The sequence below is a fragment of the Photobacterium angustum genome (genome assembly GCF_003026365.1).
Classification (GTDB): domain Bacteria; phylum Pseudomonadota; class Gammaproteobacteria; order Enterobacterales; family Vibrionaceae; genus Photobacterium; species Photobacterium angustum.
The window spans coordinates 230,687-288,357 of record NZ_PYOM01000003.1; the positions used below are offsets into that span (position 1 = coordinate 230,687).

Annotated in this window: 55 protein-coding genes, 1 pseudogene and 1 riboswitch (1 of these 57 cut by a window edge); of the genes and pseudogenes, 39 read left to right on the top strand and 17 right to left on the bottom strand. The window is 38.3% G+C overall.

What is annotated here, in order from left to right:
• Window positions 1-354: the 3' portion of a hypothetical protein gene (locus CTN01_RS04515; RefSeq protein ID WP_045083439.1), read on the top strand. It extends 213 nt beyond the left edge of the window; 354 of the gene's 567 nt are visible here — the last part of the coding sequence; its start codon lies beyond the left edge, outside the window; its stop codon occupies window positions 352-354.
• 645 nt (window positions 355-999) lie between these two features.
• Here CTN01_RS04515 and CTN01_RS04520 read toward each other — a convergent pair.
• The gene (locus CTN01_RS04520; RefSeq protein ID WP_045150595.1) at window positions 1,000-2,019 is read right to left on the bottom strand and encodes a formylglycine-generating enzyme family protein; all 1,020 of its coding nucleotides are present in this window, start codon (window positions 2,017-2,019) and stop codon (window positions 1,000-1,002) included.
• A 245-nt stretch (window positions 2,020-2,264) separates the two neighbouring features.
• Between CTN01_RS04520 and CTN01_RS22960 the strand changes: the two genes are divergently transcribed.
• The 10 genes from CTN01_RS22960 (at window position 2,265) to CTN01_RS04565 (ending at window position 10,438) form a co-directional block, all read left to right on the top strand.
• The gene (locus CTN01_RS22960; RefSeq protein WP_244156137.1) at window positions 2,265-2,561 is read left to right on the top strand and encodes a hypothetical protein; all 297 of its coding nucleotides are present in this window, start codon (window positions 2,265-2,267) and stop codon (window positions 2,559-2,561) included.
• A gap of 179 nt (window positions 2,562-2,740) precedes the next feature.
• Entirely contained in the window at window positions 2,741-3,220 is a 480-nt protein-coding gene (locus CTN01_RS22965; protein WP_244156138.1) for a hypothetical protein, read from the top strand.
• A 138-nt stretch (window positions 3,221-3,358) separates the two neighbouring features.
• Window positions 3,359-4,318, top strand: a complete 960-nt coding sequence (locus CTN01_RS04530; protein ID WP_107342097.1) for a hypothetical protein — start codon at window positions 3,359-3,361, stop codon at window positions 4,316-4,318.
• Between the two features lie 138 nt (window positions 4,319-4,456).
• Window positions 4,457-5,416 carry a hypothetical protein gene (locus CTN01_RS04535; protein WP_107342098.1) on the top strand — a complete coding sequence of 320 codons (960 nt, stop codon included), beginning with the start codon at window positions 4,457-4,459 and terminating at the stop codon, window positions 5,414-5,416.
• A gap of 138 nt (window positions 5,417-5,554) precedes the next feature.
• Window positions 5,555-5,749: a hypothetical protein gene (locus tag CTN01_RS04540; protein WP_107188606.1), complete on the top strand. Its 195-nt coding sequence runs from the start codon at window positions 5,555-5,557 to the stop codon at window positions 5,747-5,749.
• A complete protein-coding gene (locus CTN01_RS04545) occupies window positions 5,750-6,487 on the top strand; it encodes a DUF2931 family protein (RefSeq protein ID WP_107342099.1) in 738 nt (245 codons plus the stop codon).
• A gap of 81 nt (window positions 6,488-6,568) precedes the next feature.
• A complete protein-coding gene (locus tag CTN01_RS04550; RefSeq protein WP_107342100.1) occupies window positions 6,569-7,306 on the top strand; it encodes a DUF2931 family protein in 738 nt (245 codons plus the stop codon).
• A gap of 81 nt (window positions 7,307-7,387) precedes the next feature.
• Window positions 7,388-8,122 carry a DUF2931 family protein gene (locus CTN01_RS04555; protein ID WP_107342101.1) on the top strand — a complete coding sequence of 245 codons (735 nt, stop codon included), beginning with the start codon at window positions 7,388-7,390 and terminating at the stop codon, window positions 8,120-8,122.
• A gap of 258 nt (window positions 8,123-8,380) precedes the next feature.
• The gene (locus CTN01_RS04560; RefSeq protein ID WP_107342102.1) at window positions 8,381-9,340 is read left to right on the top strand and encodes a hypothetical protein; all 960 of its coding nucleotides are present in this window, start codon (window positions 8,381-8,383) and stop codon (window positions 9,338-9,340) included.
• A 138-nt stretch (window positions 9,341-9,478) separates the two neighbouring features.
• Entirely contained in the window at window positions 9,479-10,438 is a 960-nt protein-coding gene (locus CTN01_RS04565) for a hypothetical protein (RefSeq protein ID WP_107342103.1), read from the top strand.
• Window positions 10,439-10,751: 313 nt separating this feature from the next.
• On the opposite strand, the gene CTN01_RS04570 is transcribed toward CTN01_RS04565, so the two are convergent.
• From CTN01_RS04570 to hutX, 6 genes are all read right to left on the bottom strand, one after another.
• Window positions 10,752-11,216: a GNAT family N-acetyltransferase gene (locus tag CTN01_RS04570; RefSeq protein WP_045150647.1), complete on the bottom strand. Its 465-nt coding sequence runs from the start codon at window positions 11,214-11,216 to the stop codon at window positions 10,752-10,754.
• Between the two features lie 580 nt (window positions 11,217-11,796).
• Window positions 11,797-12,297: a hypothetical protein gene (locus CTN01_RS22970; RefSeq protein WP_244156145.1), complete on the bottom strand. Its 501-nt coding sequence runs from the start codon at window positions 12,295-12,297 to the stop codon at window positions 11,797-11,799.
• Between the two features lie 420 nt (window positions 12,298-12,717).
• A complete protein-coding gene (locus CTN01_RS04585) occupies window positions 12,718-14,511 on the bottom strand; it encodes an SEL1-like repeat protein (RefSeq protein ID WP_107342104.1) in 1,794 nt (597 codons plus the stop codon).
• 631 nt (window positions 14,512-15,142) lie between these two features.
• A complete protein-coding gene (locus CTN01_RS04590; protein ID WP_005368261.1) occupies window positions 15,143-15,550 on the bottom strand; it encodes a hypothetical protein in 408 nt (135 codons plus the stop codon).
• 204 nt (window positions 15,551-15,754) lie between these two features.
• The gene (hutZ, locus tag CTN01_RS04595) at window positions 15,755-16,312 is read right to left on the bottom strand and encodes a heme utilization protein HutZ (protein ID WP_045130810.1); all 558 of its coding nucleotides are present in this window, start codon (window positions 16,310-16,312) and stop codon (window positions 15,755-15,757) included.
• 55 nt (window positions 16,313-16,367) lie between these two features.
• On the bottom strand, window positions 16,368-16,883 hold the full coding sequence (hutX, locus tag CTN01_RS04600; RefSeq protein WP_045148609.1) for a heme utilization cystosolic carrier protein HutX: 516 nt from the start codon (window positions 16,881-16,883) through the stop codon (window positions 16,368-16,370).
• Between the two features lie 375 nt (window positions 16,884-17,258).
• Here hutX and CTN01_RS04605 point away from each other — a divergent pair, with 375 nt between their 5' ends.
• From CTN01_RS04605 to CTN01_RS04655, 11 genes are all read left to right on the top strand, one after another.
• A complete protein-coding gene (locus CTN01_RS04605) occupies window positions 17,259-18,065 on the top strand; it encodes an energy transducer TonB (RefSeq protein WP_045132663.1) in 807 nt (268 codons plus the stop codon).
• Window positions 18,066-18,068: 3 nt separating this feature from the next.
• Window positions 18,069-18,770, top strand: coding sequence for a MotA/TolQ/ExbB proton channel family protein (locus CTN01_RS04610; RefSeq protein ID WP_005368267.1), 702 nt, complete (start codon window positions 18,069-18,071; stop codon window positions 18,768-18,770).
• The gene (locus CTN01_RS04615) at window positions 18,767-19,192 is read left to right on the top strand and encodes an ExbD/TolR family protein (protein WP_045148611.1); all 426 of its coding nucleotides are present in this window, start codon (window positions 18,767-18,769) and stop codon (window positions 19,190-19,192) included. The genes CTN01_RS04610 and CTN01_RS04615 overlap by 4 nt, the downstream gene beginning before the upstream one ends.
• Window positions 19,185-20,054, top strand: coding sequence for a heme/hemin ABC transporter substrate-binding protein (locus CTN01_RS04620; RefSeq protein ID WP_045148612.1), 870 nt, complete (start codon window positions 19,185-19,187; stop codon window positions 20,052-20,054). Before CTN01_RS04615 ends, CTN01_RS04620 begins: the two co-directional genes overlap by 8 nt.
• Window positions 20,055-20,102: 48 nt before the next feature.
• Window positions 20,103-21,140 (top strand): FecCD family ABC transporter permease, encoded by a 1,038-nt coding sequence (locus CTN01_RS04625; protein ID WP_045148613.1) that lies wholly within the window; start codon window positions 20,103-20,105, stop codon window positions 21,138-21,140.
• Entirely contained in the window at window positions 21,137-21,976 is an 840-nt protein-coding gene (locus CTN01_RS04630; RefSeq protein WP_045148614.1) for a heme ABC transporter ATP-binding protein, read from the top strand. Before CTN01_RS04625 ends, CTN01_RS04630 begins: the two co-directional genes overlap by 4 nt.
• Window positions 21,977-22,381: 405 nt before the next feature.
• Entirely contained in the window at window positions 22,382-23,386 is a 1,005-nt protein-coding gene (purR, locus tag CTN01_RS04635) for an HTH-type transcriptional repressor PurR (RefSeq protein ID WP_005368274.1), read from the top strand.
• Window positions 23,387-23,584: 198 nt separating this feature from the next.
• A riboswitch (cyclic di-GMP riboswitch) is annotated at window positions 23,585-23,675 on the top strand.
• Between the two features lie 134 nt (window positions 23,676-23,809).
• Window positions 23,810-24,400, top strand: a complete 591-nt coding sequence (locus CTN01_RS04640; protein ID WP_005368275.1) for a TfoX/Sxy family DNA transformation protein — start codon at window positions 23,810-23,812, stop codon at window positions 24,398-24,400.
• Window positions 24,401-24,859: 459 nt separating this feature from the next.
• Complete coding sequence (locus tag CTN01_RS04645; RefSeq protein ID WP_045083453.1) at window positions 24,860-25,474, top strand: carboxymuconolactone decarboxylase family protein; 615 nt, start codon at window positions 24,860-24,862, stop codon at window positions 25,472-25,474.
• Window positions 25,467-27,614: a dihydrolipoyl dehydrogenase family protein gene (locus CTN01_RS04650; RefSeq protein ID WP_045148615.1), complete on the top strand. Its 2,148-nt coding sequence runs from the start codon at window positions 25,467-25,469 to the stop codon at window positions 27,612-27,614. The genes CTN01_RS04645 and CTN01_RS04650 overlap by 8 nt, the downstream gene beginning before the upstream one ends.
• Before the next feature lie 38 nt (window positions 27,615-27,652).
• Window positions 27,653-28,870: an ABC transporter substrate-binding protein gene (locus tag CTN01_RS04655; RefSeq protein ID WP_045148617.1), complete on the top strand. Its 1,218-nt coding sequence runs from the start codon at window positions 27,653-27,655 to the stop codon at window positions 28,868-28,870.
• A gap of 96 nt (window positions 28,871-28,966) precedes the next feature.
• On the opposite strand, the gene CTN01_RS04660 is transcribed toward CTN01_RS04655, so the two are convergent.
• The 3 genes from CTN01_RS04660 to punR form a co-directional block, all read right to left on the bottom strand.
• On the bottom strand, window positions 28,967-30,067 hold the full coding sequence (locus CTN01_RS04660; RefSeq protein WP_045128251.1) for a YibE/F family protein: 1,101 nt from the start codon (window positions 30,065-30,067) through the stop codon (window positions 28,967-28,969).
• 71 nt (window positions 30,068-30,138) lie between these two features.
• Window positions 30,139-31,560: an alkaline phosphatase gene (locus CTN01_RS04665; RefSeq protein ID WP_107188474.1), complete on the bottom strand. Its 1,422-nt coding sequence runs from the start codon at window positions 31,558-31,560 to the stop codon at window positions 30,139-30,141.
• Between the two features lie 114 nt (window positions 31,561-31,674).
• Window positions 31,675-32,583 carry a DNA-binding transcriptional activator PunR gene (gene punR / locus CTN01_RS04670; protein WP_045148618.1) on the bottom strand — a complete coding sequence of 303 codons (909 nt, stop codon included), beginning with the start codon at window positions 32,581-32,583 and terminating at the stop codon, window positions 31,675-31,677.
• 105 nt (window positions 32,584-32,688) lie between these two features.
• Between punR and punC the strand changes: the two genes are divergently transcribed.
• The 5 genes from punC (at window position 32,689) to CTN01_RS04700 (ending at window position 37,698) form a co-directional block, all read left to right on the top strand.
• On the top strand, window positions 32,689-33,909 hold the full coding sequence (gene punC / locus CTN01_RS04675) for a purine nucleoside transporter PunC (protein ID WP_045148620.1): 1,221 nt from the start codon (window positions 32,689-32,691) through the stop codon (window positions 33,907-33,909).
• A gap of 818 nt (window positions 33,910-34,727) precedes the next feature.
• Window positions 34,728-35,084 (top strand): diacylglycerol kinase, encoded by a 357-nt coding sequence (locus CTN01_RS04685; RefSeq protein WP_045128254.1) that lies wholly within the window; start codon window positions 34,728-34,730, stop codon window positions 35,082-35,084.
• Window positions 35,085-35,105: 21 nt separating this feature from the next.
• Window positions 35,106-36,758, top strand: a complete 1,653-nt coding sequence (locus CTN01_RS04690; protein ID WP_045148624.1) for a phosphoethanolamine transferase — start codon at window positions 35,106-35,108, stop codon at window positions 36,756-36,758.
• Between the two features lie 278 nt (window positions 36,759-37,036).
• Window positions 37,037-37,267, top strand: coding sequence for a hypothetical protein (locus CTN01_RS04695; protein ID WP_045148626.1), 231 nt, complete (start codon window positions 37,037-37,039; stop codon window positions 37,265-37,267).
• A gap of 179 nt (window positions 37,268-37,446) precedes the next feature.
• Window positions 37,447-37,698, top strand: a complete 252-nt coding sequence (locus CTN01_RS04700) for a TIGR03643 family protein (protein WP_045130821.1) — start codon at window positions 37,447-37,449, stop codon at window positions 37,696-37,698.
• A 78-nt stretch (window positions 37,699-37,776) separates the two neighbouring features.
• On the opposite strand, the gene CTN01_RS04705 is transcribed toward CTN01_RS04700, so the two are convergent.
• From CTN01_RS04705 to CTN01_RS04715, 3 genes and pseudogenes are all read right to left on the bottom strand, one after another.
• A complete protein-coding gene (locus tag CTN01_RS04705) occupies window positions 37,777-38,625 on the bottom strand; it encodes a dimethyl sulfoxide reductase anchor subunit family protein (RefSeq protein WP_045148629.1) in 849 nt (282 codons plus the stop codon).
• Entirely contained in the window at window positions 38,625-39,272 is a 648-nt protein-coding gene (locus tag CTN01_RS04710) for a DMSO/selenate family reductase complex B subunit (protein WP_045083461.1), read from the bottom strand. Before CTN01_RS04710 ends, CTN01_RS04705 begins: the two co-directional genes overlap by 1 nt.
• A pseudogene (locus CTN01_RS04715) lies at window positions 39,269-41,724 on the bottom strand (DMSO/selenate family reductase complex A subunit). Before CTN01_RS04715 ends, CTN01_RS04710 begins: the two are co-directional and overlap by 4 nt.
• Before the next feature lie 506 nt (window positions 41,725-42,230).
• Between CTN01_RS04715 and napF the strand changes: the two are divergent.
• From napF to CTN01_RS04750, 7 genes are all read left to right on the top strand, one after another.
• Window positions 42,231-42,752 carry a ferredoxin-type protein NapF gene (gene napF / locus CTN01_RS04720; RefSeq protein ID WP_045148630.1) on the top strand — a complete coding sequence of 174 codons (522 nt, stop codon included), beginning with the start codon at window positions 42,231-42,233 and terminating at the stop codon, window positions 42,750-42,752.
• Window positions 42,753-43,483: 731 nt separating this feature from the next.
• On the top strand, window positions 43,484-44,890 hold the full coding sequence (locus CTN01_RS04725; RefSeq protein WP_107342105.1) for a disulfide bond formation protein B: 1,407 nt from the start codon (window positions 43,484-43,486) through the stop codon (window positions 44,888-44,890).
• A gap of 78 nt (window positions 44,891-44,968) precedes the next feature.
• Complete coding sequence (locus CTN01_RS04730) at window positions 44,969-46,570, top strand: cytochrome ubiquinol oxidase subunit I (protein WP_181318106.1); 1,602 nt, start codon at window positions 44,969-44,971, stop codon at window positions 46,568-46,570.
• Window positions 46,570-47,706, top strand: a complete 1,137-nt coding sequence (gene cydB, locus CTN01_RS04735) for a cytochrome d ubiquinol oxidase subunit II (RefSeq protein ID WP_045148632.1) — start codon at window positions 46,570-46,572, stop codon at window positions 47,704-47,706. The genes CTN01_RS04730 and cydB overlap by 1 nt, the downstream gene beginning before the upstream one ends.
• A gap of 11 nt (window positions 47,707-47,717) precedes the next feature.
• Complete coding sequence (locus CTN01_RS04740; protein WP_080896190.1) at window positions 47,718-47,801, top strand: cytochrome bd oxidase small subunit, CydX/CbdX family; 84 nt, start codon at window positions 47,718-47,720, stop codon at window positions 47,799-47,801.
• 575 nt (window positions 47,802-48,376) lie between these two features.
• The gene (gene feoB, locus CTN01_RS04745; protein ID WP_045148633.1) at window positions 48,377-50,710 is read left to right on the top strand and encodes a Fe(2+) transporter permease subunit FeoB; all 2,334 of its coding nucleotides are present in this window, start codon (window positions 48,377-48,379) and stop codon (window positions 50,708-50,710) included.
• Complete coding sequence (locus CTN01_RS04750) at window positions 50,710-50,967, top strand: FeoC-like transcriptional regulator (protein WP_080896191.1); 258 nt, start codon at window positions 50,710-50,712, stop codon at window positions 50,965-50,967. Before feoB ends, CTN01_RS04750 begins: the two co-directional genes overlap by 1 nt.
• Before the next feature lie 105 nt (window positions 50,968-51,072).
• Here the strand turns inward: CTN01_RS04750 and CTN01_RS04755 are convergent, their stop codons facing one another.
• From CTN01_RS04755 to CTN01_RS04770, 4 genes are read right to left on the bottom strand one after another with little or no spacing between them, the layout of a single operon-like run.
• A complete protein-coding gene (locus CTN01_RS04755; protein WP_045148634.1) occupies window positions 51,073-51,291 on the bottom strand; it encodes a hypothetical protein in 219 nt (72 codons plus the stop codon).
• A 32-nt stretch (window positions 51,292-51,323) separates the two neighbouring features.
• Window positions 51,324-51,758, bottom strand: coding sequence for a TraR/DksA family transcriptional regulator (locus CTN01_RS04760; RefSeq protein WP_045083464.1), 435 nt, complete (start codon window positions 51,756-51,758; stop codon window positions 51,324-51,326).
• On the bottom strand, window positions 51,755-52,792 hold the full coding sequence (locus CTN01_RS04765; protein ID WP_045148636.1) for a CobW family GTP-binding protein: 1,038 nt from the start codon (window positions 52,790-52,792) through the stop codon (window positions 51,755-51,757). The genes CTN01_RS04760 and CTN01_RS04765 overlap by 4 nt, the downstream gene beginning before the upstream one ends.
• The gene (locus tag CTN01_RS04770; protein WP_045148638.1) at window positions 52,782-53,342 is read right to left on the bottom strand and encodes an LbetaH domain-containing protein; all 561 of its coding nucleotides are present in this window, start codon (window positions 53,340-53,342) and stop codon (window positions 52,782-52,784) included. The genes CTN01_RS04765 and CTN01_RS04770 overlap by 11 nt, the downstream gene beginning before the upstream one ends.
• 349 nt (window positions 53,343-53,691) lie before the next feature.
• Here CTN01_RS04770 and CTN01_RS04775 point away from each other — a divergent pair, with 349 nt between their 5' ends.
• The 5 genes from CTN01_RS04775 (at window position 53,692) to artM (ending at window position 57,643) form a co-directional block, all read left to right on the top strand.
• Window positions 53,692-54,243, top strand: a complete 552-nt coding sequence (locus CTN01_RS04775; protein ID WP_005368312.1) for a YagU family protein — start codon at window positions 53,692-53,694, stop codon at window positions 54,241-54,243.
• A 511-nt stretch (window positions 54,244-54,754) separates the two neighbouring features.
• Window positions 54,755-55,483 (top strand): arginine ABC transporter ATP-binding protein ArtP, encoded by a 729-nt coding sequence (gene artP / locus CTN01_RS04780; protein WP_045083559.1) that lies wholly within the window; start codon window positions 54,755-54,757, stop codon window positions 55,481-55,483.
• A gap of 52 nt (window positions 55,484-55,535) precedes the next feature.
• A complete protein-coding gene (locus CTN01_RS04785; RefSeq protein ID WP_045148639.1) occupies window positions 55,536-56,264 on the top strand; it encodes an arginine ABC transporter substrate-binding protein in 729 nt (242 codons plus the stop codon).
• 3 nt (window positions 56,265-56,267) lie between these two features.
• The gene (gene artQ, locus CTN01_RS04790; RefSeq protein WP_045083467.1) at window positions 56,268-56,975 is read left to right on the top strand and encodes an arginine ABC transporter permease ArtQ; all 708 of its coding nucleotides are present in this window, start codon (window positions 56,268-56,270) and stop codon (window positions 56,973-56,975) included.
• On the top strand, window positions 56,972-57,643 hold the full coding sequence (gene artM / locus CTN01_RS04795) for an arginine ABC transporter permease ArtM (protein WP_045148640.1): 672 nt from the start codon (window positions 56,972-56,974) through the stop codon (window positions 57,641-57,643). Before artQ ends, artM begins: the two co-directional genes overlap by 4 nt.
• Window positions 57,644-57,671: the final 28 nt, after the last annotated feature.

Sequence of the window (57,671 nt, forward strand, 5' to 3'; positions counted from 1 at the left end):
CAATCTCACCCTGAATTGGTGAAAGAGCTAAAAGCCTACGAAACAGCTTTTAACAACAAAGTAAAAGAAAAAGGTTACAACCCAGAGAAGCTAATCAAACGCGCTCAAGAAATCCAACTTGAAGCACGTAAAGGCGATTTATCTAATGCGAAGCGTACTGAGCTTATCAAAGAGTTTACTAGCATTCGTACAGAATTAGCGAAACAACAGAAATCTATCCTGTCTGATCCTGCAATTAGCAAGCAAGACAAACAAGTACAAAAAGATGTACTTACAGCGATGAAAAAGCAAGATCCAAAAGCAGAGAAACTGCTTACTGAATTAGATAGCTTAGTAAAACAATTCAAAAGTTAATTATTACTATTAACTAATAAAAAAAGGATAGCCATGGCTATCCTTTTTTTATATTTATTAATTCGCTTATCTATAATTCAATTAAGACAATAACTTTTGATTCATTACTGCTCTCTACCCCACGAGAAAATACGCCTTCTATGACACTTCTTTATTATCTATTATTAACAGAGCAAAGTCGTTTTAGTTACTGCTGTTATCTTTTTACATCGATACCCATACAGTATTAAAGATGGAAACAAGCACACCGCAAGTATGGCAAAAAATAGAGCGACTTGTTGCGGAAGTATCACAATTGAACCTAGTTTGCCTATGTCAGACCACAGTTAACCCAAAGTTAGATCGTTATTCTTTACGGTATTCGTTATTACATTATCTAACTTTCTTATCAGTGAAATTAGATCTTATCTGAATCCGATTTTTTTAGCAGCTGTCAGAGGACAACTAAGATTGATACTTTTTGGGACTTATTTAACTGGCTTCTTTGAGGGGGCTAGCTAACTTTTGGACATAAATGAGTTAGGCGACTTTCTATTTTTTGTTGATAGGTATTAGGAAAAGTTAAGGTAACGCCCATCACTAATGTGCAATTCGCAGCCAAATAACGTAAATACCCAATCAACCGGTACTGAATTAGACTATTGGTTATTTAGTACTGTTTATAGTTGTCTTTTGCTGCACCGCGCAGCGAAAGCCATAATATAAGTGGTATTTTTCTTGAACGATAGCATTACTTGACCTTGATGTTGTTAATCCCACCCCTCTCATGGCTTTTTTAGTCCCTGATGATGGTCCCTGAGGATCGATTTCGGGTGAATGTTGATAATAATCTTCGCTATACCAATCATTCATCCATTCCATTACATTTCCAGACATATCATACAAACCTAATGGATTAGGCGGATAGAGTTTTATTTGATTTAAGTCTGTAGAGCTACCAATATTCCATTCATCTTTTGTGTAATCAACATACCTGCCATCAACCAAATGCTGGTCACCTTTACGCTCAAGGTAGCCGTTATTGGTTGCATAGTATAGATGCTTCCCACGATTTCTTGCCGCATATTCCCATTGTGCTTCTGTGGGTAAGTCAATCGGGTAATCTGTTAACTCACCCAGCCATAAACAATAATCTTTTGCCTCTTGCCAAGTTTTGGTTGGAGTCGTTAAATTCTTAAACTTATCGTCAGAAAGGTCATGTTTTTCTCTCATATCAGCATCAACGACAGGTCTGTGATGTGCCCTTTGAAAGGCATCAAAACCGTGATAAGTCGTTTCATGATTAGCTAATGAATAGTTACTTAAGGTCACTTTATGTATAAAATTAGCGCCAGTTTTAACATTCGTAATATCGGTATTGCACTTAGCATCTGGTGACCAATCCATTCTATCCGTAGAAATGGGACTACACGGTGCTTTAAATGCGCCCATCATGAAGGTTCCACCTTTGATAAACACCATGCTTTCTAGAGATTCAACAGCAACATCGACGATCTTATGTTGAAGTTTGGTATCTGCATCAGGGTAGAGCTTTTTTACTTTCGCTTCTATTTGAGTGATTTTTTCAGCTGGTACCGTTTTACTGGTTACTGAAGCGGTTGTCTCTCCAGTGCATGCTGTTAATACACATGCGCTTATTAATAGGCTCAGGTATTTTCTATACATTGTGCAATCTAACCTCTAAGTGCTTTGTAAGTCATTCATGTCTTTTAGATTTGTGATTTATATTTAGATAAGAAGAAAGACAACCCATGATTATATATCCATATATGAACAGGCAATAATTTGCCCGAAAAAGCAGTATAGAAATATGTCTTTTAGAATTATCTTGAGCCAATTATTGCCCAGCTGGTTATAGGTGTATTCTCACCCTAGGAGTCGTTAACGCCGAAGATAGATTGAAAATAATAATGAAACATACCCCGTACAATTCACAGCACATTCCGCCACAAGCGCCAGCGAATCATAGCGGCTTTTGGGCTAAAATGGCCAGAACAGGCCGGCACTTTCCTTTTACTCGTAATAATCACCATGTGTCACTTAGAAAGCTTGTATCTCGAAAGCCGTCCGCCCTTAAAAAATTAAGTCCGACAGAGGAAAGTTATAACGAACGTCAAATTGATGATATTACCTTTCCTTGGTGGGGGCTGATTTATTATCATTCCGTAACTTGTGCAAAATACACGGTACTTTATGCGGTTCCGTAATCCTTTTGGTTTTCGGTGCCATGAACCTTTCGGATAGCTCAGGTCAGGATGAATACAATCAAATCTACCTCGGTATAACTTGTATTGGGGTCGTTTGTTTTTTACTTTGGCAATCTTACTCTTTTTTTGATGTTAAACTGCCGCGAAAACCGTTATTTAGATTGAGTAGAGAAACGGGGATGGTCACGTTATTTGGTCAGGGCGATAAGGTAAAATTTAGTCATCCTTTTATTGAGTTTGATTGCTACCTATCCACAATGCCAACGGCACAAGGTGCTATTGATTACAAACTGTTACTCATTCATCGTTACAACAACTACAAATTTGGTGTGCCCATTGGTCGTTTTATTCATGGCTCAAGAGACTTCAATGAATACCAACGTTTATGGAACATGATCCAAGCGTATATGGATGTAAGCCAGCCTTTACCCGACATTCCAATGAATGAGCCTTTTCGCCATAAAGACAGTGCAACCGTTGCTTATGACAAGGCACATAATCGAAAGCCTGACTTCTGGTTCAGTATGAATGATGAAGAGTTTATACAAGCGGCATTGAAAATTGAGGAGAAGCAAAATTCAGAGCCACCATTAGGAAAAGTGATACCGATCCCTATTATAAAGCCTAAAGCAACCACACCAAACACGGCTTCTGCCTAACGCATAATAAGCACGCCCATCTCGGCGTGCTTTTTTATGGAGGTCATATCTCATAATCAGGCCAATTATTGCCCAGTCTATTTAGCGTGTATTCTCACTCAGGGAATCTTTAACACCGAAGAAAGATTGAAAATAACCATGAAGCATAATCCTTATAACTCACAGCACATTCCGCCACAAGCACCGGGGAATCAGCAAGGCTTTTGGTCTCAAATGGCCAGAAAAGGTGTGCACTTCCCATTTACTCGTAACAATCATCATGTGCCAGAAAAAGAGCTGCGATCCCGTACCCCCTCTGAACTGAAAAAGCTTAAGACATTTGAGAGTGATATATACAGTGAGCGTGAAATTCACGACATCACTTTCCCATGGTGGGGCTTGGTCTATTTTTATGCCGTGACTTTTGCGAAAGGTACCGCAATATTTATGATGCCGTTAGCATTTGTTCTTCTGGGGATAATATATCTCGTAACCAACATTTCACCGCAATCATCAATCGATATTTTGACTTTTCTTTTATACATATTGATCCCATCCTTACTCATTTGGTGGTCTTTCTCTTTTTTTAATGGAAAATTACCCATTAAAACGTTATTTTCATTAAGCCGAGAAACGGGCATGGTCACACTGTATGGTTTCGGTAATAATGTGCGATTTAGTCACCCTTTTGTTGAGTTTGATTGCTATCTGACAACATCGCCAACCCCACAAGGTTTTATTAATTATCAACTGTTTCTTGTTCATCGTTATAATGGTTACAAACATGGGGTTCCCATTGGCCGTTTTATTAATGGCTCAAGAGATCTTGATGAATACAAGCGCTTATGGAACATGATCCAAGCGTATATGGATGTAAGCCAGCCTTTACCAGACATTCCAATGAATGAGCCTTTTCGCCATAAAGACAGTGCAACCGTTGCTTATGATAAGGCGCATCATCGAAAGCCAGACTTTTGGTTCAGTATGGATGATGATGCGTTTGAACAAGCAGTGACGAAAATTGTTGAGAAGCAAAATTCAGAGCCACCATTGGGTGAAGTTATACAGATCCCTACCACAGATTCTATAGCAACCACACCAAACACGGCTTCTGCCTAACGCATAATAAGCACGCCCATCTCGGCGTGCTTTTTTATGGAGGTAATATCTCATAATCAGGCCAATTATTGCCCAGTCTATTTAGCGTGTATTCTCTCTCTGGGAATCGTTAACGCCGAAGATAGATTGAAAATAATCATGAATCATACCCCGTACAATTCACAGCACATTCCGCCGCAAGCGCCAGCGAATCATAAAGGCTTTTGGTCTCAAATGGCCAGAAAAGGTGTGCACTTCCCATTTACTCGTAACAATCATCACGTGCCAGAAAAAGAGCTGCGATCCCGTACCCCCTCTGAACTGAAAAAGCTTAAGACATTTGAGAGTGATATATACAGTGAGCGTGAAATTCACGACATCACTTTCCCATGGTGGGGCTTGGTCTATTTTTACGCAGTGACTTTTGCGAAAGGTACCGCAATAATTATGATGCCGTTAGCTTTTTTGGTTTTTGGTGGTATGAACCTTTCGAGTAAGGCAATTCAAAGTGACTTTAACCAGATTTATCTTGGGTTAATCTGTATATCAGTGGTGTGTTTACTCATTTGGTGGTCTTTCTCTTTTTTTAATGGAAAATTACCCATTAAAACCTTATTTTCATTAAGCCGAGAAACAGGCATGGTCACACTGTATGGTTTCGGTAATAAGGTGCGATTTAGTCACCCTTTTGTTGAGTTTGATTGCTACCTGACAACATCGCCAACCCCACAAGGTTTTATTAATTATCAACTGTTTCTTGTTCATCGTTATAATGGTTACAAACATGGAGTTCCCATTGGCCGTTTTATTAATGGCTCAAGAGATCTTGATGAATACAAGCGCTTATGGAACATGATCCAAGCCTATATGGATGTGAGTCAGCCTTTGCCCGACATTCCAATGAATGAGCCTTTCCGCCATAAAGACAGTGCAACCGTTGCTTATGATAAGGCGCATCATCGAAAGCCAAATTTTTGGTTCAGTATGGATGATGAAGCGTTTGAACAAGCAGTGACGAAAATTGTTGAGAAGCAAAATTCAGAGCCACCATTGGGTGAAGTTATACAGATCCCTACCACAGATTCTATACCAACCACACCAAACACGGCTTCTGCCTAACGCATAATAAGCACGCCCATCTCGGCGTGCTTTTTTGTGGAGGTCATATCTCATAATCAGGCCAATTATTGCCCAGTCTATTTAGCGTGTATTCTCACTCTGGGAATCGTTAACGCCGAAGAAAGATTGAAAATAACCATGAAAAATACCCCGTACAACTCACAGCACATTCCGCCGCAAGCACCGGGGAATCAGCAAGGCTTTTGGTCTCAAATGGCCAGAACAGGCCGGCACTTTCCTTTTACTCGTAACAATTATCATGTGCCAATTAAAGAGCTGGTATCACGAAAATCCTCTGAGCGTCAAATATTCGAATGTAAACAAGGACAGTAAATGAAAAAGATCATATCAACAGGAGTACTCTGCCTATTACTGGCTGGTTGTAGCATGATAAATAGAGAACGCGTACCTGATGAAGTTCCAAATTGGACTGTGGCTTATGCTATGCCATCATTTTATCCAGTCAGAGTCACTAAAGCATATGGTATTAATACGCAAGAAGATTGGACCTCTATTTTACACACTCATAGTCAATTTATGACGGTTAGTGACTTCAACCGTATTAAGGGCTTTTTACCTGATTATAATGGCTATGGATTACCACTTTACTTTACTACGATGGGCGGGTATAGACAAATTCGACCTACCAATCATTTACCCGACAAAGTCGTGCTTTACTGGACATCCCTTTTTAACGCGAAGTTCTATATTACTGAATTAGATGTCACCCCAAAAATGAAAGCGCTGATGTATAAACAACAAAACCATGTTGAGGCTGATGGAATAAACCGAACCTGCTACCAAACGACATTTGATTTTGGTTTCCTACCAAATGGACAAGTGAAAGTGTGGCTAGAAGGGTGTGGCAAGTATACGTACGTTACTGAGCTATCGCCAACGAGCACACCCGAAACGGACTATAACGGAAGTACTTACTCTGATCACAACCAGACAAGAAACTCTGTACTTAAAAGAGCTAAAAAGGCTAACGCAACCTTAACGCCTATCCCTTGGGACAAGGTAAATAAGGTTTATACATCTAAACATTTTACTGTTGACCAGCTTCATTAATATTGGCCTACCGCCTCACAGGTTTCTGTGAGGCGCTTAATGAAAGAGCTAGATTAAGCGTTCCTTAAACAAGGACAGTAAATGAAAAAGATCATATCAACAGGAGTATTCTGCCTATTACTGGCTGGTTGTAGCATGATAAGTAGAGAACGCGTACCTGATGAAGTTCCAAATTGGACTGTAGCTTATGCTATGCCATCATTTTATCCAGTCAGAGTCACTAAAGCATATGGTATTAACACGCAAGAAGATTGGACCTCTATTTTACACACCCACAGCCAGTTTATGACGGTTAGTGACTTCAACCGTATTAAGGGCTTTTTACCTGATTATAATGGTTATGGCTTACCCCTCGCTACTACTACGATGGGCTGGTATAGACAAATTCAACCTACCAATCATTTACCCGACAAAGTCGTGCTTTACTGGACATCCCTTTTTGATGCGAAGTTCTACATTACTGAATTAGATGTCACCCCAAAAATGAAAGCGCTGATGTATACACAACAAAACCATGTTGAGGCTGATGGAATAAGGCAAACCTGCTACCAATCGATATTTGATTTTGGTTTCCTACCTAATGGTCAAGTGAAAGTGTGGCTTAAGGGTTGTGGTAAGTATACGTACGTTACTGAGCTGTCACCAACGAGCACCCCCGAAACGGACTATAACGGAAGTACTTACTCTGATCATAACCAGACAAGAAACGCTGTACTTAAAAGAGCTAAAAAGGCTAACGCAAGCTTAACGCCTATCCCTTGGAACAAGGTAAATAAGATATATTTATCAAAGAATTATATTGTAGAACAGCTTCATTAATATTGGCCTACCGCCTCACAGACACCTGTGAGGCGCTCAATTAAAGTTCTAGATTCAGCGTTCTTTAAACAAGGACAGTAAATGAAAAAGATCATATCAACAGGAGTATTCTGCCTATTACTGGCTGGTTGTAGCATGATAAGTAGAGAACGCGTACCTGATGAAGTTCCTGATTGGACGGTTGGTTACGCTATGCCATCATTTTACCCTGTCAGAGTCACTAAAGCATATGGTATTAACACGCAAGAAGATTGGACCTCTATTTTACACACTCATAGTCAATTTATGACAATTAGCGATTTAGAACGAATTAAAGAGTCTCAATCGGACTATGATGGATATGGATTATCGTTAACTTTTGGGATCGCTCAATACTCCCAGATAAGATATACAAATCATTTACCCGATAAAGTTGTGCTTTATTGGACGTCCCTTTTTGACGCGAAGTTCTATATTACTGAATTAGATGTCACCCCAAAAATGAAAGCGCTGGCCTATAAAAAGCAAAGTTACATTCGACCAGATGGAATAAAACGAGCTTGCTACCAAACGACATTTGATTTTGGCTTCTTACCAAATGGGCAAGTGAAAGTATGGCTTGAAGGGTGTGGCAAGTATACGTACGTTACTGAGCTGTCACCAACGAGCACACCCGAAACGGACTATAACGGAAGTACTTACTCTGATCATAACCAGACAAGAAACGCTGTACTTAAAAGAGCTAAAAAGGCTAACGCAACCTTAAGACCTATCCCTTGGGACAAGGTAAATAAGGTTTATACATCAAAACATTTTACTGTTGACCAGCTTCATTAATATTGGCCTATCGCCTCACAGAAATCTGTGAGGCGTTTTAGTTTTATATGATTCGTAAACCATTACATTAAAACATAATAAAAACTAATCCAAAATTACGTTAACACGATATGAATGAGTAAAGGATCTAACGCATAATAATCTGCGTGCTTTTTTGTGGAGGTCATATCTCATAATCAGGCCAATTATTGCCCAGTCTATTTAGCGTGTATTCTCACTCTGGGAATCGTTAACGCCGAAGAAAGATTGAAAATAACCATGAAAAATACCCCGTACAACTCACAGCACATTCCGCCACAAGCATCTGGGAATCAGCAAGGCTTTTGGTCTCAAATGGCCAGAAAAGGTGTACACTTCCCATTTACTCGTAACAATCATCATGTGCCAGAAAAAGAGCTGCGATCCCGTACCCCCTCTGAACTGAAAAAGCTTAAGACATTTGAGAGTGATATATACAGTGAGCGTGAAATTCACGACATCACTTTCCCATGGTGGGGCTTGGTCTATTTTTATGCCGTGACTTTTGCGAAAGTTATTGCAATCTATTTTATGCCGTTAGCTTTTTTGGTTTTTGGTGGTATGAACCTTGTGGATAGTTCAGGACAGGATGAATACAATCAAATCTATCTAGGCATGGCATGTATTTTAGTGGTGTGTCTACTCATTTGGTGGTCTTTCTCTTTTTTTAATGGAAAATTACCCATTAAAACCTTATTTTCATTAAGCCGAGAAACGGGCATGGTCACACTGTATGGTTTCGGTAATAAGTTGCGATTTAGTCACCCTTTTGTTGAGTTTGATTGCTACCTGACAACATCGCCAACCCCTCAAGGTTTTATTAATTATCAACTGTTTCTTGTTCATCGTTATAATGGTTATAAACATGGGGTTCCCATTGGCCGTTTTATCAATGGTTCAAGAGATCTTGATGAATACAAACGCTTATGGAACATGATCCAAGCCTATATGGATGTGAGTCAGCCTTTGCCCGACATTCCAATGAATGAGCCTTTCCGCCATAAAGACAGTGCAACCGTTGCTTATGATAAGGCGCATCATCGAAAACCAGATTTTTGGTTCAGTATGGATGATGATGCGTTTGAAAAAGCAGTGACGAAAATTGTTGAGAAGCAAAATTCAGAGCCACCATTGGGTGAAGTTATACCGATCCCTACTACAAACTCTAAAGCAACCACACCAAACACGGCTTCTGCCTAACGCATAATAAGCACGCCCATCTCGGCGTGCTTTTTTATGGAGGTCATATCTCATAATCAGGCCAATTATTGCCCAGTCTATTAAGCGTGTATTCTCACTCTGGAAATCGTTAACGCCGAAGAAAGATTGAAAATAACCATGAAAAATACCCCGTACAACTCACAGCACATTCCGCCGCAAGCGCTGGGGAATCAGCAAGGCTTTTGGTCTCAAATGGCCAGAAAAGGTGTACACTTCCCATTTACTTGCAATAATCATCATGTTCCAGAAAAAGAGCTGCGATCCCGTACCCCCTCTGAGCTGAAAAAGCTTAAGACATTTGAGAGTGATATATACAGTGAGCGTGAAATTCACGACATCACTTTCCCATGGTGGGGCTTGGTCTATTTTTATGCCGTGACATTCGGAAAATTTATTGCTCTCTATATGATGCCGTTAGCTTTTTTGGTTTGTGTTATGGCAAATATTCTAACTGAAGCTCCACAAAGTGACGTTAATACAGCATATCTTGGGTTAATCTGTATAACTCTGGTGTGTCTACTCATTTGGTGGTCTTTCTCTTTTTTTAATGGAAAATTACCCATTAAAACCTTATTTTCATTAAGCCGAGAAACGGGCATGGTCACATTGCATGGTTTCGGTAATAAGGTGCGATTTAGTCACCCTTTTGTTGAGTTTGATTGCTACCTGACAACATCGCCAACCCCACAAGGTTTTATTAATTATCAACTGTTTCTTGTTCATCGTTATAATGGTTATAAACATGGGGTTCCCATTGGCCGTTTTATCAATGGTTCAAGAGATCTTGATGAATACAAACGCTTATGGAACATGATCCAAGCCTATATGGATGTGAGCCAGCCTTTGCCCGACATTCCAATGAATGAGCCTTTCCGCCATAAAGACAGTGCAACCGTTGCTTATGATAAGGCGCATCATCGAAAACCAGACTTTTGGTTCAGTATGGATGATGAAGCGTTTGAACAAGCAGTGACGAAAATTGTTGAGAAGCAAAATTCAGAGCCACCATTGGGTGAAGTTATACCGATCCCTACCACAGACTCTATAGCAACCACACCAAACACGGCTTCTGCCTAACGCATAATAAGCACGCCCATCTCGGCGTGCTTTTTTATGAAAGGAATAAGATATTAAAAATTTAAACTAAATATTTTAAGTTAACTTTGATTAGAAAATCTCATCCAAAATCCTGTTAATACGATATGAATGAGCTTTTGTTCTAACAAGTTTTGGGGCAAAAATGAGCCAGCTATGAAAGCTAGCTCGAAGTTGGACAGAAACGTTTTAGCAGATTTGTGCGATTTGAGCCGATAGTTATTAAGAAAAGCATGCTAAAGATAATAAGGTCAGTATCACCCTTTATGATATTCGCAACACATATCCTTATATGTTAATTGTATTTTTCCATAACGAAGTTTCTTAGTTTTTGACCTCGAACTTCCATTTCTTGCGCTTTAACTACTTTAAACCCAAAGTATTCATAAAACGGTCTAGCTGTAATACTTACTTCTGAATACAAACGTTTAATATCACGTTCTTCTGCCAAGCTAAGTACATGAGACATTAAAGCTTTACCCACTCCCAGCCCTTGATATTCATGATGGCAAAAGAAATGGTCAATTAACCCATTTGATTGTAAATCATTATAACCAACAGTGATATTATCTATCTCAGCAACAAATGGTGATAATCCTGACATTCTCTTTTTCCAAACAGAGAAATCAAGACAATCTGGAGCCCACGCCTCTACTTGTTCTTGGGAGTAGTCACGAAGATTAACATTACGAATCGTGTTAAAGTGAATATCCCAAAGTGCTTTAGCATCCGATTCCACGTACTCTCTAATTGTTATCATCGTACTTCCTCCGTAATACAGTTAATGCCTTGCTAAGGGGTGAACAACGAAATATAAAAGTCGCCGTATACCAGCCCTAATGACTAAATTTAACGCATAGTAAAAATGCCACGCGTTGCGAATCACTTTTAAACAGTTTGCTAGAAGTAATTAACAACTAACAAAATGATCAGAATTACTTATGTACATCCTGATATTCTGATAAATCAACGTGTTGTTTTTACGACCGATCTTTTTCTTGGACTCTTTGGTGTTTACTGACCACTGTCCAAAAAAACAAAGTCACCTCCAACAGTTAAGGAATCAACTAGCTTAGGCTTTTTTAAGACTACCTGTACTTCAGTTCGCTTTATCTCGCCTTTCTCATTTGGCTGAACAAATGGTGAATGCAGTTCTGCTACATTGTACGGAATGTCTTCCTTTAGCTCATTTATTTTGTAAAGATTACCTGAGATAGCTAGTGGAATTGTATATTTTTCAGAAACATAGTATCTGGCAAACTTTTCAATATTACTATCGTCAAATAAGAACCTAGACCATGGGATTTTATTTCTTTTAAATTTAAGAACAATAAGTGATTTCAGCTCGTCGTCGCTCTCAGATAAAGCACTGATTTATATATTTTTTTAAGCGTACAAAGATAGTTACTTAACTTTCCTTTATTATTAAACGACTTATTACTTTCAACACTTGAGCCCCATCCTTCGCTTACCTTCCCAACTTCGAACACAGATAACTCTCGTAAAGCCTTGATTAAGATGTGCAGACGAAATTCAAATTTCTTTTCCGCTAAAGCTTTAAAAACTTCAGATTCAGAAGACTTAGCGATAATGTTTAATGAACCAGCTATATTGTACTTGCATTGCTCAGCGTGTATTTCATGTGGTTTCAATCTAAAACAAAGAGGAATCTCAATAGTTTTAGATGCGCATTTACGATTATGCCAGCTAAAAAAAGGTAGCTTTGCTTCGCAACCTAAAGTCTCACACCAAATTTGAGCTTCATCAGTTCGTCTTTCGTAAGTAATCACATCAATTTTATTAACAGTTAGCAACCTTGCTCTAGGGATTTTACTACCCACAAAACCTCCCATTACTTATAACAGTTTATTAGTAAGCATTCTTACTTTCACGCAAAACAATGCCGATAAAGTACGGCAATGACATTAAATTTAACTTTAAATATCATGATCTTGACTTCATTATTTTGTTTCAAAGAGATTATTTAAAATGTAGAAAGTAAGAAATGTATTCCATGAGTCTATTGCGCATATATATGTAAATAAAACTAATCCAAAATTGCGTTAATACGATACGAATGAGTATTTATCTAACTCATAAAGGGGCATTTCTGAGCTAGAACTGCCCTCCATGAAGTGCATTTAAGATACAAAAGACCGCCACTGTGGACGGTCATTTAATAATAAAGCTATGTTTACGCACTCAGTGTCGTTAAAGGCAAACTAAAGCCTAGTTATAAAGTATTCTTTAATCACAATTTTTTACATTACACTTAGGTTTCTTTGAGCGCTCGCATCTCCTCGCTCAGCGGCTTTTTTATACCAATACTCCGCTTGATTATCATTTTGAGGAACACCTTTACCAAATTGGTACATCCATCCAAGATTGGATTGAGCTCCAGCATGCCCTTGAGCAGCGGCTTTTTTATACCAATGCACCGCTTGTTTATCATCTTGTGGCACACCTCTACCGATTCTGTACATCATTCCAAGATTGTTTTGAGCGCTGGCATATTCTTGCCCAGCGGCTTTTTTGTACCAATGCACCGCTTGTTCATCATCTTGTAGCACCCCCCTACCACCTTCGTACATCACTCCAAGATTGGTTTGAGCTCCGGCTTGCCCTTGCTCAGCGGCTTTTTTATACCAATGCACTGCTTGTTTATCATCTTGTGGCACACCTATACCCTCTTGATACATCACTCCAAGATTAGTTTGAGCTCTCGCATCTCCTCGCTCAGCGGCTTTTTTATACCAATACTCCGCTTGATTATCATTTTGAGGCACACCTTCACCAAATTGGTACATACCTCCAAGATTGTTTTGAGCTCCGGCATGCCCTTGCTCAGCGGCTTTTTTATACCAATGCACTGCTTGTTTATCATCTTGAGACACACCTTTACCATATTGGTACATAACTCCAAGACGAGCTTGAGCTTCCGCATTCCATTGCTCAGCGGCTTTTTTATACCAATGCACAGCTTGTTTATCATCTTGAGACACACCTTTACCATATTGGTACATAACTCCAAGACGAGCTTGAGCTTCCGCATTCCCTTGTTCAGCAGCTTTTTGGTACCAATGCACCGCTCGTTTGTCATCTTGTGAAACAACTTCACCGTATTGGTACATCGTTCCAAGAACGGCTTGGGCTTTCACAAACCCTTGTTCAGCTGCTTTTTGAAGCCAATACGCCGCTTGTTTATAATCTTGAGGTACGCCTTTACCCTGAAAGTACATCAATCCAAGATTAGTTTGAGCTTCTGAAATTCCTTGCTTAGCGGCTTCTTTATACCAATACACCGCTTGTTTATTATCCTGTGGAACGCCCTTACCTTTAAAGTACATTGTTCCAAGATTAGTTTGAGCGGTCGCATCTCCTCGCTCAGCGGCTTTTTTATACCAATACTCCGCTTGATTATCATTTTGAGGCACACCGTCACCAAATTGGTACATCACTCCAAGATTGTTTTGAGCTCCAGCATGCCCTTGCTCAGCGGCTTTTTTATACCAATGCACAGCTTGTTTATCATCTTGAGACACACCTTCACCATATTGGTACATAGCTCCAAGACGAGCTTGAGCTTCCGCATTCCCTTGTTCAGCTGCTTTTTGGTACCAATACACCGCTTGTTCGTCATCTTGAGAAACAACTTCACCGTATTGGTACTTCATTCCAAGAACGGCTTGGGCTTTCGCAAACCCTTGTTCAGCTGCTTTTTTATACCAATGCTCAGCTTGTTTATCATCTTGAGACACACCTTTACCATATTGGTACATAACTCCAAGACGGGCTTGAGCTTCCGCATTCCCTTGTTCAGCAGCTTTTTGGTACCAATACACCGCTTGTTTATAATCTTGAGGTACGTCTTTACCCTCAAAGAACAATATTCCAAAGAGAGTTTGGGCTTCTGCATCTCCCTGCATTGCGAATTCTTTAAGATCTTTTATAGTATCGTTAAATTCAACAGTATTATCTTGACTAGCTGTTCTAATACTATTTTGTGAACATCCAGCCATAGTAATGCAGATCACAAAAAACATTAATATTCGCATAGTACCCCCATTGTGCTTAATAAGTATTAGCCTGACTAATACTTATATTTTTGTAATTTCAACTAACCAGATAAAATAAATTAAGAAGATAAGGTCAACTCTTAAATATCTACATCTAACATTCTCAACATTTCAAGCAATAATATACTCATCAAATACACTTAATATACTCGATATTATCTATATATATTATGACGTCGATAGCATTTTTTTACACCTAACACTTTGTGAGATGATATGAAAAGTAATAAATATATTTAATCAGTCTTTTTAAATACGGATTTCAATCAATAAAGTCACTATTTTTCATCATAGACGTTCATATAAACAGCAAATAAAACTAATCTAAAATCACGTTTATAAGATATGAATGATTACTTTTTCTAACGCACAATGGGGCAGAAATGAGTTTACTAATATCGTCTCTATCCAATTTTAATCAGCAAAGAAAACAAAGTAACTATAAGAACCATGCTTTCTTTTAGCTAAACCAAATAAACTTAGATACTAGCTCTTAAAATTATCGTTACACTTTTATGTACAGGGAACATGTTATTTATATCCACTTTAAATTGACTCAAGAGAAAAAAAGAGTGGCTATCAAGCCACTCTTTTCTTTTATTCTAATCAGTTACAAGCACACTGGCTTATCTTGACTTAGCATTCTCATGCCTTTAATAATTTTAAATAGCCAATAAAGTACAGCAACGATAGCAATGGCACCGCCAACAAATGGTAGAACATTTAACACAGTATTCATTACATCATGAAGCATTGAACCTTGTACCCAATAATCAGCACCGGCAACCATACCCGTTGTTGTTGCCGCTGTTACACCCAATACCACAAAAAATGTAAAGAATAAAAAGAAGCTACGGATAATGGAGTAATAGTGACTATATGTAAGCTCGTCTGTACCTTTGTTTAATTGGTATCCTGCATAAATGATCGCCACAATACCAGAGGTAAGCAGTGTAAACGGAGTAAGAAAGCTTGCTATATACGCAAACCAAACGCCTTTTTTATTATCTTGTGTCATAACGTTAATCCAAATCTGCAATAAAGGTAATGATTTGCCTCTAATTATCACAGGTATTTCAGCGACTTCAAGTTTCGCTGCAAATTAGAATGATCAGGATCAAAACAGGCTGTTTACACTTCGCTAAAGTCTGCTATAACACCCTAAACAAACAAATGCCTGTACATTTCTGCACAGGCATTTATAAGAGAATAGTTTGAAATACTATAGCTTTTCTTCGGCAGACTCGATCTCACTACCGTCTTTAACACGACGGTGACCTTCTTGTAGATGAACAAAATCAACTAAATCATCACCACTTACTTGGAATGCCTGGCCAAACCCTTTAACGAATAAACCTTGAGTCGGTGCTAAACGGAACAATGAAAAATCTTCTAACCCACTTAAGCCTTCTACAATTTCACCAAAACGCGTTTGCAGTGCAGCAATTCCTTGATGCCAACGATCTGATTTTCGTTCAATCACACTCACATCAGCTTCAAACGTTAGACGCTTACGGGCGTAAAGTACTTTAGATGCAGATTCGTCTTCAATCATCATTAAAGAGACTTGCGGGTTTTCAAGTAGATTTCTTGCATGTTTAGCAATTTGGCTAATTAATACGTAATAACCATCATCAAGCAAAGCAAACGGTGCATAGCTCACATTGGGTTTACCGTTCGCATCTACCGTGGCTAATTGTAGCGTTTGGCATGCTTCACGGAATTCTTTAATCTCAGGACCAAGGCGATTTTGCAAACGTTCCTGTTTTACTTCACTCATGATATTTCTTCCTCAATTTGACTAGCTTTATTTTTGCCTAGTTCTTCGACTCGATTTATTTGATTTGTTTTAACAACTTAAATTTCTCAATTTGTTCTGGGAACAAGTTACGTTGTTTGTCTCTACCTAAATAGACTTTAAATACACACTCGCCTGTTACTGCAAAAAAACCGATGAAGTAACTTTCCTGTCCCATAAAGGGTTTACTGACGAGCGCAATGTCAGAGACATGCTCTAAACGTAAGTGACCATGTAACTCGCCCTCTTTACCCATTAAATTATAATATCCACGCGCTTCTTTGCCTTTTGGGAACGCCGCTTTTACTTCGAAAATAGAACCCATTGAATGCACAATCGTAGTCACCGGTCCCCATTCAGGTAACGATTCTAAAATTGTTTTCGCTAAATGACCGGGCAATAAACACACCATCTCATCAGGGTAAGACATGACAACCTCACCTTCTGTTACGGCTAATTGCTCTGAGATCGAAACAGCATGAAGTTTAGGGTTCTCAGCTAATAAAGCAGCGACTTTCAATTTCAATTCTTCACGAGTGTATTGATCAAACACCTTGGTTTTCCTTCTCTTCAGATATTTCTATAAAGCCTGTTTCTATAGAAAAAACTATTTATTGCATCCATAAATTCTATTCGTTTTAACTTTAACCTTGTTACTTAGACGTTCTCAACTAGCAAGTCTAAGTCTTACATCATCGGCTAACTTTGTTCATGATATTAACGATTAAATAATATTGCAAATGATAATTGATATTATTCGTATTTCATGGATAATGAGGTTAATACGTGTTATAAACATTAGTGTTACATTTTTAAAATAAACCTAACCCATTGAATAAAAGTAATTATATTAAGAAAGACGCCATGCTAAAAACTGCAATTAAACATTTAGTTCACATTCCTTCATCTGTTCAATAAGGCTTAAATTGTGAATATTAAACGTTATCTCATTGCTGGCTGTGCCTCTATTCTCTTCCACAGTCTTATTGTGTCAGCAATGCCAGAGAAGAAGATCATTACTGTCCCTCTTGAAAAGTCGACAAGCGTGGCCGTCAACTTGGTATCACTGCCTAATATAAAACCAGAACCCATTGTTGAACCAGCTAAGGCACAACCACCCGCCATAGTGACTCCTCAACCTGTTGCTAAAACCACGCCAACACCAAAAACAACAATGAAAAAGTTGGTCAAAAAATCACAACCTGAAAAGAAAACGGTTAAGGCTCCTGTTCAGCCAAAAAAGAAAGCGCCGAAAGAAACGGTAAAAAAGCCAGTAACGAAAAATATTCAGAAGAAAGTTGAGAAAAAAACGGTTCCTAAAAACGTAGTAAAAACCGAAAGAAAAACTGAGAAGTTTGAACTTAAACCAACAGATTCTAGCAAGCCTGTGTCATCACAATTGGCATTAAATAAGCCAGTTAAAGCTAAAAAAACAACGGTTGGAGCAAATTCACCTCAACTTGTCTCAAAACCCACGTTTGCCACGAAGCCTTCCGCTGTGAAGTATCCACGATTAGCAAAACGTCGTGGAATTGAAGGCACAGTATTAGTTGAAGTACTGATTGCAAAAGATGGTCATCAAGTTAAACAGAAGCTGATTAAATCATCTGGCGCTAATGTGCTTGATAATGCGGCACTTAAAGCGATTAAAAAGTGGCGTTTCTCACCCCATATTGTTGACGGCATTGCTATTGCACACCGTGTTCAAATTCCCGTTCGTTTCAAATTGGATTAAATCATGCCTTTTATTGACAACCTCAACCAGCAACTTGGCCTAATGGCTTGGCCTCTTATTATTTGCTCAGTGCTCACTGTTATGATTTTAACTGAGCGTCTGATTCAAGTTTTGTTATGTACCGGTGTAGGCAAAACAAAAGTTACAGCACTCCTTGCTCAACAAAACCGTCACGACGAACACGCACTTGATAATTTAACCGAGGAGCTAAAACAGCAACGTCCTCTGCTTTATAAAGGAATTGCGATGTTAATTGCGCATCGCCATTTCACTAAACCATTACGTGAAGATGCTGCTGCTATTTGGTTAATACAAAAACGTACTGAATTACGTTCAGGTTTACGATTATTAAGTCTGATTGGTGTTATTAGTCCGTTACTTGGTTTACTCGGTACAGTGCTTGGTTTAATTGATATGTTTACCGGTATTTCCCATTCCACAGGCTCAGTGACTCCAAGCGATCTTGCTGACGGTCTTGGTCTTGCTATGCGAACAACGGCTGCTGGTTTGATCATCGCACTTCCTGCTATTACTGGTGCACAACTACTTGGGCTATGGGCTGATAATGTTACGGCTAAACTAGAACACAGTTTAAACCGTTGTAATCTTTGGCTTGAAGGGATGAATGTTGACGCTGAAAACGGGAAAACATCAGCCTGTGATACCTGCGAACAAAACCCTGCCGTTAATGGGACTGCATCATGATCAAAGCCAACAGTAGCGTTTTCCAAACTGAGGAAATGAATCCAGATCTGACTCCTTTACTGGATATTATTTTTATAGTCATGGTGTTTTTACTGTTAACAGCCACAGTGAAAATTAAATCCCTCGATGTCGATTTACCACAAACAGCAACCAAAACATTACAAACAACCCAAGCCGATCCTATTGCTATTAATTTAGTTTCAAAAGCGCCTTATTGGGCACTGCAAGGTAATAAAATCAATCAATGGGATGACTTCAAAACAGCCTTGTTACTAGAAGTGAAAACTAACCCAACGAAACCTGTTGTGATTGGTGCAGATAAAGCAGCCTCTGTTGAACAAATGCTCAAATTACTCGCTTTCTTGCAAGAAAATAATATCAAAGCGACTCAGCTACTTATGGAAGAATCAAACAATGAATAAACCCTCTCTATTAAAGACCTCTTTATTGACGCTGGTGTTAGGACTTAGTAGCTACGCGCAAGCAAATACGGACTCAGCAACTGAAAAAAATAAAATCATCAGTGCTGGTGCTTCAGTTACTCAAATTATTAACGCCTTAGATGCTAATGATCAAGTCGTCGCTGTTGATCTAACAAGTAAAGGATTAGTTGATAAATCTATTCCTAAAGTGGGTTATCACCGCCAACTTTCAGCAGAAAACTTAATGTCTTTATCCCCTACTCACCTTGTTGGTTCTAATGAAATGGGGCCACAAAGCACACTTAACCTGCTTGAGCAATCAGGTGTTGAAGTTGATATTGTTAATTCAGGGGAAACCGTCAAAGATCTACTCATACGTATCGATCAGATTGCAAAACTCACTGATCATCAAGATCGTGCTGAAAAACTAAAACAGAAACTTAATGTTCAGCTAAATAAAATTAATACCGCAACAGCCAATATTAAGACTCCTAAAAAAGTCTTGTTTTTAATGATCCATGATGGACGCCCAATTAACATTGCAGGAAGCAATACCACTGCAGATAGCATTATTACACTTGCTGGTGCTAAAAACCCTGCTGCAACATCAATCAGTAACTACAAGCCTATTTCTGGTGAAGCAATTGTTACCATGCAACCAGATATTATTTTATTGAGCACACGTACAGCCAGCAAGATCAAAACCATGCAAGATCTTATTGCCAAAATGCCATTACTTGCCGCAACACCAGCTGCAACAAATAATGCATTACTCACAATAAAAAGTACTGCGCTCATTGGCGGTTTAGGGCTCGAAAGTGTTGATGAAGCTTTAAAGTTTAATCAGGCTATTTACCCTTAAATTACGCCTCTATCATCCCTATTTATTCGTGCGCAAGGTTGTTGTTACATGTATGCAAAACGCTTCTCAGCCCATCATATTTATATAATAAGTATCGCCTTACTTATTTTTGCTGGGCTTTCTTCTATTGTTATTGGTCCTATGGCGATCAGTTATAAACAAAGTTTGTTAGCACTATTACCCGGTGATCATGAACTTGCTAAACATGTCAGCCTAGTGATCCATCAAATTCGTTTACCACGTACCCTTCTCTGCTTTGCTATCGGTGCAATTTTAGCTGTATGTGGCGCTGTACTACAGGGGCTCTTTCGCAATCCGCTTGCAGATCCAGGAATCATCGGAATCACTGGCGGCGCAGGCTTAGGTGCTGCAATAGCCATTGTTTTATTTGCCCCACTAACTGCATCATTCCCTCAGCTTTTAAACTTCGCTATTGTGCCTATTTTTGCCTTTATTGGCGGCGCAATCAGCACAGTTTTAGTTTATCGTCTTGGTACTGATAAAAACGGGACATCGGTGATGATCATGCTACTCGCTGGTGTTGCGATAACCGCAATTTCAGGTGCAGGGCTTGGGTTACTCAATTATGTCGCCGACGATCAAGCGTTACGTGACTTATCATTGTGGTCAATGGGTTCACTGGCTGGTGCTACATGGACAGGTATTATTCTCGCCTATTGCACATTCGGGTTACTGTTTAGCTATTTTTATCGTCATACCAGCAATTTAAACGCGTTGTTATTAGGCGAAGCTGAAGCTCGACATATGGGGGTTAACACGCAAAAACTAAAACGTAATTTAATTATTACGTGTGCTGCGGGAGTGGGTATTACTGTTGCCGTTTGTGGACCGATTGGCTTTATTGGGTTGGTTATTCCTCATGTAGGTAGAATGCTAACAGGCCCAAATCATAAAACCTTATTACCAATTTCAGCGTTACTTGGCGGCTTAATCCTCTTGGTGGCCGATATGATTGCTCGAAGTGCATTCTCACCGCAAGAACTGCCGGTTGGAATCATCACCGCCATGTTAGGCGCGCCTTTCTTTATCTATTTATTAGTCAATCAAAAGAGTCAGATGTCATGATGTTAAGTAATTCAGAAAAGCTCGACTTTACAGCAAGTAGCGACAAAGTCTGTGTTATTCAGGCTCGCGACTTATCATTACAATTTGGCGATAAAGTCCTGCTAAATCAGCTTGATATTGATATTCACGCAGGAGAAGTCACCGCATTACTTGGGCCAAATGGTGCAGGTAAAAGTACCTTGTTAAAGGTATTATGTGGTGAAATTACGCCAAAATCAGGCACGGTTTCTTTCTTTGATCAACCACTTAATAATTGGGTTCGGGAAGAATTAGCATGTCACTTAGGTGTACTCCCACAACATAGCGCATTATCTTTTGCCTTTACCGCTAAAGAAGTTGTCGAGCTAGGCGCAATTCCTTTGCAACTAACGTCACCTGAACTGAAAGAAGCGACAGCATCAAGTATGCAATACGTTGATATTAACAATTTAGCTAAGCGTCTCTACCCCACCTTATCAGGTGGTGAAAAACAGCGTGTGCATCTTGCTCGAGTTTTAACACAACTGAGTAAAGCGGGTGATAAATGTATCTTAATGTTAGATGAACCAACCTCTGCACTCGATCTCGCTCACCAGCATCACACCTTACAAATTGCTCAAAATATGGCTATGCAAGGCGCAGCTGTAATTGTGGTATTGCATGATTTAAACCTTGCAGCCCAATACACTGATCGGATGATTTTTCTTAATGAAGGAGAAATAAAAGCCGATGGCACACCAACAGAAGTGCTAACACCTAAAATAATAGATACCTTATATGGTTGGCCTGTAAGTGTTCATACCCATCCAACTGGTGATTTTCCTTACCTTTTATCAGCCAATCATTCTGTTTTTTAATGTGTTACCTGTTAATGGCTTGGATATACACTATAAATCAGCGCTATTAGCATGACAAACATCGAGTTTTTACGCTTTATGATCAATTAATTCAATCAAGTTGAATAGAAAGATTGCACAACGCAAAACACACAGTAAAATGTGAGCGCAAGCGATTACACATGTAAAAAGTGTAAGAACAGTTTCTATCTTCTAATGCCGCATTTTACTGCGGCTTTAGTTGTTTATGATCCAAGGCAATTGCAATACCCAATAACTCGGTATCAAATTGAATAATTAAGTAGCTAATAACTAAAGAATCTTCATCTCTGCGAGTGAACTCGTAGGCCATAGACTACGTAATTAATCAATTTGGTATCAAAACCTTTGTCAGATCCGAATCTGACCATGATAAGAAGAATAAATATGGCAACCATTAAAGACGTTGCACGTATGGCTGGTGTATCGACTACAACAGTGTCGCACGTGATCAATAAAACACGATTTGTTGCAGAAGCAACACAACAAAAAGTGTTGGCTGCAGTTGATGAGCTTAACTATGCTCCAAGTGCTGTAGCGCGAAGCTTAAAATGTAACACAACACGTACCATTGGCATGTTAGTCACTAAATCAACTAACCCATTTTTTGCTGAAGTCGTACATGGTGTTGAAGAGTACTGCTATAATTCAGGCTACACACTTATCCTATGTAACACTGAAGGTAACTTAGAAAAGCAACGTGATTACCTACGTATGCTTTCTGAAAAACGTGTTGATGGTCTGTTGGTTATGTGTAGCGATCTGGATCAAATGCTACTCGATTTACTTGAGCGTAAAAATGATCTGCCTATGGTTATCATGGACTGGGGCCCAGAAAGCCCACATACCGATAATATTCTAGATAACGCTGAAAATGGCGGTTACATCGCGACTAAGCACTTTATTGAAAATGGTCATAAAAAAATTGGCTGTTTATCTGGACAAGCTGATAAGTCTACTTGTCAAGAACGTCTAAAGGGCTTCCGTAAGGCAATGGCAGAAGCTGATCTCACTGTTAATGAGGATTGGCTACTTGACGGTGACTTTGAATGTGAGTCAGCCGTAGAAGCAGCTCAGAAGTTTATCGCAATGGAAGATCGCCCTACTGCTATCTTCTGCTTTAACGACATTATGGCAATGGCTCTGATCAGTACCTTTGAACAGGCAGGTCTGCGTGTTCCTGATGATATCTCTATCATTGGTTACGATAACATTGACCTTGCGCCCTACTTTGCACCACCGCTAACAACTATCCACCAGCCTAAACGTCGTTTAGGTAAAAAGGCTATCGAAATTTTGCTAGAGCGTGTGAAAGACAAAAATCATGAGCGTCAAACCTTTGAGATGACACCTAAACTTGTTGAGAGAAAATCGGTTAAAGATCTCAACTAATAAAATTTATCTTTCTATATTAAGAAAAAGCCGATAAGTTAACCTTGTTGGCTTTTTTTTACTGATAAAAAAACAATCATGAGTATTTATACTTATTAAGCTTATTTAAATAAACTAAGAACAAATACCTGAACCAATATCACATTTTTGAGAGCTTAAATTTAATATTAAAAGTATTATTTAATATAACTTTATATAGTCACGAACTGGCAAATTAATTGAAAGATTAAGACGCAAAACCACCGGCCTAAAAATTATATTAATAATTCAAGGTAGCGGGGTTACCGAAGGATTATTATTGAGCCGACAATATTATGACACAAACTTAACAATATATTGACAGTATCAATGTGTAGATTAATTAATCTATTTCCTCGCTCTTAATGTTTAGGTGACACTCATATTTTTTCACCGAGTAGAAGCATGGATAAACCAATATTAAAAGATTCATTAAAATTATTTGACCATTTTGGTTCAATAAAATCACGGTCGATGTTTGGCGGTTTTGGCATTTTTTCTGGTGATACAATGTTTGCATTAGTTGTGAACGATAAGCTTCACTTACGTGCAAATGCTGAAACTGAAAAGGAATTCAAACAAGCAGGCTTGGAACCCTACGTTTATAAAAAACGTGGCTTCCCTGTTGTAACCAAGCACTATGCAATACCCGATCAATGGTGGGATGAACCCACAAAGATTGTAGCTCAAGGCAGGTATTCACTGGATGCAGCAGAAAAAGACAAGCAAGAAAAGGAGAGTTGCGTACCTGACCGAATTAAAGATTTACCTAATCTACGATTATCAAATGAAAGAATGCTTAAAAAAGCAGGCATAAACACTATTGAACAACTTCAAGCAGTGGGCTCTCTTGGCGCATATAAAGCACTTCAGGAATCACAGAAAAGTCCATTAAGTATTGAACTGCTTTGGGCATTAGAAGGCGCAATTAGCGGACAGCATTGGTCAGTTATTCCTGAGCAACGTCGAAATGAACTATTATCTGCGTTATCTTAAAAATATAAATTGCCTTAAATATACAATGCTTAGGAATAAAAGATTCTCATTCTTTTATTTCTAAGTATACCTTACAAAAATAATTTCATTATTACCCTCACCTTCGCTTTATAAAATTTAATACTTATTTAGTTTAATTGCATAATAACAAACTTTTGCAGTTAGTTTAATTTCCCTCCGTTTTACATTCCTTGATTTATATAAATAAGAATTATCTTTATTTATATTCCATGCCTAATTATTTGTAATACAACCAATAACATACCTTCTCACTGACAAATAACTCAGCGTTTTAAATATCCTTATCTCCTGCTGCTTTTTTCAGCAACCAATTGAAGAAAAAGAAATATTTTTCATTAAATGAAATACAATGTCTGTTCTTAAGGTCTACATGTTTACTACTGCTACTGACTAAGATCGTATAAAACCCTATGTTTAGGGTGTTTTTTAAGGAATAACATGCGCATTTCGATCAAAAAAATTGACTCTTTATGGGTAAAGCCCTTGCTATGGCTTCAAGCCCGCCATTATGGTCAAGTGTTAAACCCTGCAAAACTATGGGGACGTAAACCTGTCTTATTTTGGTTAGTCGCAGGTTTTTTTGGTTTTCTCGACCGTAAGAAGTCACCGATTCAAGATGTCATGCGATCTTTGGTCTGTGTGCGTGTTTCACAATTAAACGATTGTGCCTTTTGTGTTGATGCCAATGGTATGAAACTCGCCGAACGTTGTGATTCAGAAGATAAAATTAAAGCACTCGCCAATTGGCAACACTCACCGCTGTTTACAGCTCAAGAGCGTGCTGTATTGGCTTACACTGAAGCGATGACGATAACAGGTAAACGAGTAACAGATGAAATGCTTGTCGCACTACAAGAATGGTATAGCAGCGATGATATTATTGAGCTAACGGCTTTAGTTAGCTTTCAGAATTTGTCCGCGAAATTTAACACTGCGCTCGATGTACCAGCACAAGGCTTTTGTTCTCTTCCTATTACGCCTGACGATATTGCCCAAGATAACGTGCAAGCATCAGATAAAAACATAACGAAGAAGGATCAGGCAAATGAATAAGAAAAAAACACTATTACTGCTGGTCATTCTCAGCCTTATTGCGTTATGGCTACATTTTGACCTCGGCCAATACCTTACCCTTGAGTTCATCAAGCAAGAGCAATTAGCCCTACAAGCAAAAATTGAAAGTCAGCTTTTCACTGCTTACTTATCTTTCTTTGTACTTTATATTGCCGTGACAGCCCTTTCCTTACCCGGCGCTGCAATTTTAACGCTACTTGGTGCGGCATTATTTGGCTTTTGGTCTAGCCTTATTATTATTTCTTTTGCCAGCACTATAGGTGCAACATTAGCTTTTCTATCAAGCCGCTACATTTTACAGGACTGGGTACAGCAGCGGTTTGGGCAACGCCTCGCTACCATAAATCAAGGAATCGAAAACGAAGGCGCATTTTATCTATTAACGTTGCGTTTAATCCCTGTGGTGCCGTTTTTTCTGATCAACTTACTGATGGGTTTGACTCCGATTAAAACTCGTACCTTCTTCTTTGTCAGTCAGCTTGGCATGCTGGCTGGAACTGCTATTTATGTGAATGCCGGTACCCAACTGAGTAACATTAATAGTTTGAGTGAAATCATCTCATTTCCTGTATTGATATCTCTTGTATTACTCGGGATCTTCCCACTGATCGCAAAAACTCTTATTAACTACATCAAAGGCCAAAAGGTTTATAGCGGTTGGCAAAAACCTATAGCATTTGATCAAAACCTAGTGGTGATTGGTGCGGGTGCAGGCGGTTTAGTCAGTTCCTATATCGCGGCAGCCGTAAAAGCAGAAGTCACATTAATTGAACGTCATAAAATGGGTGGCGACTGCTTAAACACAGGTTGTGTGCCATCTAAAGCATTGATCCGTGTAGCTCATAGCGCTTATGAACTGCAACGGGCACAACAATTTGGTATTGAAGCTAAAATTGAAAACATCGACTTTAAAGCAGTTATGACACGTGTTCACAACGTTATCAAAGATATCGAACCGCATGATTCTATTGAACGTTACAGCAAGCTTGGTGTGAATTGTGTCCAAGGTGACGCGACGATTTTGTCGCCTTGGGAAGTAGAAGTTAACGGCAAAGTGATCACTACGCGTAACATTATTATCGCAACAGGGGCTTCCCCATTGTTGCCCAATATTTCAGGCTTAAACACAGTCAATCCATTAACGTCCGATAACCTATGGCAACTAGATACTTTACCTAAAAAGTTATTGATTTTGGGTGGTGGTCCTATTGGTTGTGAATTAGCTCAAGCGTTTAATCGTCTTGGCGCATCTGTCATCTTAGTTGAAATGGCAGATCAGCTACTTAATCGTGAAGATAAAGATGCAGCCGATTTAATCTATCAAAAGCTAACTCATGAAGGTGTTAGAGTACTTCTTAAACACAAAGCCGTTAGTTTTGTAGAGAAGGGATCTGCGCAATATCACCACGTTAAGCTTGATGATCTTACGACAGAGCAAACGGTCGACGTTAAATTTGATCAGGTTATTGTGGCGCTAGGTCGTGTTGCTAATACCAAAGGTTTTGGTTTGGAGCAGCTAAAATTAGCAACCAACCCGCAAGGAACTATCAAAGTTAACCAATACCTACAAACGCAATATCCTAATATATATGCTGTGGGTGATGTGGCTGGTCCTTTCCAATTAACTCATGCAGCAGCACATCAAGCATGGTATGCCTCAGTAAATAGTTTATTTAGTACATTCAAAAAGTTTAAAGCTGATTACTCGGTATTACCTGCCGTTACATATACTGCGCCGGAGTTAGCTCGAGTTGGTCTCAATGAAAAAGAGGCTATTTCACAAAATATCGATTATCGAACATATACTTACCCTATATCCGATTTAGACCGAGCGATTGCCGACAATGCTGCCGAAGGTTTCGTTAAAGTTCTAACCCCGCCCAATAGCGATAAGATTTTAGGGGTTACTATTGTCGGTCATCATGGCGGTGAACTACTGGCAGAATTTACCTTAGCAATGCGCTATAAACTGGGGTTGAATAAGATTTTATCAACGATTCACCCTTATCCCACTATGAGTGAAGCCACTAAATATACGGCAGGTGTATGGAAACAGGCCAATGCCCCACAAAAGTTATTAGCAATGGTTAAACGTTATCATCAATGGATGCGTAAATAGGTCATTCGGTACAAGGAATTAAAAAGGACGAAACTCTGATGATGAAAAAAAATGTACTAAAAGCCTTGTCGAAAGGCATCGCGTTATCGTTAACAATTTCTAGCTTCGCTTACGCTGAAGAAACGAAAGCACCTGCAAATGAAAGTCAAAGCTGGCAACAAATTGAACAAAAAGCCAAAGGTCAAACCGTCTACTTCAATGCATGGGGTGGCAGTCAAGAAATCAATGACTACTTAAAATGGGCCGATAAACAACTACAGAAAAGTTACGGTGTAACACTAAAGCAAGTCAAAGTCACTGATATCGCTGAAACGACCCAGCGCTTACTGGCAGAAAAAACAGCAGGGAAAAATACCAACGGTGGGGTTGATTTAGTTTGGATCAATGGTGAAAACTTTCGTTCAATGAAGCAACACCACCTCTTGTACGGTCCTTTTACTCAACAGTTACCCAATTGGAAGTATGTTGATACTAAGCTACCTATTGATCAAGATTTCAGCGAGCCTACAGAAGGCTATGAAGCACCTTGGGGGGTTGGACAATTGGTATTCATTTACGATACCAGTGTGCTTAAACAACCACCTCGAAGCTTTAAAGAGCTGTTAGCATTAGCGCAAAAGTACCCAGGTAAGATCAGCTACCCTCGCCCACCAGAGTTTCATGGTAGCAGTTTTTTAAAAGCAGCATTGCTAGAGCTCACTAACGATAAAAAAGCACTCTATCAGCCATTATCATTACCTGCAGAAAAAACGCTATTTAATAATGTGACAGCACCGCTTTGGCATTATTTAGATCAGCTCCATAAAGTGGCATGGCGTGGTGGTAAACAGTTCCCAGCGGGCACTGCAGAAACAGTACAGCTGCTTGACGATCAGCAATTATTATTGGCTGTCACTTTTAACCCCAACGCCGCCTCTGCCGCAATTGAGAACGGTAATTTAACTGAAAATGCGAAAACCTATGCCTTTAAGCAAGGGGCATTAACCAATATTCACTTTTTAGCGATACCATGGAATGCATCAGCAAAAGAAGGGGCACTGGTTGCGATAAACTTTTTAATGAGCCCAGAAGCACAAGCACGTAAATCAGACACCAAGATTTGGGGCGATCCAACATTGCTAAAAGCTGAAGCCTTTAGCCAATTAGCTGAACCTTATAAGAGCCAGTCTTTTGAGCTTTATCCATCGATTGCTGAGCCCAACCCTACATGGCTAATGGCCATTGAGCATGAATGGCAAAAGCGTTACGGACACTAAACTTTGTTACGTGCTCTAACTGTTATTAAAACAGCCAGCTCATCACTGTGCTCTGCTCTTTCATCAGCAAGTTCAATGACACGCTGGCTGTTTTTATTAAGCTTCTTCTAATTCGATTTGCGCGTTAGGCTCAAACTCTTTACTGATCATCCAACATGCTATCCATGCCGTAATAGGTGCAACAATAATCAAGGATAAACTACCAATTAATGTTCGTGCAATTTCGGCTGCCACGACTTTCATGTTAATAATTTGCATCACATCGTTACCACGACTCGCAAACAACATAATCATTGTTAAAAAACTGCCTGAATAGGCTAACAATAACGTGGTTGTCATCGTACCAATCACCGCATTGCCGACTCGAAAACCTGATCTCAACAAATCCATTTGATTCATTTCTGGCGCATTAATTTTTAGCTCTTCCATCGTTGCTGCCATTTCCATCGCAACATCCATTGCCGCCCCACTAGCACCAATTAAAATGGCTGCATACAGAATATCTAGCATGTTTAAATACATGCCCGTTTCAAACAATAAAGGCTGAGCTAAAGGTTGTGTCATACCGTCTAAATGAAGTAACTTGCCGACCAACACACACAAGATCATAGTAACAATTAATCCAATAATCGTGCCTGCCAATGCCGCCTTTCCTTTTGCTGTCCAACCAGCAACGGACAAAATGATCAAACTACACAACATCAATAAACATACGGCTGTTACTAACAAAGGAGAATAACCCGCCATAAGTCCAGGGATCAGAAGTTCTACGATGATCACAATAGATCCAATGAACGACAGTAACGCTTTGGCACCGACTTTTCGTGCATACAGTAACAGGCCTAAACTAAAGGCAATTGCTAAACCGATTAATGCAGGAAGACGATAACGAGATATCACCCTTGTACGTGTGTGATCATTATTCGCTATCGCAACTAAAACGCGATCGCCAACCTGATAATATTCATCATATTCCATCGCACCATTCATCAAATTATAAGCAACGACTTTTTTATCATTACTCAGCGTTAAATCTAACGCCTGCTCTCCCAGACGATTACTACCAATAATTGTGACCTTGCTGTTATTAACCGCAGTTACCTCACCGACTTTATAGTCAGATCCTGTCACACCTTGACTAAACATTTCACAACACGTCACCAGAAGAACGATAAAGGCTAAAATCACACCGCGCATGTTTGTTTCCAACTGCTTTAAAAACTACGAAAAAAGGCTGTCCAAGACAGCCTTTACCTAAAAATTAATACCTAACTACCAATTTTTACGTTCATTAATGTCGCTAATGTTTTTGCCACTTGGGTGTTATCTTCAAAATTGCCAAATTTCTCAGCGCCGACACCGACAGCAGAAAGCGGTAATTGTGTCGCGGTATGTGCATAGCTTGTCCAATAAACACCTGCTCGTTGTGAAGTGATGTGCGCTACAGCAATAGCTACCGGATCGTACCCACCATAAGTCGCGTCATTATGCGTGCTGTAACCGTCAAAATCGGTGATATTTTTAGCACGAAGTTCGTCATCGATATCCATCGCATGATTTAGCGTTTGCAGCTCTTCCTTAGTCAGCAACTTTAGACCAAAGTGTTGATCAATATGCTTCATGAAGGCTTTACGATCGCCGTTATAAACACCTTGAAGCTTATCTTCGATAGACTCATCAACGCCTTTTAGCTTATCTAACTGTACAAAATAGTTTTCACCTAAGCCTAAGCCCATACCACCGGTTTCATGATCGCCCGCAACAATAATTAGCGTTTCATCTTTATGATGTTCATAAAAATCTACTGCCGCTTTTACCGCTTGATCAAATGCGATGGTATCTTGAATCACAGTTGATACATCATTGGCATGTGCCGCGTGATCAATTCGACCACCTTCTACCAACATGAAGAAACCATCAGGATCGTACTTCAATGTTTCGATCGCTTTTGACGTCATCTGCGCTAAAGATGGTGTATTAAGATCTTTCTTACGATCAATTTCATAAGGAAGATGTGATGATGCAAAAGAGGCAAAAACCTTTTGCGAGTTAGTTGGATGGAATGCTAAGAAATCCGCCGAAGAATCAACACCAATAAAAGTGTGGTAGCCTTTTTGTTTGAACCCATCAACAAGGTTCTTACCGTCTTTACGTTTACTGCCTTCGCCATTAATAAAGTGACGATAGCCACCACCAGCAAAGAAATCGACATTTGATGCTAGGTAATCATTGGCAATTTCGTTTTCGTTATCACGGCTAATGTTTTTAGCAACAAAAGTTGCTGGTGTCGCATGTGTTAAACGTGTAGTGGTAACAATACCTGTTGCCATCCCCTTGTCTTTAGCAGCATCCAATGTTGAGCGTAACTTATGCCCTTTTGGATCCATTGCAATGACGCCATTATCCGTTTTTACCCCTGTAGCTAATGCTGTACCCGCAGCAGCTGAATCAGTCACTAAAGTATTAGCTGAATGGGTGGTAATGATCCCTGCTACAGGCATTGCATTAATGGCTAAACGTTGTGCCTCATCCCCATTTTGTTGCTGCAAATAGTATTCACTGATCTGGCGTTGGGCTGTGCCCATACCGTCACCAATCATAAAGAAAACGTATTTCGGCGCATCTGCTGCATGAGCGCCAAGAGAAAAAAGTAAAGATGATGCAATTAAAGTGGGTTTTAAAATAGACATTGCTAACTCGCTGTTTTTATTGAATGCGAGCAACCTACATTGCATTTATTAAACAATTCTTACAAAACACATTATATTCTGCAAGGGTATTATCAATGGAATCAATATCACTTTTTAACGCATCCATTCATGATGAAGTTGCTCACTGTCGCCCAAGTAGTCGAGTAACCAACTTACGGCTGGACTCAAAGTTTCTGTATTCCACGCTAAACAACAAGGACTCATTGAAGGCTTCACCGCGAGCTCTTTTTCCACCAGCTCTCCTGATTCAATTTTACTTATCGCCATATGGCTAGGAACAACAGAAATACCCAGCCCTGCTTGTAAACATTGAAATGCACTGTGCCAACTTGGCACCATGATCCGACGTTGGTTATCCATTAGCCAATTTGTACGTGTTCGTTTTGGTAACGTTCGTGAGGTATCCTCTAAACAGATAGCAGGATATTGCGCTAATTCAAAAGGCTCTATAGGATGTGTTGCCATTGCTAAAGGATGATCTGGCGATACCACAAACTTCCACGTTAAAACGCCCATATCACGATAATCAAAACTGCCACCGATTGGCACTGCAGCAGTTGCGCCAATGGCAATATCAGCCCGTCCATCAGCTAAGGCATCCCATACCCCATTAAATACTTCCATTGTCAGGTGAAGCTCTACATCAGGGAAGTGTAGATAGAAATCTCGAACAAGGGTATTCACTCTACTTTGACGTACCACAGTATCTAGTGCGATAGAAACATTTTCTGACCAACCATTGGCTACCCGTTGGGTTTGATATTTAATGGTATCCATCTGTTTAATAAGTTTGCGCGCTTCTTCAACAAAGTACTCACCCGCAGGTGTCAATTTAACCTGCCTATGCAATCGAACAAATAATTCGACAACTAATCGCTCTTCTATTAACCGAACTGTATAACTTATCGCACTAGGGACTTTATGTAATTCTTCAGCAGCAGCAGAGAAGCTGCCACGACGGGCAACTACGTCAATAACTTGGAGATCGTTGTATGAAAACATATCAAATCAAATTTTTTGAAAGCAATGTTTAAATATTAGCGTTTCACAGTAATTTAAACCAGTATTACACTGCACATATGTCATATAGATATAGTTATAATAAAAATGAATAAACAAAACACTAAACCATCAAAAATCACCCTGTTTTGGTTCGCTTGCTTAAGCATGCTGGGCTTTTTAGCCACAGATATGTATTTACCTGCGTTTGAAACGATTCGTGCCGACTTTGCTACAACCCAATCTCTTATCGGCCTTTCACTAAGTATTTTTTTACTCGGCATGGCATTAGGCCAACTGATTTACGGCCCACTATCTGATCGTATTGGACGTATTAAAGTACTACTTGGCGGTATTGCTCTATTTAGCCTTGGCTCTTTAGCCTCTGCTTTTGCGCCAAACATTGAAGTGTTCTTATTAGCACGTTTCGCTCAAGCATTAGGTGCATGTAGCGCAACGGTTATTTGGCAGGCAGTGGTTGTTGATCGTTACGAAGGTAAAACTTCTGAGCGTGTGTTCGCAACAATTATGCCGCTTGTAGCGTTATCTCCAGCATTAGCACCATTATTAGGCGCACTGCTTGAGCATCACGTAGGTTGGCGCAGCATCTTTATTGCATTAGTCGGTTTTGGTGCTGTTTTAGCAATGCTAACGCTTAAAGAAAAAGAAAGTGCTGCATTAGATAAAGAGCAAGAAAGCGTAACGGTTCAACTACGTAAAGACTATAGCCAAATCCTACGCTCTAAAAAGTTCTGGGGTAACATGGTTATTTTCGCAGCGTGTTCTGCGGCATTCTTTGCTTACTTAACAGGTTCACCGTTTGTTATGTCTGCAATGGGTTACTCAGGTGCAGATATTGGCCTAAGCTACGCACCACAAACTGTAGCATTCATCGTGGGTGGTTACGGTTGTCGTACACTACTTAACCGTTATTCAGGTAAGCAGCTTCTACCTTGGATTTTAGCGCTATTCTTTGCAAGCGTAGCAGTAATGTTCGTTATCTCTACGACAACAACAGTTACAACAATCTGGCCTATCTTAATCCCATTCTGCTTCCTAGCAGTAGCGAACGGTGCGATTTACCCGATTGTTATTAGCGCAGCTCTGTCTGACTTTAAAAACTGTAGCGCAACCGCTGCTGGCCTGCTTAACTTCATGCAGACTATGGTATGTTTTGCGGCTAGTGGTTTAGTTTCAGCATTCGCTGCACACGGCCTACTAACAGTAACAACTGGCATGTTCATTACCGGCTTTATTGCAATCGTTGGTTTTGTCCTAGTTACTCAAGCTCGTAAAGAAGAGCAAGATGGTAAGCTACAAACTGCGTAATATGCTTTAGCCAATCTACATACTGGTTTAACAAAAAGGGGGAGCTGAATTATCAGCTCCCCCTTTTTTATGCTTCATTTCAGATTAGTCTTCACCTATAAAAAACAGCAGTGAAGGTATGTTTTTAATCGCCAAACAAAAATAGCTAAACAATCCCCCACTTTCATGTCGAATAACACGATCCTATCTTCCTTCTGGGAGGACTTCCAAATCATAAAATTTCGTAACAATGGCGCCTTGATTACCTTTACCTTAAACCTGATTCCACCAGCAATGGTCAATGCAGTCATTCATCTGACTCTTCCCGTGTCTAGCCTTTGCGAGTGTTAAAAGGAGCAATAATCTTCCATTTCCCTTTTGCACTTTTGATATAAATACAACGAATAGACGGCCTTTCTTACTTATGGCGTTAAAACTGGGGCAATACCTAAGGTTTCTCTATACCCTCTGCTTTCCATTTTAAATTCATAACTTGTCAATATCCCCGTAGCCAAGATTACAAAAAGCTACATTTCCATACAATCGAATGACAGAACCCCTCTTTAAAACAGTGTACATTTCGCTCCACCAATTCATTCGTTAACGGACCAGTACAATGTATAAACCACTTCTGCTTGTTACTCTTTCTTTCGTAATTACGCCGTGCGTATCACCCCGCATCAATTAAACAAGATTTGGTGTCGGTGCTCATTTTTTTCATAAATTTTCACGCCGAGCCAATAGTTTCGTGTTTTCCAAATTCGATGCACTTCTGTAATCAAGGAGGCTTATCTCTCGAGGCCCCTATTATTTAAGACTAAGCAATTAAAGGTCATATTTTGAAACCAGGTAAAACAGGTATACGTCGGATATTGGATGCAACCGGCTACTCACTTCAAGGGTTGAAAGCTGCGTGGATTCACGAAGCTGCTTTTAGACAAGAACTGATACTTACACTCGCACTATCTATCTGTGCATTTTTACTTCCTGTATCCATGTTCGAACGAACAATAATGATAAGCAGCTTACTGTTAGTCGTCATTGTTGAATTACTAAACTCCGCCATAGAAGCGGTTGTAGACCGTGTCAGTGATGACTGGAATGAACTCAGTGGAAGAGCCAAAGATATAGGTTCCGCAGCGGTTTTCGTTGCGCTTGCTCTCGCCCTGTTTGTTTGGGCATCGATTCTTCTTTAATCACACCGAAACGGATCCATCATGAAAACAACTGAATTCCTTAATAGAGGTATCTCCTATGTTACCTTTACCCTTTTACTCGCTTTATACTTTGCTATTGTAGTAAATATTCCTATTTACAAAGAGCTAATCAACATCTTATCAAGCCTTGATCAAGTGAAGATCGGTTTTATCATTACGATTCCTATCTTCTTTTTTGCCGCGCTGAATTTCCTGTTTAACCTATTCAGCTGGCCTTGGATCAGCAAACCTTTCTTTATCCTATTGTTGATAACATCAGGTATGGTGAGCTACGCCAGCTACAACTATGGCATCTTGTTCGATACTGGTATGATCACCAATATCGTAGAAACAGACACCAGTGAAGCCAGTTCATACTTAAGTGCCTACTCAGTTATCTGGACACTTATAATGGGAGTTGTGCCTGCTCTTTTGGTTTTCAAAGTAAAACTCAAGCTTATAGGTGGTAAATGGCTTCGATTCACGTTAACTAAAGTCTTATCGATGCTGGCTTCATTAGCTATCATTGCCGTAATTGCAGGCTTATATTACCAAGACTATGCATCTGTCGGCCGAAATAATAGTTACCTAAAGAAAATCATCATCCCTACTCAATACGTGTATTCACTTTCTAGCTATGTAAAAGAAAATTATCTAACAACACCAGAGCCTTACCGTGAAATTGGTACGGATGCAAAACAATCTCAACTTGCACTGGAACAAGCGAAAAAGAAACCGACGCTGCTTGTCTTTGTACTGGGTGAAACGGCTCGTACTCAGAACTACCAAACCAATGGTTATGGTCGTGAAACCAACCCTTATACCAATATGTTAGATGTAGTTTCATTCAAGGACGTCTCCTCTTGCGGGACTGCAACCGCGGTTTCGGTGCCTTGCATGTTCTCTCAATTACCTCATCGTGATTTTGACCGTAGCAAAGCAGACAACCAAGATAATGCTATAGATATCATGCAGCGCGCTGGTATCGATTTTCTGTGGAAAGAGAATGATGGAGGTGACAAAGGTGTTGCGCATAAGATCAACAAGATAGAAGTCGACCGTAAACAAGAAAATGAATTTTGCAACGGTGAAACCTGTTATGACATTGCATTACTTGACAAACTTGACGACCAAATTGCTGACATGAAAGGTAACCGGGTTGTTGCCTTGCACCTGATTGGCAGTCATGGTCCAACTTATTTCCAACGTTACCCAAAAGACAAAGCGTTTTTCCAACCAGACTGCTCTCGTGCAGATATTGAAAACTGTAGCGTTGAGCAAATCGTTAACTCCTACGACAACACGATTCGCTACACAGACTTCGTCTTGGCTCAAACCATTGCGAAATTAAAAACGTTAGAATACAAATACAATACTGCGATGATTTACGTCTCAGACCACGGCGAATCTCTGGGCGAAAATGGCTTGTTCTTACATGGTATGCCATATGGGTTAGCACCAGATTTCCAGAAACGTGTACCCATGATGCTTTGGATGTCTCCTGGCTTTAAACAAGCTAAACACATCAACACCGATTGCTTAGCACAAGAAGCTCAGCAAACGGCAACGCATTCACACGATAATGTATTCCACTCGTTATTGGGGATTATGGATGTTGAAACCAATGCCTATGACGGTAAGTTGGATATCTTTAAAACGTGTAGAGCTTCTTAACTAAGCTTGTAATGCTTCATAACAAGATAAAATGAAACTAAAGCCTGACCACAACGGAGTCAGGCTTTTTATTTCCAATCTATTTAGCTTGATCTTTCACCTCTGCTAGACATGAAGCAACTCGCAAATTACAAAACTAGAAATGAAAGATCAGAATAAATGCGTTAATAGAGGCAGGTTTTCACAAATCGTTAAGTGCATGATATTAAATTTAACACTAGTAAGGTGATATTACTTTCTTTCAGGCGCCAATCTATTGAGCGACAAAGGTATTTCAAATGTTTGATACGTACATCTCTTACATCAAAATATTAGCATCAGACTTTGCGAAATATTTTCTCGCTACAGTGTTAGTGATCGGCATAAAAGGTGAATTGTTCAATATCGGCTTGCGAATTTGGTCAGACAACGAGATGTCATTTTATGAAGATGGTTTGTGGCAAATCACTTTGATCTTATCGTTCTTGATTACTTGTTGTGTGATGATACATAAGTATGCTCCCGAATAGTTGTGTCATATGAAATTTACTTAATCATAAAGCAAGACAAACAAGAGGCTAAATTATTAGCGCCCTATTTCTATCGTATCGAATTTCTAATTTTTATAATTATCTCTATTAAAATCAAAAATTAAACTTTATATCAATCAATTACGTACTGACTTTTATATGTAAATGGAGAGTAATTGATGACAAGCACACAAGAGTCACTATCACGTATCATTGAGATGGCTTGGGAAGATAGAACCCCTTTTGAAGCGATTGCAGTACAATATGGTCTGGATGAACAAGGTGTGATCAAGCTAATGCGACAACATCTTAGGCCAAGTAGCTTTAAACTATGGCGAAAGCGCGTATCAGGAAGAAAAACCAAACACTTAAAATTGCGTTCACCAGAAGTCAACCGTGGGTATTGTCCAACACAATACAAACAGCGCTAGCTGATAAGAATTCGATATAACAATGCGCCAATCCACTAGGAGTGTGAAGGCGCATTGTCTTAACCACCAATTTAATAGTTAAAGTAATCCAACGGTGAAATGCATTCCATAAAATGTCCCTCGCCCAAAAATCTCAGCAACAAATATCGCAACAAATGCCAGCGAAAGAAGCATAGTTACCTGTTTCTTTTCACTGTTTATCGCTCGCATCCATAACCAGCCAGCTAATAGCATCAGCACACATTGGATAATAATCATTGGCATATAAGCTTGCAGATTTGTTGTCGCTTGATGGATTGATGTCGCTATACTCGAAAAACTGATAGTACGAATAATGATCACGATAAAATGCAAGCCAATTATTAATAAGCCAAAGGCTGCCATTCTCTTGTTAGCATTGGCATTACTACCGCCAAACACATTAAGCAATAAGCTCCCGAATAACACACCAGCAGTCATTACCGTAAAAATAAAATCTAACGGTGTAAATATGTTATCCCACAGCGGTACTGTTTCAATTAAATAAACTTTTACCATTGCAGCCATAAAAATAATGCCTGCGATAGCTGCTAAGTACCTCAATAAACTTCGAAAACGTTGCTTAGATTTATGACAAACTTCTGTTAACCAATAACACCCCGTAAGAGCAAAGAAAATAGAGCCTGTGAGAATTTCATTAGATAAACCTGACCCACCAACGCGGTTTAATGAGTTAAAAGCGCGCAAAGGACTTCCTAAATGCATTGTTGAAGAAGCAAAGCCTATAGTCATAAAAGCTAAAACAAAAAATATTGTTTTCACTGCAACTAAACGTCTTTGTTTACCATCAGGAATGCTGTTTAAGTGTGCTATAACCATTAGATAACCACCGACAGCACACTGGGCAAGTACTGTAAAAAAGACTAATGGTAGTTCAAGAAAATGCATTAGATGATCTCCTTAGGGTTTTGTAGAAAGCCAGATTTATCCCCGAGAGGTCGTGCATTGGGGTTAAGTTTCACAATTAAATTAGGGCTTGTAAGTTGGGAACTAGGTAAAGGCGCACAATCAGCGTTATTACCATACTTTGCTCTAAGCTCATTAATATCGCCAAATTCAATAGCACGTAAGGGGCAAGAGTCTACGCACACTGGCATGAGTCCCAAAGCAACACGCTCATAACAGCCATCACATTTGGTCATATGTCCTTTTTCTTCACTATATTGTGGCGCACCATATGGGCACGCCATATGACAATATTTACAACCGATACATACATCTTCATTAACCACAACTAAGCCATCTTCTTCACGCTTATGCATAGCTCCGGATGGACAAACTTTCGTGCACTCAGGGTGTGTACAGTGATTACATGAAATTGAAAGGTAATATGCGAAAACATTTTGACGATAAACACCGTTGTTTTCAGACCAATTACCACCAACATATTCATAAACCCGACGAAAATTACGTTTTACATCTAGGTTTTTTTTATCTTTACATGATAATTGGCAAGTTTTACAACCGGTACATTTACTTGAATCAATAAAGAACCCGTATTGTTTCTTAACTTTCGTAGGTGCTTGGTTAATCATGCTTCAACCCCCATGCTTTTTAATAACGTAATCTCCACCAAGTTTATATGTGAAGGGTTAGCTTTTGCCAACGGAGTAGGACGGCTATTGGTTAGAGTATTTAACGCACCATTCATGTCTATTCCCTTTTTATTCGGTGCATACCAAGCGCCATCTCCCATTGCTGTAACACCAGGCATAACACGTGGAGTCACCTTCGCGCCCACTTGTGTTTCACCAAAACGGCTTTGAACTAAGACTAAGTCACCATTTTTGATACCACGTTTTCCGGCATCAATTGGATTAATCCAAATCTCTTGAGGGATTGCCGCTTTCAGCAATGCAACATTGCCATATGTTGAGTGCACACGACCTTTAAAATGAAATCCTGTCATTTGCAGTGGGAATTGTTTTCGATGAGGAGAATCCCATCCATCAAAGCTTGGGTGGTATTCAGAGATAGGCGTGATGTGTTCATCATCTTTTAGCTCCCATTTGGTTGCTATCTCAGCTAATTGCTCTGAATATATTTCAATTTTACCTGAAGGCGTTCCAAGTGGATTGGCAATAGGGTCTTTACGGAAGCTCTCTAGTGCGACAAAAGGTCGATCATATTGCTTTTTATATATCCCTTGCGATTTCATCGTTTCATAATTTGGCAGATCAGGATCATTGTTCTGTAGCCTAGTTTGCTCATACATCCATTTAAGCCAGTCTTCTTGACTACGGCCTTCAGTAAAAGCTTGCTCTACACCTAATCGTTTAGCCAGATCTGACATAATGTCGTAAATTGGGCGACACTCAAATCGAGGTTTAATGACTTGGCTATCAAAGATAAAGTAAGGCATCATGCCTCCAGCACCATCCCATCCATACAGAAATCAGCCTGCTCAGATGCGGTGCAATCAGGAAGAATAATATCGGCATATTTCGCTGATGCTGTCATGTGGTTTTCAATCACAACAATCATTTCGCACGCTTTATCGTCTTCAAGAATCTTTTTGGTTCGATTAATATTTGCGTGTTGATTTATGAGTGTATTACTTGCATAAGCCCAAATAAATTTGATTGGATTTTGTAGCTGCTCTACACCACGTAGTCCATCTCGTGTGGGAGTTAATTCTTTATAACGGGTAATCGCATCAGTCCAAAGAAAGAAGGGAATTGTCGCTTTTACTGGGTTTTTTAAAGTAGGAAAACGTACAAAAGGATAGGTATGGTCACCCTCTCGCATACCTGTGCTTCCTCCTTGTAAGCCAACTTGCCCACAAAGAATAGGTATCATTGCTACCGCTTTACATGCTTGCTCACCATTAGAAGAACGTTGAATGCCCCACCCTTGAGATAGATATAAGCGTTTTGCATCCCCTATTTCTCTTGCCAACTTAATAATATCGTCTTCTGGGATCCCTGTTATTTGTGAAGCCCATTGGGGAGTTTTTGGTGTATTATCATCACCATGACCTAAAATGTAATCCTTATAACTACCATTTTTTGGGGCAGATGAAGGAAGTGTTTTTTCGTCATAACCAACACAGTATTTATCTAAAAAATCTTGGTTTACCTTACTTTCTGTGATCAGTACATGAGCTATACCAGCACATAGCGCGGCATCGGTGCCCTGACGAATAGGAATCCATTGATCTTCTCGCCCACAAGCGGTATCTGTGTAACGTGGATCAATAACGATAATACGTGTATTACTGCGCTTCTCGGTTTCCATATAATTATGGATATTACCACCGCCAGACATCCTTGTTTCTGCAGGGTTATTACCAAAAAATACACAAAGATCAGCATTTGCAATATCATCAATACCATTGGTTGACATGTAATCACCGTATAGGTAACCACTGATTGCTGCTAATGAGCCTGTTGAATAGTCACCATAATGATTAAGATAGCCACCTTTTAAATTCATTAATCGTGCGATCAAAGTCTCACTAGGAGACCAGCTTTTGGTTACCGTTCCACCTAAGGTACCCGTACCGTAATTAATATAAACCGCGTCATTACCGTATTCATGAATTGTTTTATTTAGACTCGCAGCAATCGTATCTAAAGCTTCATCCCAGCTAATACGTTTAAATTTCCCTTCACCTCGCTTACCTATTCGCTTTAGTGGGTATTTTAAGCGATCAGGATTATACACTCTTCTACGCATTGAACGTCCTCGTAAACAAGCACGCACCTGGTGTTCATGATTAAAAATATCTTTTCCTGTATTGTCTGTCTCAACCCACTTAATCTCATCATCAATAACATGCATACGCAATGGACAGCGACTACCGCAATCAATTGTACAAGCCGACCAAATAATTTTTTCATCTGGTTTTGGTAACGTTTCTTTTGCTTGTACTTTTTTACTAAATGGAAGTGTCATGCCACTTGTAGCTAATGCTAATGTACTTAACGCTGTTCCTCCTTTAACAAAATTACGACGTGAAACTTTACATTCATTATTATCCCATATTTTATATGGCACTTTATCATTACCTAAATATTATTTATCACGGTAATAAAGTCTATTCTGCGAATATTTTACCAACATTGTTTAAAATCAATTTTTGATTTATGACACAAATCAAACTTTTTCTTAACAAGCAATAAATAAAAAATAAAAAATAAAACAAACAAAAAATATAAAAATAAAAAAACAAAACCAACCCATTAAAAACAATCACTTAAAGGTTATAAATTAAAAAATAATGTTTATTGTAAATTTTAAAAAATAAAAAAAAAGCAAAAAAAAACAACCATCACAAAATAGAACCTTATCAAATAATTATTAAATAATTATCAAAGTAAATATAATTTAAATTAGCCTGTTGTTATATAATTTAATCTTATCTATGTTGAAATTTAAAACTCACAACATTGACAATACTTATTTTAAGTAGAAATAATAGCACTGGTAACATTATATTACTCGTTAACCAATCAATTATTTACTTCTAATATTTAATTAAGGAAATGAGAATGACAAACCTAAGCCGTCGCGCCTTATTAGGAGGGACACTATTTCAGAAATTACACCATAAAAATATTGCCATTAATTCCAAAGTTATAAGAACGATACCCCGCCCACCGACTGCTGTAGATGAGGATATATTTAAGCGACTATGTACTCAGTGTGGACAATGTAAAACAGTCTGTCCGGAGCACGTAATCATCTTTAAAGATGGATACCCAGTCATTAATATAGAATACTCCGCATGTACTTTATGTTTTAAATGCAAAGCAGTTTGTCCGACTAACGCCCTTTCTAATTTGTTAAACGACACTGGACTTCGTGTCCATATTACTAATACTTGTATTAACGAATACGTTTATTGTAATGAATGTGAGGCAAGTTGCCCTGTATCTGCTTTACAGTGGCAAGACAAACAAATACCAACAATTGATCATGATAAATGCATTGGATGTGGTTTGTGTAAAAATGACTGTTATATTGAAGCCATTACTATGTATGAAGAAACAATGTGTAGTGATAATAATTAGAATAATTTTTATCGCTTGATAACGGGGAGACCTATAGAAGTATTGTACTTACTAAAAAGCGGGATATAAGCTATCGTAAATAATGCATCTAAACAAAACTTATAGAGCCCGTAATAGTATAAGGAAAATACATTTTTATCATAAATACGTATGTTATGCTTAAATCATATAGTCGGCGAGGTCATCCAATCTTACCTTAATTTTTGCTTCAATTTGGCTTCCCGCATCCTCATCAATCCAAAAACCAAGGTTTATTATACTATTTCCAATGATTTTTTAATGAGATTTTGGCATTAGACTAAAATGAGTAATGAATATAGCCTGTACGCCCTTGCTTCTTGATTTATTTTCATCCAACTTAAGTAGTCAAACCATTAATTTCCTTGATATTTTTAACTTCATTAATATTAGATATATAAATTTACGACTGTTCTTTGTTAAGATAAAATTAACATTACTTTAAAAAAATTAAAATTCCCTTAAACATTGCGAGCAATTATAATTCCAAGCATAAATATTATTTATTTTAAAAAATTTAATAATTTCATTAAAAAGGCGTGAATTTGGAATTCATATTATTATCTTTAATATTAACATGTTCTATTTTAGTGGTTTTTTTCCCTATTATGGAAAAGTTAATTAGCAAGTTTTTATTGATATCTGTAAGTATAGGTATCTTATATACTTTAATTGTTTGTTGGGAAATGATACTACCTATGGGGAATTATTAATTGAAGCTTTTAAATCGTTTTCAAGTATCTTTTTTGTCTTCAGTTTTATCCTTAGGTTTTAATTGTATTCCTATTGGTATTGCTACCATTATACTTAGTTATACTCTTGGTGATAACCCATGTATAATCTGTTGGGAAGAAAGAATTGCTATTATTCTTATATCTCTCAACTTTCTTATTATATCTCGATATGGCCTAAGATTAAAATATATATGTACATTTTATATTATATGTATATACGGGTTATGGTTAAGTATCTACCATAGCTCTGCTCATCTTCATCAAGATATTGGACAAGGTTTTGGCGGATTAGTACTTGGTGCACACGAATATATATGGGGAGTACTATTATTCATTTCCACATTATTAATAATGTCTTTTTTAATAGGATTCTCTGATGATGAGGGATTAATAAGTTCAACATATATTCGCTGGGGATTGATACAAAAATTATCAGGTTATAGCTTTATTTTTATTGCTTCATTAAACGTTATCCAAGCATTTACCCAAGTTGGACCACCACCTTTTATTGGGCAGTCAAATCCAGAGAGTTTTAGCTATAGCTTAAGTGATACGGTATGGAGTACAAAACATTGGCCTTCAATTTCGAGTTTCTCTTTCAGAGGAAGTAATTATATAGAACAACCAAACTTTGATAAATTAAAAGTTGACGATGATACGAAACTCGAAGATGGAAAAATCATAACACCCAATAATATTATAGACTTACCAAGTGGAGTTAACGGTAGGATAACAGGGATAACTTATTCAAAAGAGTATAATATTATAGCTTTTTCTACTAATAAAAATTGGGTTTATATTGTAGACTCTAAATTTTCAAAAATATTGAGTAAATATAAAATTGATTCTAAGTTCTCCACTGATGTAAATAATATATCTGGAATATCTATTTATAAAAATAGATATTTAATTGTTAACTCCACATATAAAAGCTATGTGAAGTTATCGATTGATAAATTATTTAAGATGAAAGAAATTAGTAGAGGTAATTTAAATACTATAAGGGCAAAAAATAGTTATATTGGTAGTAGTGCTGTTGATAATAAAGAGTATTTAACTTTATCTTTACCAAATAAGTTTAATAAAAAATTAGTATTATCACACTTTAGCTTAGAAGATATGATTTTAAATTCAGAGAATATTATATCATTAAATACTGTAGTTACACCATCAATAACAGGTATGGCTATTAGAGGAAATAATATGTTTTTACTAAATAACTCTGGAAAACAATTAATAATAATAGATAAAAACACTTCTAAAATACTAAAAAAATATGATCTTGGTAATACTAACAACCCTCAAGGTATAACTGTTACCTCTAATAAAGTATTAATTTCCGATCAGAAAAATGGTAAAAACACAATAAAGTCATATCTAATATAAATCATATATAAATAATAGGGGAGGTGAGCTTTTTCATCTCCTTAATTTTAAATTTAGATGGATAACATAAATCTCATGATATTAGATGTAGTAGATCTATCAAGACTCCAATTTGCACTTACTGCAATGTTTCACTTTTTATTCGTACCTCTCACATTAGGTATGACATTTTTATTAGTTATAATGGAATCAACCTATGTTTTAACAGGTAAAAAAATATATAAGGATATGACAAAATTTTGGGGTAAACTTTTTGCTATTAATTTTGCAATTGGTGTCGCAACTGGTTTAACTTTTGAGTTTCAATTTGGTACAAATTGGTCTTATTACTCTCATTATGTTGGTGATATCTTTGGTGTTCCTCTAGCTATTGAAGCATTGTTAGCTTTTTTTCTTGAATCAACCATGATCGGTTTGTTTTTCTTTGGTTGGGATCGTTTATCAAAGCGTCAACATCTTGCTGTTACTTGTTGTGTAGCCTTTGGCTCAAATATGTCGGCATTATTTATTCTTATTGCGAATGCATGGATGCAAAATCCTAAAGGCGCTACATTTAATTTTGAAACTATGCGAATGGAGATGGTTAATTTTACAGACGTGCTCTTCAATCCTATTGCACAAGTTAAGTTTGTACATACAGTTTCCTCTGGGTATGTTTGTGGTTCAATGTTCGTAATAGGTATTAGTGCATATTACTTACTAAAAGGACGCGATATAGATTTTGCTAAGCGTTCATTTACAATTGCTGCTTCTTTTGGTTTATTTTCAATTATTTCTGTAATGCTCTTAGGAGATGAATCGGGATATGAGTTAGGTCATATTCAGCAAACAAAATTAGCCGCAATTGAAGCTGAGTGGCACACAGAGAGTGCACCAGCATCATTCACTGCATTTGGTTTCCCTAATCAGGAATCAATGGAAACTGATTACGCTATCAAAATACCTTATCTAATGGGAATTATTGCAACACGTTCTCTAGATACCCCTGTAAAAGGAATAGATGATCTTAAAAAAGAAAATGAAGAACGAATTCGGAACGGTATGGTTGCGTATGGTCTTTTAGAGAAATTACGTTCAGGTGATAAGACGACTGAAAATATTGCAGCTTTCAATAACGTTAAAAAAGATCTTGGCTATGGGTTATTACTTAAACCTTATACTGAAAAAGTTGTAGACGCGACTTTAAGTCAAATTCAAAAGGCCGTTGATGATTCTATTCCTAAAGTTTGGCCTTTATTCTTTAGCTTCCGAATCATGGTGGCTGCTGGCTTCTTAATGTTTACAATTATTGGAGCTGCATTTATTCAGTCTTGTCGTCATAAGATCACGTCTAATAAACTAGTACTAAAAGCTGCACTACTTGGTATTCCACTACCTTGGCTTGCAATTGAATCAGGTTGGTTCGTTGCAGAATATGGTCGTCAGCCTTGGGCTGTTAGTGAAGTGTTACCTGTGAACATCGCAGCATCTCAATTAGATACTTCACAATTATTATTTTCACTGTCACTTGTTATCGGTCTTTATATTTTATTCTTAATCGCTGAATCTTATTTAATGATTAAATTTGCTCGCTTAGGTCCAAGTAGCTTGAAGACAGGTCGTTACTACTTTGAACAAAGTGATAAACCAAGAAATATTGTTTCTTATCAGGTTGAAGCTTACGCTGGGGAAAACAAATAATGTTTGATTATGAAAGCTTACGACTAATTTGGTGGATACTAATCGGTATGCTTTGCATCGGTTTTGCAATTACTGATGGCTTCGATATGGGTGTAGGTATCCTATCTCATATTATTGGTAAAACAGATAACGAACGTCGAGTAATGATCAATTCTATCGCACCTCACTGGGATGGTAACCAAGTATGGCTAATCACTATAGGTGGTACTTTGTTTGCGGCATGGCCTTTAGTTTATGGGACTGTGTTATCTGGCTTCTATGTCGCAATAATTTTAACGCTAGCTGCACTTTGGCTTCGTCCTCTTGGCTTCGATTACCGTTCAAAGTTGACAGCTCCACAATGGCGTAGTCTTTGGGATAAAGCAATCTTCGTAGGTAGCTTTGTACCACCTGTGATCTTCGGTGTTTCGTTCGGTAACCTAATGCAAGGTGTTCCATTTGAGCTAAACGAGTTCTTGATCCCAACTTATAAGGGTTCATTCTTTGGTCTGCTAAATCCATTCGCATTATTATGTGGTGTGGTTAGCTTACTGATGATCGTGACACAAGGTGCGACATTCCTACAAATGAAAACAACAGATGCCATTCATGAGCGTTCTCGTAAGGTTGCTGCAGGCTCTGCAATACTAATGGTTGCTGTATTTGTTATTGCTGGCTTTGTATCTCAAAGCATCAATGGTTATGTGATTACATCTGAAATCATTAAAAATGCACCTTCAGATCCAACAACAAAAGATGTAATGCGTCAGACAGGTGCATTGTTTATTAACTATGCGAACTACCCAGCACTATGGATTGCACCAATTCTTGCTGTGGTGATGCCGTTACTGACAGCGCTTTGTTCACGTGCCAACCGTGCTGGTTTTGCTTTCTTATTCTCAAGTCTAACTATGGTAGGTGTTATCTTAACGTTTGGTTTTGCAACATTCCCATTTATTATGCCTTCAAGTCTAGATCCGAACATCAGTTTTACCATTTGGGATGCAACATCATCTAAGCTGACACTTAAGATCATGACTATAGTAGCATTCATTATGGTTCCAATTATATTAGCTTACACCTCATGGTGTTACTATAAAATGTTTGGTAGCCTCGACTCTAAATTTATAGAAAAAAATAGTACATCACTTTATTAGGAATATAAATTATGTGGTTCATCGCTTGGTTTATAGGTATTTTACTTGCCTGTATGTTCAGTATTATCTGCGTGTTATTATCTGAAAATACTTAGTAATATTAAAACAGCTACGTTTTAATAGTCTTTAATTATTTTTTAGAGCGCCTATATCATAGATTATTGAATAGGCGCTATATCAATATGAAGAGAACTAAAGTATAGTTATTTAAAATAATAAGATTGATCTTTAATATTAAATCACTAATAAAATATATTAATAACTTATAACTATATAAATCATTCCCATAAAAATCACTTAATAAAAAATTTAAAATACTCCCCTACCTCATTAACATTATAAACATCTATTATATAACTTTGTATTATAATATCTTTGTTATTTATTAACATTATTTAACTATTAATTTTTTATATTTATAGACCTCCTTATGAATGCCAAATATTACCTCCATCAAAAATGAAAATTAAAAATTCAAAAATATTAACAGCCTAACACAGTGAATAAATTATATATAAAAAAAGACCATATTTTCATCTTCATAACAAAGATATTTATTGACTAAGCCAAGTATTATTTTTATAAGTGTATTGATAAGCGATATCATTTCGTTTTGTCCATATATTAAAATTAAACTTACATCTATAAGTACTTACTTGGAGAGTAAATAATGGCAAACACGATTGCCTTACTAGGTAACCCTAACTGTGGAAAAACAACACTGTTTAATGCCTTAACTGGCGCAAGACAACGCACAGGCAACTGGGCTGGAGTTACTGTAGATAAAAAAGAAGGCAACTATTCTTACCATAATAAGAATATAAATATTGTAGATTTGCCTGGTATTTATTCTATGTCTTCATCCGATGAGCAAGGTTCACTCGATGAGCGCATCGCTTGTGAATATATTCTCTCTGATGAGGCGGATCTTGTCGTTAATATTATCGACGCAGCCAACATTGAGAGAAATTTATATTTAACATTACAACTGCTTGAAATGAAAATCCCATGCATTATTGTACTTAACATGTTAGATATTGCTAAACAAAAAAATATAAATATCGATGCGAAAAAGTTGGAATCTGAACTCGGTTGCCCTGTTGTTTCATTAGTTGCAAATAAATCTAAAGGACTCGATGATTTAAAGTCCTCAATTGAAAAACATTTACAAAAAAAATCACTGCCACGTTTATTTACTCAATTTCCACCCGAATTAGACCATACCATTTCTCAACTTTCTGACGTATTCCAAGATCAAATAATCGTTAGCAATAGAAAAAAGTGGCTTGCTATACGTTTGCTTGAATCAGATTCATCTGCCAACAAATATATAAACGGTACAGATATCGCCTCATTTGTCTCTCAATTACAAGCCGATTTTTCAAATACACATAATGAAAATATTGATTTATTAATTGCTGATGCGCGCTACCAAACAGTTGCCGAGATCATTCATCATTGCATCTCAAGTTACCATGCAGGACAGCATAATCTGACTCAATGGATAGATAAGGTTGTGCTTAACCGTTATTTGGGGATTCCGATTTTCCTCATCGTGATGTATTTAATGTTTTGGCTATCAATAAATATTGGTGGTGGGCTTCAACCTATTTTTGATGAAGGCTCTGCAGCAATATTCATTAATGGCACCGCATGGTTATGTTCATCACTCGGTTTTCCTAGTTGGCTAACTGCAATTTTATCGCAAGGGCTTGGTGGCGGTATAAATACCGTTATGCCCTTTATTCCTCAAATTGGTTTGATGTTCCTTTATCTATCAATATTAGAAGATAGCGGTTATATGGCGCGAGCAGCGTTTGTTATTGATCGCTTTATGTCTACGATTGGATTGCCAGGAAAATCCTTTGTTCCACTTATTGTAGGGTTTGGTTGCAACATCCCCTCCATAATGGCTTCGCGTACCCTAGATACGCCAAGAGATCGTATCTTAACGTCCATGATGGCACCCTTTATGTCATGTGGCGCAAGATTAGCGATTTTCGGCGTTTTCTCAGCAGCTTTCTTCCATGGTATGGGCAGTTTTATTGTTTTTTCGCTTTACTTGCTAGGTATTTTTGTCGCTGTCATTACTGGTTTTGTGCTGAAAAAAACCTTATTAACGGGTGAAGCATCACCTTATATTATGGAGTTACCAACTTACCACCTTCCAAGCGTTAAAACGACGCTTATCCACAGTTGGAGTCGCTTACGTGGATTTTTAGTCAAAGCGTGTAAGATCATCATTCCGATTTGTATGCTCGTAATGGCATTGAATAGCGTAAATTTTGAAGGACAAGTTATTGAAAACAATAACCAACAAAATTCAGCCTTATCAGAAATTGGTCGTTGGGTAACACCTGTATTATCTCCACTTGGTGTGAATGAGCAAAATTGGCCAGCCAGTGTGGGATTATTAACGGGCTTTTTAGCAAAAGAAGTGGTTGTCGGCACTTTAAATACCCTATACAGCGCAGAATTAAGTGACAATCAAGCCGCTGCAGATGATGGGCAATCTTTCCATCTACTGTCAGAGTTAAAAGTGGCATGGCAAGACACCATTGATGGTGTTGCCGATAGTTTTTCTTTATCAACACTTAAAAACCCGATAAAAGCCAGTGAAGCCGATGGCTCTATGGGAACAACCGCAATGGGTCAAATGCACAAAGAATTTGGTTCAATGGCAGGAGCCTATGCTTACTTAATCTTTGTTTTACTCTACGTGCCTTGCGTTTCAACTATTGGTGTTATCGCCAAAGAAATTGGTCGAAATTGGGCTTGGTTATCGACTGCATGGGGAGTGGTTGTCGCCTATGCGCTTTCAATCGCCTTCTATCAAACCGCGACTTTCAAAGCACATCCATTAGAGAGCCTGCTTTGGTTGTTTTTCGCTTTTAGTATCGTCACTGCATTTATTATAGGGATTAAGCGCTTATGCAATAAAGTCGATTGGCAAATGTCGATACCAGACTCACCAGCGACACATAACTGCGGAGGATGCCATTAATGATATCGCTAATTACAGTAAGAAATACGGTACGTGATGCAAAAGTAATTTCCTTTAGTCAACTTACTCAGTATTTGAAGTGTGAGCCAAGATGGTTAACCGCATTATTAGACGAATTAATTTTACGTGGAAAAGTTGAGAAATGTGATTCATCACCTTCTTTAGCTTGCGGGAAACATTGCCAAAATTGCCAAACGCAGACAACAGATCCTGTGTATAAATGGTGTGAAAATAAAATCGCTATTTCGCTATGCTAATAGCTAAACCATAATGAAAAAAGACCACATATGCGTGGTCTTTTTTCATGTCTTATAAACACTTAGCGTATTAGGTAGAGCCTAAATACTTGAAACATTTTTGATTCACTTAAGCTCATTTTTTGCTTGCTCAAACCATTGCAGTGTTTTCTGCCTTTGTGATTCGCCATACAACTGAACGAATTTTTTCGTCATGTAATCTTTAGAAGAGTTAAGAGCAGCAATACGCTCTTCAACATACGATAAAGTTAAAGGTTGCTGGCAAATAACAGTAATGCAGTGATGCCACTCTTGATAAGTTTGCGGAATGATCGCTGTGTTCATAAAAGCCTACCTAGTGATAATAAAAAATAGGATCAATCTTTGTATTGGATTTCTTTCATTTCCATCAAAGATTTTACGTCGGCACTGTACTCTGCGGTCGGTCTTATCAGTAACCGAGGAATACCTATTGGCTCACCGGACTCTAAGCAATAACCGTAATTACCTAAACGAATTCGCTCTAACGCCAATTTTATTTTGGGCAAAAGTTTTTGTTCACGTTCAACAATTCTTAAAGCAATACCTGATTGCTCTTCTAATGTTGCACGATCACTGACATCACTCAAATCACTCGCATCTGCCGTATGCCCCATCTCCTCTCTCGCGGCTTGAATGTGATGAGATGTCGACTCATAAAGATCAATCAATCTTTGTTTAAAAAACGCTAATTGAGAATCATCCATGTAATTGTCTTCAGGCTCTTGCAATATTTGCTCTTCAGTTAGCACTCTAATTTCAGTGTTGTTCATGTTATTTCACTCATGTTATTAACAATCAAACAGCCTAAAAGCTTGCCTTCCAATTCATCATCTAATGTATCTGCGATAATTTCGACACGGCTTTCAGCACACTCATCAAGCTCAACTTCTGTGATTCCATCTGCCGTTTTGTTATAACCAAAGATCCCATCAGAAGTGATAAACACGGCCTTCATTCGCTCAACATTCAATGTTTGAAAGAGCTGATGTAATGATTGACGTTCAAAGACTTTTTCAGATGCAAAACGCCAGCCAATACTTTTGAAACCTTCACCTTGGTTAGTGGCTTTTATCACGCCACTTTCAGGTATCAGTTCTTCCGATAGTGCTTCTTCAGATACACTTGTTTGCCTATCACGATGGAGATAAGAAGGCGGTAATACTTCTATAAGTGTTTCACCATCAAACTCATTAAATGGGATCACACCATGTTTAGCAAAAATCACTTTCGTTTTTAGGCTAGCAACTTGCGCGACAAAAGCTTTCAACTTTTCTTTATCCTCAGCTTGATAAAGATCTGTCTTATTTCCTACCACCGTATCGGCAATCGCAATCTGTTGTCTAAATGTGTCATGTGAGGTGTAGCGAGGATCGGATAACTTTCTTGCATCCACTAATGTGATATTTTTCTGTAACGATAGGACATCACGATAATATTCAGTAGAAAGCACTTGCATCACTTCTTTAGGATGACCAAGCCCTGTGGGTTCGATGATCAAGCGATCAGGCTTTGCTTCTGAAAGTAATTGATTAAGCGCAATCTGCATTGGTAAACCAGCGGTACAACACATACAGCCGCCGGGTACTTCCTTAATAAAAATCTGTTGCTCGTTACCGCTTTGACCATGCAGTAAACTGCCATCAACTCCAATTTCACCAAACTCATTAACCAGCACAGCCCAACGTTCGTTATCAGGTTTGCTTTTCATTAAGTGAAGAATAGCTGAGGTTTTCCCGACCCCAAGAAACCCAGTAATAATGTTGGTTGGCACTCCTAAAATTGGCGATGAGACCTTAAAGCTCATTAGCAATCCTCCTGTATCCCTGAACCAGTTCATGGTTAGCAGATACAACCGATTCAGAAAAAGCGGAATATTCAGGTGGGACTTTCGAAATACTATTTAAGTCAAAACCTGCACCAATATTGGTCATTGGCGGCACGTGAAATTTTTCAGGCAGATCTAATCCATCTACAACGCAGTTATGACGGATCACACACCCTTTACCAATAACGGCATTAAATACCACTGAGTTGAAACCAATAAACACATCATCACTCACCTCACACGGCCCATGAATGATTGACCGGTGAGCAATAGAAGAACGTTCACCAATAGTAACTGCAGCCCCCGCTTTTGAGTGAATAACTACACCGTCTTGAATATTAGTATCGCGTTTAATCACAATTGCATCCATTTCACCCAGTTCATTCACTTCATCTGCACGTATTACGGCATAAGGCCCAATGAATACGTTATCTTCTACAATCACTTTGCCACAAATAATTGCAGTAGGATCAATAAACGCAGTTTCAGAAATAGTAGGCATGTGTCCAGTTGGATTTTTTCTAAGCATTTATATTCTCTTTATTATTCATTCGCTATACAACACAAAACCTTTGGTTCCATCATCTATAAAAGATCCCAATAACAAGGTTGTAAAGTATTGATATAAAAATAAACCAAATAGCAATTTATTGTTATGTTATAACATAACAATAAATGATGATCTATTTTTATATGTATAATGAATAAATCAGACGAATAAAAACCTTACTTTCATATATGATTTTTATCATATCGAAGCTATATTCCTTTCGGCTCCATACAATAAAAGCCTTTACATGTGTATTTTTGTTAAGTTTGTGTTCAAAGTTTGTAGATAGAATTGCCTCCCCCCATTTCAACATTAAAAATGATTTACAATGATATTCAACAAACAAAATAACATTATCTTGTTCTATGCTACTTTGGTTGGCGGTTTTATAAGCTCCTTAATAAAATCAGGAACGGAAGCCAACATGCCTCCAAGGGTTGCTGGTGAAATGTCACCTCCAGCTCTAAACATTGATGCTTGGCTTGGGTGGTTAGGTATTAACTCTCACTCACTTGACTACGTATACCAAGGAATCACTATTCCGGGGGCTGTAATGCTCTACCATTGGCTATTTAGTTTTATTTTTGCTTTTGTTTATGTTTATTTATCAGCCATAACTCCAAAAATTAGACTTTGGTACGGTGCTGCTTACGGTATTGTTATTACTCTAGTAATGCACGGCTTCCTTATACCAGCTCTTGGCTTTAGACACCCAGCTTATTTAAATGGGCAAACTGGTTGGTTATGGAATCTAAATGGTTATGAATTTTGGAGTGAGTTAATCGGACATATTTGTTGGTCTTTTTCGATTGAAATTAGTTTAATAGCAGTATTAGCAATTCTATCTAAACCAATAACAGGTGTCTGGGCGAAAAAATAATTCTTCTTGAAGGATTAGAATACATTTCATCAACAATATTTATAAATCACCTCTTCACCTTAGTTAGTTTATGAGTTCAAGATAAACGAGATGGCTAGATAAAAGCTATCTCGTTTTTCTCTTAAACGTAAGCTATAAGTAATCATCAAAGGTTACGATACTGATCAATTCAAATCCCTTAGTATTTCTAAAGCATAATTCCCACAAGATATTCTTTTTTATAACTCTCATCTTTTCCCACTCATAACCACACGATCGCAAATTGAATAATTATCCAATTAGGATTCTTCTTAACAAACACTCCACTTAGGTAATTGTTAATATGCTATTACAGCATTTACCCCACCTACATTTAAACGTTAACTCACGGTTTTAATTAGAATATAAAACCACCAAAAGACTAAAAATTAAACAATAAATTAACAAATTAAATTATTTTTAATTTTTTATTGCATAGAATTCCAACTTAAGTAATATAAACCACAAGTGATAACAAATGCAGAATAAGCGCATGGGCATTCAAGTAAAAAACATTGATAAATTCTATGGTAAGCATCAGGTTTTACATGATGTAACCTTCGAATGTAATAAAGGTGAAACGCTGGTTTTACTTGGCCCAAGCGGTGCAGGTAAAAGCTCTTTACTACGGGTATTAAACCTATTGGAAGATGCCTCTGCTGGCGAGCTGAGTATTGCAGAAAATTATTTTGATTTTAAAAAAACAATCGTTGAAAAAGATGGTTTAAAACTACGTCGTAAAGTTGGCATGGTATTCCAACAATACAATTTGTGGCCCCACAAAACAGTGTTGGAAAATTTAATAGAAGCACCAGTAAAAGTGCTCGGTATCGATAAAGCTCAAGCGAAAAAAGAAGCGCTAGAGCATTTATCAAAATTACAGTTAGCAGATAAAGCCGATGCATGGCCTTTGCAACTGTCTGGCGGTCAACAACAGCGTGTAGCAATTGCACGTGCGTTGATGATGAAGCCTGAAGTGTTGTTATTTGATGAGCCTACTGCGGCGCTTGATCCTGAGATCACAAGCCAAATTGTACAGATCATCAAAACATTAAGCGGCACAGGCATTACCCAAGTAGTGGTTACCCACGAAGTGGATTTTGCAAAAAAAATCGCCAGTCATGTGCTTTACATGGAAAACGGCAAAATTATTGAACACGGCAGTAACGAGGCGTTTAGTCACCCTAAAACCTCACAATTTGCTGATTATTTAAAACATTAACGAATTATATCTCCCATATATATTCGTTCGTAAAGACGCATGGAGTATCGCGATGAATAAAATTTTATTAGCTAGCATTATCGGTCTGGTTTCTTCTCAAGCTATGGCGCAAGACATTAAGTTTGCAATGGAAGCAACCTATGCCCCTTTTGAATACATGGATGAGAATAATCAAATCCAAGGCTTTGACGTTGATATTGCTAAAGCCCTATGTAAAGAGATGGATGCTACCTGTACTTTTCATAACCAATCTTTCGATAGCTTAATTCCAGCTCTTAAATTCAAGCGATACGATGCGGCTATTTCAGCAATGGACATTACTGAAGCACGTCAACAGCAAGTGAGCTTTACTCAACCTTATTACGATAATGCTGCTGGCTTTATTTCAATCAAAGGTAAAGTTTCTGATGTCGCCGCTCTTAAGGGTAAGCGTGTTGGGGTACAAAATGGTTCCACTCACCAGAGCTATTTAACAGATCAAATGCCAGGTGTAACTGCAGTTCCTTACACAAGTTACCAAGATGCTTTTATTGATATGAAAAATGGCCGTATTGACTCGGTATTTGGTGATACTGCAGTTATCGCAGAATGGCTGAAGAAAGACGATAACCTTGCGTATGTAGGCAAGCCGGTAACAAACCCTAAATACTTCGGTAACGGTTTTGGTATCGCGGTAAACAAGGGCAACCAAGAATTGGTTAAACAGTTGAATACGGCACTCGCTAAAATTAAGCAAGATGGCCAGTATCAAGTTATTTTTGATAAGTACTTTGGTAAGTAAATTATGATGTTATCGGGATATTCTCTTTCCCTGTTAGAAGCTAGCTGGATGACAGTCCAGCTTGCTTTTACCAGTTTAGCGGTTGGATTGGTGCTGGCTATGTTGTTTGCTGGCGGTGAGATGTCTCGATTTCGCTTCGTGGCATGGCCAACGACAGCCTTAGTGACAGTATTACGAGGCTTACCTGAACTACTGATTGTTTTATTCATCTTTTTTGGTTCAGGTCAGATTTTATTTTACATCACGGGTGATTATATCGAGATCAGTCCTTTTCTTTCAGGTGTTATTGCGCTTTCACTGATTTTTGCCTCTTATGCAGCGCAAACTATCCGTGGTGCCATTAAAGCTGTGCCTAAAGGACAAAGAGAAGCAGCCAGTGCACTTGGGATCAGCAAGGCAAGAACATTTGTCGCTATTATTATTCCACAAGCGATCCGTCATGCATTACCAGGGTTAACTAACCAATGGTTGGTGTTATTAAAAGATACGGCATTAGTATCGCTCATCGGTGTAACGGATCTTCTAAAACAAGCGCAGTTAAGCTCTGCAGCGACGCATGAAAGTTTTACTTGGTATGCAACAGCTGCGGCAGTGTATTTAGTGATCACTCTAATTACACAACAAATTATTAAACGGATTGATGCGAAATATAGCGTTCGAGAAGGTTCAAGCAACAACAAAAAAACGGTTGTTGAAGGAGCGATGGCATGAATGAACAACACTTTTGGCAATTATTGGATGGCCTTGCCACCAGCTTACAATTGACCCTTGCATCGTTATTAGTTGGCTGTACTCTCGCTCTATTAATGACAATGACATTAATTTTAAGAACCCCTGTTTTACATTGGTTAAGCCGCGGCATCATTACCCTATTTACGGGTACGCCTTTGTTAGTTCAAATCTTTTTGATTTACTACGGACCGGGGCAATTTGAAGGTATTCGTGATAGCTTTGTATGGCAATGGCTCAGCCAACCGTGGTTCTGTGCGATGTTAGCACTAGCATTAAATACAGCCGCTTACAGTACTCAACTGTTTAAAGGTGCGTTTGATGCAATTCCTAAAGGTCAATGGCAAGCATGTCGTGCATTAGGCATGGAAACTAAAACGACATTAAGTACCTTGTTACCTTTTGCTATTCGTCGTTCTGTACCGGCTTATTCTAATGAAGTGATTCTCGTGTTTAAAGGCACATCGCTTGCCAGCACTATTACTATTATGGATATCATGGGTTACGCCCAACGTATTAATGCACAAACCTACGATACGTTAACTGTGTTTGCAATTGCAGGTGCGATGTATCTAACCGTTAATGCACTACTTTCTATTGCGTTTAGACTGATAGAAAAAAAAGCCTTGGCGTTTGAAGTGGCGAATTAAATTTCAATCTTATAAAAAAGCCGATAAT

What these genes read in the sequence shown, in the direction of transcription:
- CTN01_RS22965 (WP_244156138.1), top strand. Translation starts at nt 2,741, where the DNA reads ATGGTCACGTTATTTGGTCAGGGCGATAAGGTAAAATTTAGTCATCCT.
- CTN01_RS04665 (WP_107188474.1), bottom strand. Translation starts at nt 31,560, where the DNA reads ATGTCTATTTTAAAACCCACTTTAATTGCATCATCTTTACTTTTTTCT.
- CTN01_RS04760 (WP_045083464.1), bottom strand. Translation starts at nt 51,758, where the DNA reads ATGAACAACACTGAAATTAGAGTGCTAACTGAAGAGCAAATATTGCAA.
- CTN01_RS04770 (WP_045148638.1), bottom strand. Translation starts at nt 53,342, where the DNA reads ATGCTTAGAAAAAATCCAACTGGACACATGCCTACTATTTCTGAAACT.
- CTN01_RS04620 (WP_045148612.1), top strand. Translation starts at nt 19,185, where the DNA reads ATGAATAAACCCTCTCTATTAAAGACCTCTTTATTGACGCTGGTGTTA.
- CTN01_RS04755 (WP_045148634.1), bottom strand. Translation starts at nt 51,291, where the DNA reads ATGAACACAGCGATCATTCCGCAAACTTATCAAGAGTGGCATCACTGC.
- CTN01_RS04705 (WP_045148629.1), bottom strand. Translation starts at nt 38,625, where the DNA reads ATGCATTTTCTTGAACTACCATTAGTCTTTTTTACAGTACTTGCCCAG.
- CTN01_RS04690 (WP_045148624.1), top strand. Translation starts at nt 35,106, where the DNA reads ATGAAAACAACTGAATTCCTTAATAGAGGTATCTCCTATGTTACCTTT.
- CTN01_RS04785 (WP_045148639.1), top strand. Translation starts at nt 55,536, where the DNA reads ATGAATAAAATTTTATTAGCTAGCATTATCGGTCTGGTTTCTTCTCAA.
- punC (WP_045148620.1), top strand. Translation starts at nt 32,689, where the DNA reads ATGAATAAACAAAACACTAAACCATCAAAAATCACCCTGTTTTGGTTC.
- CTN01_RS04750 (WP_080896191.1), top strand. Translation starts at nt 50,710, where the DNA reads ATGATATCGCTAATTACAGTAAGAAATACGGTACGTGATGCAAAAGTA.
- CTN01_RS04565 (WP_107342103.1), top strand. Translation starts at nt 9,479, where the DNA reads ATGAAAAATACCCCGTACAACTCACAGCACATTCCGCCGCAAGCGCTG.
- hutZ (WP_045130810.1), bottom strand. Translation starts at nt 16,312, where the DNA reads ATGAGTGAAGTAAAACAGGAACGTTTGCAAAATCGCCTTGGTCCTGAG.
- CTN01_RS04535 (WP_107342098.1), top strand. Translation starts at nt 4,457, where the DNA reads ATGAATCATACCCCGTACAATTCACAGCACATTCCGCCGCAAGCGCCA.
- CTN01_RS04615 (WP_045148611.1), top strand. Translation starts at nt 18,767, where the DNA reads ATGATCAAAGCCAACAGTAGCGTTTTCCAAACTGAGGAAATGAATCCA.
- CTN01_RS22960 (WP_244156137.1), top strand. Translation starts at nt 2,265, where the DNA reads ATGAAACATACCCCGTACAATTCACAGCACATTCCGCCACAAGCGCCA.
- CTN01_RS04540 (WP_107188606.1), top strand. Translation starts at nt 5,555, where the DNA reads ATGAAAAATACCCCGTACAACTCACAGCACATTCCGCCGCAAGCACCG.
- CTN01_RS04640 (WP_005368275.1), top strand. Translation starts at nt 23,810, where the DNA reads ATGGATAAACCAATATTAAAAGATTCATTAAAATTATTTGACCATTTT.
- CTN01_RS04585 (WP_107342104.1), bottom strand. Translation starts at nt 14,511, where the DNA reads ATGCGAATATTAATGTTTTTTGTGATCTGCATTACTATGGCTGGATGT.
- CTN01_RS04625 (WP_045148613.1), top strand. Translation starts at nt 20,103, where the DNA reads ATGTATGCAAAACGCTTCTCAGCCCATCATATTTATATAATAAGTATC.
- CTN01_RS04700 (WP_045130821.1), top strand. Translation starts at nt 37,447, where the DNA reads ATGACAAGCACACAAGAGTCACTATCACGTATCATTGAGATGGCTTGG.
- CTN01_RS04570 (WP_045150647.1), bottom strand. Translation starts at nt 11,216, where the DNA reads ATGATAACAATTAGAGAGTACGTGGAATCGGATGCTAAAGCACTTTGG.
- CTN01_RS04555 (WP_107342101.1), top strand. Translation starts at nt 7,388, where the DNA reads ATGAAAAAGATCATATCAACAGGAGTATTCTGCCTATTACTGGCTGGT.
- CTN01_RS04520 (WP_045150595.1), bottom strand. Translation starts at nt 2,019, where the DNA reads ATGTATAGAAAATACCTGAGCCTATTAATAAGCGCATGTGTATTAACA.
- CTN01_RS04660 (WP_045128251.1), bottom strand. Translation starts at nt 30,067, where the DNA reads ATGCGCGGTGTGATTTTAGCCTTTATCGTTCTTCTGGTGACGTGTTGT.
- CTN01_RS04740 (WP_080896190.1), top strand. Translation starts at nt 47,718, where the DNA reads ATGTGGTTCATCGCTTGGTTTATAGGTATTTTACTTGCCTGTATGTTC.
- artP (WP_045083559.1), top strand. Translation starts at nt 54,755, where the DNA reads ATGGGCATTCAAGTAAAAAACATTGATAAATTCTATGGTAAGCATCAG.
- CTN01_RS04765 (WP_045148636.1), bottom strand. Translation starts at nt 52,792, where the DNA reads ATGAGCTTTAAGGTCTCATCGCCAATTTTAGGAGTGCCAACCAACATT.
- CTN01_RS04695 (WP_045148626.1), top strand. Translation starts at nt 37,037, where the DNA reads ATGTTTGATACGTACATCTCTTACATCAAAATATTAGCATCAGACTTT.
- feoB (WP_045148633.1), top strand. Translation starts at nt 48,377, where the DNA reads ATGGCAAACACGATTGCCTTACTAGGTAACCCTAACTGTGGAAAAACA.
- CTN01_RS04710 (WP_045083461.1), bottom strand. Translation starts at nt 39,272, where the DNA reads ATGATTAACCAAGCACCTACGAAAGTTAAGAAACAATACGGGTTCTTT.
- CTN01_RS04775 (WP_005368312.1), top strand. Translation starts at nt 53,692, where the DNA reads ATGATATTCAACAAACAAAATAACATTATCTTGTTCTATGCTACTTTG.
- punR (WP_045148618.1), bottom strand. Translation starts at nt 32,583, where the DNA reads ATGTTTTCATACAACGATCTCCAAGTTATTGACGTAGTTGCCCGTCGT.
- CTN01_RS04650 (WP_045148615.1), top strand. Translation starts at nt 25,467, where the DNA reads ATGAATAAGAAAAAAACACTATTACTGCTGGTCATTCTCAGCCTTATT.
- CTN01_RS04645 (WP_045083453.1), top strand. Translation starts at nt 24,860, where the DNA reads ATGCGCATTTCGATCAAAAAAATTGACTCTTTATGGGTAAAGCCCTTG.
- CTN01_RS04655 (WP_045148617.1), top strand. Translation starts at nt 27,653, where the DNA reads ATGATGAAAAAAAATGTACTAAAAGCCTTGTCGAAAGGCATCGCGTTA.
- artM (WP_045148640.1), top strand. Translation starts at nt 56,972, where the DNA reads ATGAATGAACAACACTTTTGGCAATTATTGGATGGCCTTGCCACCAGC.
- CTN01_RS04545 (WP_107342099.1), top strand. Translation starts at nt 5,750, where the DNA reads ATGAAAAAGATCATATCAACAGGAGTACTCTGCCTATTACTGGCTGGT.
- cydB (WP_045148632.1), top strand. Translation starts at nt 46,570, where the DNA reads ATGTTTGATTATGAAAGCTTACGACTAATTTGGTGGATACTAATCGGT.
- purR (WP_005368274.1), top strand. Translation starts at nt 22,382, where the DNA reads ATGGCAACCATTAAAGACGTTGCACGTATGGCTGGTGTATCGACTACA.
- CTN01_RS04530 (WP_107342097.1), top strand. Translation starts at nt 3,359, where the DNA reads ATGAAGCATAATCCTTATAACTCACAGCACATTCCGCCACAAGCACCG.
- CTN01_RS04630 (WP_045148614.1), top strand. Translation starts at nt 21,137, where the DNA reads ATGATGTTAAGTAATTCAGAAAAGCTCGACTTTACAGCAAGTAGCGAC.
- artQ (WP_045083467.1), top strand. Translation starts at nt 56,268, where the DNA reads ATGATGTTATCGGGATATTCTCTTTCCCTGTTAGAAGCTAGCTGGATG.
- CTN01_RS04590 (WP_005368261.1), bottom strand. Translation starts at nt 15,550, where the DNA reads ATGACACAAGATAATAAAAAAGGCGTTTGGTTTGCGTATATAGCAAGC.
- CTN01_RS04550 (WP_107342100.1), top strand. Translation starts at nt 6,569, where the DNA reads ATGAAAAAGATCATATCAACAGGAGTATTCTGCCTATTACTGGCTGGT.
- CTN01_RS04560 (WP_107342102.1), top strand. Translation starts at nt 8,381, where the DNA reads ATGAAAAATACCCCGTACAACTCACAGCACATTCCGCCACAAGCATCT.
- CTN01_RS04610 (WP_005368267.1), top strand. Translation starts at nt 18,069, where the DNA reads ATGCCTTTTATTGACAACCTCAACCAGCAACTTGGCCTAATGGCTTGG.
- napF (WP_045148630.1), top strand. Translation starts at nt 42,231, where the DNA reads ATGACAAACCTAAGCCGTCGCGCCTTATTAGGAGGGACACTATTTCAG.